Source organism: Enterococcus sp. LJL128 (assembly GCF_056924295.1).
In genome coordinates this window covers 230687-288357 of the sequence record NZ_JBXPBP010000003.1, presented here as the reverse complement: position 1 = coordinate 288357, position 57671 = coordinate 230687, and the positions used below count along the sequence as shown (strand labels likewise).

At 38.3% G+C, this 57671-nt stretch carries 50 protein-coding genes and 1 pseudogene (2 of these 51 running past the window's edge); 11 read left to right on the top strand and 40 right to left on the bottom strand.

The features are described 5' to 3' along the window. Both nagE and AC1Z3K_RS06535 read right to left on the bottom strand, forming a co-directional pair. On the bottom strand, nucleotides 1–979 hold the beginning of the coding sequence (gene nagE, locus AC1Z3K_RS06540; protein WP_461732220.1) for an N-acetylglucosamine-specific PTS transporter subunit IIBC. 1022 nt of this gene lie to the left of the window's left edge; only the first 979 of its 2001 coding nucleotides appear in the window; it begins with the start codon at nucleotides 977–979; its stop codon lies beyond the left edge, outside the window. A 17-nt stretch (nucleotides 980–996) separates the two neighbouring features. After that, nucleotides 997–1836, bottom strand: coding sequence for a PRD domain-containing protein (locus AC1Z3K_RS06535; protein ID WP_426081378.1), 840 nt, complete (start codon nucleotides 1834–1836; stop codon nucleotides 997–999). Between the two features lie 381 nt (nucleotides 1837–2217). On the opposite strand from AC1Z3K_RS06535, the gene AC1Z3K_RS06530 reads away from it, so the two are divergent. Further along, entirely contained in the window at nucleotides 2218–2556 is a 339-nt protein-coding gene (locus AC1Z3K_RS06530) for a metal-sulfur cluster assembly factor (RefSeq protein WP_426081377.1), read from the top strand. Between the two features lie 49 nt (nucleotides 2557–2605). Here the strand turns inward: AC1Z3K_RS06530 and AC1Z3K_RS06525 are convergent, their stop codons facing one another. From AC1Z3K_RS06525 to ppdK, 10 genes are all read right to left on the bottom strand, one after another. Next, complete coding sequence (locus AC1Z3K_RS06525; protein WP_461732219.1) at nucleotides 2606–3229, bottom strand: FadR/GntR family transcriptional regulator; 624 nt, start codon at nucleotides 3227–3229, stop codon at nucleotides 2606–2608. Then, on the bottom strand, nucleotides 3222–4400 hold the full coding sequence (locus AC1Z3K_RS06520) for an MFS transporter (protein ID WP_461732218.1): 1179 nt from the start codon (nucleotides 4398–4400) through the stop codon (nucleotides 3222–3224). Before AC1Z3K_RS06520 ends, AC1Z3K_RS06525 begins: the two co-directional genes overlap by 8 nt. Before the next feature lie 250 nt (nucleotides 4401–4650). Continuing rightward, nucleotides 4651–5127, bottom strand: coding sequence for a hypothetical protein (locus tag AC1Z3K_RS06515; RefSeq protein WP_461732217.1), 477 nt, complete (start codon nucleotides 5125–5127; stop codon nucleotides 4651–4653). Between the two features lie 15 nt (nucleotides 5128–5142). After that, on the bottom strand, nucleotides 5143–5757 hold the full coding sequence (locus AC1Z3K_RS06510; protein WP_426081519.1) for a class I SAM-dependent methyltransferase: 615 nt from the start codon (nucleotides 5755–5757) through the stop codon (nucleotides 5143–5145). Between the two features lie 420 nt (nucleotides 5758–6177). Further along, a complete protein-coding gene (locus AC1Z3K_RS06505; protein WP_461732216.1) occupies nucleotides 6178–6687 on the bottom strand; it encodes a DUF2262 domain-containing protein in 510 nt (169 codons plus the stop codon). Between the two features lie 71 nt (nucleotides 6688–6758). Further along, a complete protein-coding gene (locus tag AC1Z3K_RS06500) occupies nucleotides 6759–7067 on the bottom strand; it encodes a DUF3784 domain-containing protein (protein ID WP_461732215.1) in 309 nt (102 codons plus the stop codon). A 79-nt stretch (nucleotides 7068–7146) separates the two neighbouring features. Beyond that, entirely contained in the window at nucleotides 7147–7299 is a 153-nt protein-coding gene (locus AC1Z3K_RS06495) for a glycine zipper domain-containing protein (protein ID WP_426081371.1), read from the bottom strand. A 154-nt stretch (nucleotides 7300–7453) separates the two neighbouring features. Then, nucleotides 7454–8758 carry a diaminopimelate decarboxylase gene (lysA, locus tag AC1Z3K_RS06490; protein ID WP_461732214.1) on the bottom strand — a complete coding sequence of 435 codons (1305 nt, stop codon included), beginning with the start codon at nucleotides 8756–8758 and terminating at the stop codon, nucleotides 7454–7456. Nucleotides 8759–9251: 493 nt separating this feature from the next. Next, entirely contained in the window at nucleotides 9252–9653 is a 402-nt protein-coding gene (gene spx / locus AC1Z3K_RS06485) for a transcriptional regulator Spx (protein WP_426081369.1), read from the bottom strand. Between the two features lie 205 nt (nucleotides 9654–9858). Next, on the bottom strand, nucleotides 9859–12519 hold the full coding sequence (gene ppdK, locus AC1Z3K_RS06480; protein WP_461732213.1) for a pyruvate, phosphate dikinase: 2661 nt from the start codon (nucleotides 12517–12519) through the stop codon (nucleotides 9859–9861). Between the two features lie 167 nt (nucleotides 12520–12686). Here ppdK and ccpN point away from each other — a divergent pair, with 167 nt between their 5' ends. Genes ccpN through AC1Z3K_RS06465 form a run of 3 tightly spaced genes read left to right on the top strand, consistent with a single transcriptional unit; the run spans nucleotide 12687 to nucleotide 16075 of the window. Further along, a complete protein-coding gene (gene ccpN / locus AC1Z3K_RS06475; RefSeq protein ID WP_426081367.1) occupies nucleotides 12687–13322 on the top strand; it encodes a transcriptional regulator CcpN in 636 nt (211 codons plus the stop codon). Nucleotides 13323–13337: 15 nt separating this feature from the next. Continuing rightward, nucleotides 13338–14147 (top strand): pyruvate, water dikinase regulatory protein, encoded by an 810-nt coding sequence (locus AC1Z3K_RS06470; RefSeq protein ID WP_461732212.1) that lies wholly within the window; start codon nucleotides 13338–13340, stop codon nucleotides 14145–14147. A gap of 20 nt (nucleotides 14148–14167) precedes the next feature. Beyond that, nucleotides 14168–16075, top strand: coding sequence for a fructose-1,6-bisphosphatase (locus AC1Z3K_RS06465; protein ID WP_461732211.1), 1908 nt, complete (start codon nucleotides 14168–14170; stop codon nucleotides 16073–16075). Nucleotides 16076–16519: 444 nt separating this feature from the next. Here the strand turns inward: AC1Z3K_RS06465 and AC1Z3K_RS06460 are convergent, their stop codons facing one another. Both AC1Z3K_RS06460 and AC1Z3K_RS06455 read right to left on the bottom strand, forming a co-directional pair. Beyond that, nucleotides 16520–17176 carry an ABC transporter ATP-binding protein gene (locus AC1Z3K_RS06460; RefSeq protein WP_461732210.1) on the bottom strand — a complete coding sequence of 219 codons (657 nt, stop codon included), beginning with the start codon at nucleotides 17174–17176 and terminating at the stop codon, nucleotides 16520–16522. Nucleotides 17177–17189: 13 nt separating this feature from the next. Then, nucleotides 17190–18728: an ABC transporter permease gene (locus AC1Z3K_RS06455; protein ID WP_461732209.1), complete on the bottom strand. Its 1539-nt coding sequence runs from the start codon at nucleotides 18726–18728 to the stop codon at nucleotides 17190–17192. A 219-nt stretch (nucleotides 18729–18947) separates the two neighbouring features. Between AC1Z3K_RS06455 and AC1Z3K_RS06450 the strand changes: the two genes are divergently transcribed. Continuing rightward, nucleotides 18948–19964, top strand: coding sequence for a serine hydrolase (locus AC1Z3K_RS06450; RefSeq protein ID WP_461732208.1), 1017 nt, complete (start codon nucleotides 18948–18950; stop codon nucleotides 19962–19964). 202 nt (nucleotides 19965–20166) lie between these two features. After that, a complete protein-coding gene (locus AC1Z3K_RS06445) occupies nucleotides 20167–22092 on the top strand; it encodes a heavy metal translocating P-type ATPase (protein WP_461732207.1) in 1926 nt (641 codons plus the stop codon). 185 nt (nucleotides 22093–22277) lie between these two features. On the opposite strand, the gene wecB is transcribed toward AC1Z3K_RS06445, so the two are convergent. The 7 genes from wecB to AC1Z3K_RS06410 all read right to left on the bottom strand — a co-directional run bounded on the left by wecB (nucleotide 22278) and on the right by AC1Z3K_RS06410 (nucleotide 32018). Then, nucleotides 22278–23375, bottom strand: coding sequence for a non-hydrolyzing UDP-N-acetylglucosamine 2-epimerase (gene wecB / locus AC1Z3K_RS06440; RefSeq protein ID WP_461732206.1), 1098 nt, complete (start codon nucleotides 23373–23375; stop codon nucleotides 22278–22280). Nucleotides 23376–23469: 94 nt separating this feature from the next. Beyond that, nucleotides 23470–24321, bottom strand: a complete 852-nt coding sequence (locus AC1Z3K_RS06435) for a diguanylate cyclase (protein WP_426081359.1) — start codon at nucleotides 24319–24321, stop codon at nucleotides 23470–23472. Beyond that, on the bottom strand, nucleotides 24314–26395 hold the full coding sequence (locus tag AC1Z3K_RS06430) for a cellulose biosynthesis cyclic di-GMP-binding regulatory protein BcsB (protein ID WP_461732205.1): 2082 nt from the start codon (nucleotides 26393–26395) through the stop codon (nucleotides 24314–24316). The genes AC1Z3K_RS06435 and AC1Z3K_RS06430 overlap by 8 nt, the downstream gene beginning before the upstream one ends. A 124-nt stretch (nucleotides 26396–26519) precedes the next feature. Then, complete coding sequence (locus tag AC1Z3K_RS06425; RefSeq protein WP_461732204.1) at nucleotides 26520–27782, bottom strand: glycosyltransferase family 2 protein; 1263 nt, start codon at nucleotides 27780–27782, stop codon at nucleotides 26520–26522. Beyond that, nucleotides 27779–29353: a hypothetical protein gene (locus AC1Z3K_RS06420; protein ID WP_461732203.1), complete on the bottom strand. Its 1575-nt coding sequence runs from the start codon at nucleotides 29351–29353 to the stop codon at nucleotides 27779–27781. Before AC1Z3K_RS06420 ends, AC1Z3K_RS06425 begins: the two co-directional genes overlap by 4 nt. Beyond that, nucleotides 29350–30825 carry a glycan biosynthesis hexose transferase WsfD gene (gene wsfD, locus AC1Z3K_RS06415; RefSeq protein ID WP_461732202.1) on the bottom strand — a complete coding sequence of 492 codons (1476 nt, stop codon included), beginning with the start codon at nucleotides 30823–30825 and terminating at the stop codon, nucleotides 29350–29352. The genes AC1Z3K_RS06420 and wsfD overlap by 4 nt, the downstream gene beginning before the upstream one ends. Before the next feature lie 17 nt (nucleotides 30826–30842). Next, entirely contained in the window at nucleotides 30843–32018 is a 1176-nt protein-coding gene (locus AC1Z3K_RS06410) for a hypothetical protein (protein ID WP_461732201.1), read from the bottom strand. A 358-nt stretch (nucleotides 32019–32376) separates the two neighbouring features. On the opposite strand from AC1Z3K_RS06410, the gene rpsT reads away from it, so the two are divergent. After that, nucleotides 32377–32631, top strand: a complete 255-nt coding sequence (rpsT, locus tag AC1Z3K_RS06405) for a 30S ribosomal protein S20 (RefSeq protein ID WP_426081351.1) — start codon at nucleotides 32377–32379, stop codon at nucleotides 32629–32631. A gap of 157 nt (nucleotides 32632–32788) precedes the next feature. Here rpsT and holA read toward each other — a convergent pair whose 3' ends face one another. The 4 genes from holA to AC1Z3K_RS06385 form a co-directional block, all read right to left on the bottom strand. Beyond that, complete coding sequence (gene holA / locus AC1Z3K_RS06400; RefSeq protein WP_461732200.1) at nucleotides 32789–33817, bottom strand: DNA polymerase III subunit delta; 1029 nt, start codon at nucleotides 33815–33817, stop codon at nucleotides 32789–32791. Nucleotides 33818–33866: 49 nt separating this feature from the next. After that, nucleotides 33867–36128, bottom strand: a complete 2262-nt coding sequence (locus tag AC1Z3K_RS06395; RefSeq protein WP_461732228.1) for a DNA internalization-related competence protein ComEC/Rec2 — start codon at nucleotides 36126–36128, stop codon at nucleotides 33867–33869. A 55-nt stretch (nucleotides 36129–36183) separates the two neighbouring features. Further along, on the bottom strand, nucleotides 36184–36681 hold the full coding sequence (locus AC1Z3K_RS06390; protein ID WP_426081349.1) for a ComE operon protein 2: 498 nt from the start codon (nucleotides 36679–36681) through the stop codon (nucleotides 36184–36186). Between the two features lie 307 nt (nucleotides 36682–36988). Beyond that, on the bottom strand, nucleotides 36989–37609 hold the full coding sequence (locus tag AC1Z3K_RS06385) for a helix-hairpin-helix domain-containing protein (RefSeq protein ID WP_461732199.1): 621 nt from the start codon (nucleotides 37607–37609) through the stop codon (nucleotides 36989–36991). Nucleotides 37610–37713: 104 nt separating this feature from the next. Between AC1Z3K_RS06385 and AC1Z3K_RS06380 the strand changes: the two genes are divergently transcribed. From AC1Z3K_RS06380 to AC1Z3K_RS06370, 3 genes and pseudogenes are all read left to right on the top strand, one after another. Further along, nucleotides 37714–38223 (top strand): sigma-70 family RNA polymerase sigma factor, encoded by a 510-nt coding sequence (locus AC1Z3K_RS06380; RefSeq protein ID WP_461732227.1) that lies wholly within the window; start codon nucleotides 37714–37716, stop codon nucleotides 38221–38223. Between the two features lie 13 nt (nucleotides 38224–38236). Beyond that, nucleotides 38237–39046, top strand: coding sequence for a PH domain-containing protein (locus AC1Z3K_RS06375; RefSeq protein WP_461732198.1), 810 nt, complete (start codon nucleotides 38237–38239; stop codon nucleotides 39044–39046). A gap of 87 nt (nucleotides 39047–39133) precedes the next feature. Further along, nucleotides 39134–39385, top strand: a pseudogene (locus AC1Z3K_RS06370) (transposase); the annotation flags it as partial. A gap of 37 nt (nucleotides 39386–39422) precedes the next feature. Here AC1Z3K_RS06370 and AC1Z3K_RS06365 read toward each other — a convergent pair. From AC1Z3K_RS06365 to AC1Z3K_RS06295, 15 genes are all read right to left on the bottom strand, one after another. Next, nucleotides 39423–40487, bottom strand: coding sequence for a SepM family pheromone-processing serine protease (locus AC1Z3K_RS06365; RefSeq protein WP_461732197.1), 1065 nt, complete (start codon nucleotides 40485–40487; stop codon nucleotides 39423–39425). Nucleotides 40488–40497: 10 nt separating this feature from the next. After that, on the bottom strand, nucleotides 40498–40971 hold the full coding sequence (gene coaD / locus AC1Z3K_RS06360) for a pantetheine-phosphate adenylyltransferase (protein WP_461732196.1): 474 nt from the start codon (nucleotides 40969–40971) through the stop codon (nucleotides 40498–40500). Continuing rightward, nucleotides 40964–41527 (bottom strand): 16S rRNA (guanine(966)-N(2))-methyltransferase RsmD, encoded by a 564-nt coding sequence (rsmD, locus tag AC1Z3K_RS06355; protein ID WP_461732195.1) that lies wholly within the window; start codon nucleotides 41525–41527, stop codon nucleotides 40964–40966. The genes coaD and rsmD overlap by 8 nt, the downstream gene beginning before the upstream one ends. Before the next feature lie 147 nt (nucleotides 41528–41674). Next, nucleotides 41675–42019 carry a YlbG family protein gene (locus AC1Z3K_RS06350; RefSeq protein ID WP_426081336.1) on the bottom strand — a complete coding sequence of 115 codons (345 nt, stop codon included), beginning with the start codon at nucleotides 42017–42019 and terminating at the stop codon, nucleotides 41675–41677. Further along, nucleotides 42009–42440 (bottom strand): YlbF/YmcA family competence regulator, encoded by a 432-nt coding sequence (locus AC1Z3K_RS06345; RefSeq protein WP_426081335.1) that lies wholly within the window; start codon nucleotides 42438–42440, stop codon nucleotides 42009–42011. The genes AC1Z3K_RS06350 and AC1Z3K_RS06345 overlap by 11 nt, the downstream gene beginning before the upstream one ends. Before the next feature lie 2 nt (nucleotides 42441–42442). Further along, complete coding sequence (locus tag AC1Z3K_RS06340; RefSeq protein ID WP_426081334.1) at nucleotides 42443–43573, bottom strand: CAP-associated domain-containing protein; 1131 nt, start codon at nucleotides 43571–43573, stop codon at nucleotides 42443–42445. A 37-nt stretch (nucleotides 43574–43610) separates the two neighbouring features. Continuing rightward, the gene (locus AC1Z3K_RS06335; protein ID WP_426081333.1) at nucleotides 43611–47039 is read right to left on the bottom strand and encodes a pyruvate carboxylase; all 3429 of its coding nucleotides are present in this window, start codon (nucleotides 47037–47039) and stop codon (nucleotides 43611–43613) included. A 40-nt stretch (nucleotides 47040–47079) separates the two neighbouring features. Then, the gene (locus AC1Z3K_RS06330) at nucleotides 47080–48276 is read right to left on the bottom strand and encodes an FtsW/RodA/SpoVE family cell cycle protein (protein WP_426081332.1); all 1197 of its coding nucleotides are present in this window, start codon (nucleotides 48274–48276) and stop codon (nucleotides 47080–47082) included. A gap of 3 nt (nucleotides 48277–48279) precedes the next feature. After that, entirely contained in the window at nucleotides 48280–48582 is a 303-nt protein-coding gene (locus AC1Z3K_RS06325; RefSeq protein WP_426081331.1) for an Fpa/YlaN family protein, read from the bottom strand. Nucleotides 48583–49007: 425 nt separating this feature from the next. Continuing rightward, the gene (recQ, locus tag AC1Z3K_RS06320) at nucleotides 49008–50774 is read right to left on the bottom strand and encodes a DNA helicase RecQ (protein ID WP_461732194.1); all 1767 of its coding nucleotides are present in this window, start codon (nucleotides 50772–50774) and stop codon (nucleotides 49008–49010) included. A gap of 394 nt (nucleotides 50775–51168) precedes the next feature. Then, nucleotides 51169–51954: an ABC transporter ATP-binding protein gene (locus tag AC1Z3K_RS06315; protein WP_426081329.1), complete on the bottom strand. Its 786-nt coding sequence runs from the start codon at nucleotides 51952–51954 to the stop codon at nucleotides 51169–51171. Continuing rightward, the gene (locus AC1Z3K_RS06310; RefSeq protein WP_426081328.1) at nucleotides 51951–52838 is read right to left on the bottom strand and encodes an ABC transporter permease; all 888 of its coding nucleotides are present in this window, start codon (nucleotides 52836–52838) and stop codon (nucleotides 51951–51953) included. The genes AC1Z3K_RS06315 and AC1Z3K_RS06310 overlap by 4 nt, the downstream gene beginning before the upstream one ends. 221 nt (nucleotides 52839–53059) lie before the next feature. Next, nucleotides 53060–54058, bottom strand: coding sequence for a tryptophan ABC transporter substrate-binding protein (trpX, locus tag AC1Z3K_RS06305; protein WP_461732193.1), 999 nt, complete (start codon nucleotides 54056–54058; stop codon nucleotides 53060–53062). A gap of 726 nt (nucleotides 54059–54784) precedes the next feature. After that, nucleotides 54785–55366 (bottom strand): GNAT family N-acetyltransferase, encoded by a 582-nt coding sequence (locus AC1Z3K_RS06300; protein ID WP_426081326.1) that lies wholly within the window; start codon nucleotides 55364–55366, stop codon nucleotides 54785–54787. 110 nt (nucleotides 55367–55476) lie between these two features. Then, complete coding sequence (locus AC1Z3K_RS06295; RefSeq protein ID WP_426081325.1) at nucleotides 55477–56142, bottom strand: hypothetical protein; 666 nt, start codon at nucleotides 56140–56142, stop codon at nucleotides 55477–55479. Nucleotides 56143–56293: 151 nt separating this feature from the next. On the opposite strand from AC1Z3K_RS06295, the gene AC1Z3K_RS06290 reads away from it, so the two are divergent. Continuing rightward, nucleotides 56294–57671, top strand: the 5' portion of a protein-coding gene (locus AC1Z3K_RS06290) for a phosphoenolpyruvate carboxykinase (ATP) (protein ID WP_461732192.1). It continues 287 nt past the right edge of the window; only the first 1378 of its 1665 coding nucleotides appear in the window; its start codon is at nucleotides 56294–56296; its stop codon lies off the right edge, out of view.

Below are 57671 nucleotides of genomic sequence, written 5' to 3'. Positions count from 1 at the left end.
CTAGTGACAGACCAGTGAATACAGCATGAAGCACGTATAACGGCCATGCAACAAACATAAATGAGAATTCCAATGGTTCAGTTACACCAGTAAAGAATGAAGCAAAAGCAGCTGCCATCATTAATGAAGCTGTTGCTTTTTTCTTTTCTGGGCGAGCACTTTGATAAATTGCCAAAGCACCAGCAGGTAATCCAAACATCATTACTGGGAAGAATCCAGCTTGATACATTCCTGTTTTACCAACAATCGCCAAACCTTCTTCAATTGCCTTTTGACCACCTAAGAAATTACCAATATCATTGATTCCTGCAACATCAAACCAGAATACTGAGTTTAACGCATGGTGCAGCCCAGTTGGAATCAATAAACGGTTGAAGAATCCATATAAACCAGCTCCCATAAATCCTAAGCCGGAAATTGCTTCACCAAACGCTACTAATCCATCAAAGATAACTGGCCAGATAAAGTATAGTCCCGCTGAAATAACAACCATTGAAGCAGCTGCCATAATTGGAACTAGACGTTTTCCGCTAAAGAATGATAAGGCCATTGGCAGCTTAACATTAGAAAAACGATTGTACATAGCAGCCGCCACTAAACCAGCAATAATACCAATTAAAACGTTATTTTGAATTTTTGAAAATGCTGCGGCTACTTCACTAACATCGTCCAAACCTTGAATCATTTGAACTGATGCAGGAGCTAATAATTTTTCAGGAATCAGATAAGCAACTAATCCGGCTAAAGCAGCTGAACCATCCTTATCTTTAGACATTCCTAAAGCTAAACCTACAGCGAACAATAGCGCTAGGTGACCAAGAATCGCATCACCAGCATTAAACATAAAGATTGTAAATACATTGACATTAGGATCGCCATTTCCAACCCAGTTTGCAATCCCCATAAGAATCGCAGCAGCAGGAAGTACCGCAACTGGAAGCATTAAAGAGCGACCCATTCTTTGCATGTATTCTTTCATAATACATAACTCCTTCTCTATTTGTTTTTAATCATGCGCAGCCGTTCAATATGAATTGCTAAATAGCCCAGCTCTTCATTCGGCACTTGATAGTGGAAGTTTTTCATCAGTAACACTTGAATCTTCTTGGCGATTTCATAGCTTTCCGCATATTTTTTACGAACAACATCCAAAATATCGTCGTCCAATACAGCGTAATGATTTTGTTCGAAGCGGTGAATAAACAAACGGAGGTGATTCGCCAGACGGGAATAACTCAAACTCATCTGTTCATCATAAATATTGATATCCAGCTCCTGCTCAATTAAACGTATAATTTCAGAAACAATCGTGACCTCACGAATACTTTTACTGTTGTCCGTGCGTCCGCTGCGAGCACTGTGGATATGAATAGCAATATAACCAGCTTCATCATAGCTAAAAGGCAAACCCAGTGTTTGAGTCAGATAATCAACTGCCCATTGAGCAATTGCAAACTCGTCACCGTACAATATTTCGATTTCATTCAATAGCTTATTCCGAACAATAATATTATTCTGAATATTTTCAGCTGCAAAAGCAATGTGGTCACTTAAACCAACATTAATATGTGCATTAAGCTTTTCGCCAAGAGTATTTTCAGCATACTTGATGATTTCTTCCGTAGCAAAAAAATATTTTTCATCGATTTGGGATAACAGGACTTGAAGCTTTTTCAGTCCTTCCGGCTCCATCACAAAAATCCGTTCAACCTGCTGCTGAGGCAGCACATCATTTTTCTTTTTGTTGAAGCCGACCCCTTTACCGACAGCGACTTTTTCTTGTCCTTCGTCAAGCACAAGAACTGCATTTTGATTTAGTACTTTTTTGATTTTCATAAACATTACCTCTTCTGCAGAGTTGGCAGTTTCATTTCCATGAACGCAACAAAAAAAGCATAGAACAACTCCATAATTGTATGACATTAACTGTCATAACCACATGAAATTCTTCCATGCCTAGTATTATCTAGTCACATGAAAACGTTATTCAACTTGTTAACACTCAATAGTTTACAAATTTCTTAAGATTTTGTCAATCTTTTTTTCTCAAGAATTTTTTTTTTTCTGATTGTGCCAGTATAAATCAGTCAAATTGAAAGACTCTTTACATCTGGTGGACAGGCGCTACTGCTTCTTTATTGAAAGAGATTCTCATTTACAAAACAGAAAAAAGAAGGTATTATAAACGATAGTTAATGATAAAGGAGTCGAGAGACAATGAGCGAAGAACAGAAACGGTCTGCTGAAGAAATCGAAGAGATTAAAGAAGAGATTTTGACTGCTCTTGAAACAGTTATTGACCCTGAATTAGGTATTGATATCGTAAATTTAGGTTTGATTTATGAAATAGAATTTGAAGAAAACGGCGACACCATCATCAAAATGACTTTAACCACTATGGGCTGTCCTCTTGCAGATATTCTAACAGAGCAGATTCATCAAGCAGTGGCTGATATTCCAGAAGTTAACAATGTAGAAGTGAAGCTTGTATGGTATCCAGCTTGGACAACAGATAAGATGTCACGCTACGCTCGGATTGCATTAGGGATTCGCTAAAAATTTAAAGCACGTATCAGCTTTTTCTGCTGATGCGTGCTTTTTTATATCACAAATGATTATTTTTACTAATCAGCAATGCAGCTTTGTCGTAATTTCCATCAACAATCGCTTCGTATAATTCATTATGCAGAATGGTATTATCCTGATAGTCCTTAAGTTTCAACATCTGACTACTCAAAAATAATTTTAAATCGGGCAACAGCTCGTTGTACCATTTAATAAGAAATGGATTTTTTGAAAGTGAAACTATCTTCATATGAAAATTTAAATCGCTTGTTATATAGTCAGAAAACTGTCCCTCCTGCAGCAGACGATTTCTTTCGAACAATGCTTCTTTCAACTGAATCAGCTCTGCCACATCACATTCTTGTTTCGCAAGCTGTTCAACTGCCTGTTTTTCAAGCATTTCGCGAGCCGTCAAGAGCTGCTCTACTGAAGGACTTTGACTAAATGGCTCATTATTTATAAAGGTTCCAGCTCCCTGTCGAACATCTAAAACATTTGAGAATGACAATATTTTAACTGCTTCTCTCAATGTAGAACGACCAATTTCAAGCTCTTTTGCTAAATCAGTTTCTTTAGGAAGCTTTTGCCCGGCAGTTAGCTGATTTTCTTCTATATAGTTGATAAGAGCAGTGATTGTTTGGTTAACCAGTCCTCTACTATTCATGAGCAGTTACCCTTTGCTTTCCATCCTTCAGACCAGTCAGCAGCAGTAGGATTGTTCCAACAGCAACAAACCAGAACAAAAAGGAATAGCTGCCGGATTGATCCACTAGTAACCCGATAATTGAGGGAATAACACCGCCGATGATATACCCAAACGCCTGCACTAAACTTGTCCAAATACTCGCTTCAACTGCATTACTACTAGACTGAAGCGGCAGCAGCATCGCTATTGGAAATAGCCCGCCTAGGCTTATAGCCGTTAAGATAGTACCAATCGTCATAAGGAATTCTCCATTACAAAACAGGAACAATAAAACCGCTCCGAACATGAATAGGCAACAGCCTGTCAGCCATTGTCCGAGACGTCCGAATCGATCCATCATCGTTGGAATGATGAAACTAAACGTCATTTGAACAGCAGTGAAAAGAGTCAGCTGTAGTGCTGAAGCAGTTGGTGTTAATCCTTTGTGGAGCAAGAAGTCTGGAATCCAAGTGGTAATGCTGTAAAAGATGCCTGATTGAATGCCAAAGAAAAGAATCATTTGCCACAGTTTGGGATTTTTTAAATGCGTGCGAACCGTCTCGGATTGGTCTTTCTCCTTCAAGCTGTGTTCCTGCTGTGCTGGAACAAAAAATAACCAAAGTAAGGCGGTAATCACCGCAAAGATTCCCCATACCGCTAGCGAATACTGCCAGCTTCCGTCAAAAAAATTGGTTATCAGTATCATAAAGCTGGATGCACAAACCGCCCCAAGACCCATTCCTAAAGAATAGAACCCAATAAGCAAACCTGATTTATTGGGAAATTCTTCCTTAATAAATCCTGATAACAAAGGACCTATTATGGCAATAGCAAAACCAATTAAAAACGTGGTCAAAATAAGCAGATAGTAATTAGCCGCAAAAGCCCTCCCGCTAATACTAAAACCCAATAGAATTAAGAAGATAAAAACGCCATATTTTCTACCTAACTTTTGTTGAATACTACTTACAAAAAAGGCCAGTACACCCATACAAACAACTGGAATACTTGTAAGCAAACTCGCCTCTAAATTTGTTAATTCCAGTGAATTCTTGATTTGAGCCAGAATCGGCGGAACACTGGCAATCCCCAATCGTAGATTAAATGATACTAGAAAAATCAAAAGAATGTACTTTATTTGTTTATTCATTTATTTCCTCCTACATAAAGGTCTGATGTATTTTAATACATCATATCATTTCTACATTATATTACCCAGTATTTTTATAAAATATCACTGATTTTCAGCTTTTGTTAGAGGAAAATAACTTCCAATTCTGCAATCCTTATCCACACGGTCAGCAAATGCATTCTAAGAACAATTGTCTAAGGAAAGTAACAGCTGCCCATCCAACTATGTAGCACTCACCTCAGCCAGTATTTCTTACCCACCATCTGTATTAGACAAGTAAATCGCTTTTTAAGTGTTCTGGAAAAATAACCGTAAACTGCTTCTTGCCATCTGCGAAGCAAATAACTACCTCTACAGAATCAGATAAATTAACCAATTCGAAATTGATTAAAGCATCGCCATCTCTGGTACCTGCATCAAGAGGTGTTTCAAATACTAACCCTTCCTCGTCAAAGATAAAGCCGGTAGCTTTCAGTTCTTCTCCAGCTTGAACAGCCGAAATAGATAACAGATACTCACTTAGTTTACAGGGCTCCTTGCTCGTGTTTAACCATTCCATTTCAATGCTTACTAGAGGTCTCTTATCTCCTGTCGTCAACATAGCACCTATATAATCAATTTCAAATGGTCCTTCCTGAAAAAGCTCTGAGTTATCATAGATTTGATTAAACTCTCTTTCTCTAGCTAATTCTCCATTCCTCTTTGTCTGATCAATATATCCTTTTAATTTATCAAATATTCCCATGTTTATTTTCTCCTTTTAACAATTTTTTTCTATTATAAATAACAACCAGCCGTTCTTTGTCATCTGCTTTTTTACGGTAAAACCCTTTGTGCTTAAATATTCTTTAAAATGAGCTGATACACCTAATTCTTTTAGAAAATAGCGCTGCTTTGATTCTTCACAGGAGAGTAACACTGTCCCTTCTGGCGTGAGAATCCGAGCGATTTCTATAAAAGCCGTGTCCAGATTTTCCCAATGAAAATGTGTTTGAAAAGCGGTAATCAAATCAAAGGTCTGCTCATTAAATGTCGTCCGTTCAATTGATTCCTGTTTAAAACAAAGTCCTTTTTCTACTTTTTCATTTGCCAGACGAACAGCTGTTTCAGAAATGTCTATCCCCGTTATATCAGCGGCTGGATAATAGTTTTTCAGTAATTTACTGGATGCTCCATTTCCCATCCCAACATCAAGTATTCTTTTGGGCTGTTCGTTAATCCCATGTTTGACAGCCCATTTAACCATTGGTATATACGTTCCGTTCCAGATCCGCATCATTCTTTTGCCGATAAATCCGGAAGGATTTTTTGACTGAGCAAGTAAATATCTATAGAGAAATACCAAGATAAACATACAAAAAATAATCGTCAACACCAGTTTCAAGTTTCCACCTCTCCTTTTTTAATTTCTTAAAATAACCATATCATAAATGTTTGCCAATGACTATTTGTTCCTTTCTTTCAAACGAAAAAGCATCAGACCCATTCCTCGTCTGATGCTTCAAAATTGATATTTGCATTCTTTTCTTGATCCAAGAACTTTATTCCTAATAAAAACCCTAAGCTTCTCGTTTTTTGAAAACAGCTTTCAGAAGAAGAATTCCTGATACTATCGTAATTACTGCCTTCAATAGTTGAATCTTATCAATTTTCTGACCTTTACTCTTGTTCATTGTCATCCCTCCGAAATTTTCTATACCTTTATTTTATCGTCAGCATACAGGGAATTCCAATAATACAACTTAATTCTATAAAAAATTAAGATTTTATATAAAACTAGTTTCTCTCATACTACTTAACCGACTAAACTGCCAACCGTCACACAATGCTCCTGATTGCTCCAGACCTCTATCGCATGACCTGCAAAATAATCAGGACTACATTCGATATATAGCGTCAAATCATACTTAGTTAAATCCTCACTCATTTCGAAACCTACCCCATTAAAATACAAGCTCTCTTCAAAAACCTGTTTAGTTATTGGCAGCTGCACCTCTTGTCCATCGATTTTATAACAACCTGCTTTTCCTTCTACCTCTTCTGCAGCACAGGTCCAGTCCTCTGCAAGAGCTAGAATTCCTTCTTCAAGCATTAAACCGCAAAACTCTGTTTTACTCTTCTCAATCCACTGAATTTCCTTAGTTAAAAGCTTAATCAATTGATCCTTTTCTTGAACATTCAGGTCTTCTTTAGCCTTTTTAAGAGAAACATTAATATATGCATCTTTTCCCCACAAATTAGCTTGAAAGGTATAATAATTTACCAGCTGCTTTTCTGCCTGCCAATCATTAATTGAAGCAATCATTTTTAATCTCCTATTTTCTTTCTTCTTGGATAACTTACTTTTTTCTTATTATTTCCAAAAAAATCCTACAATCAGTTTTTAAATCTGGGAGAAGTATTTACAAAGATAAGCAGAAATGCCAGCGGAATCAGTATCAACACAAATGAATAGTCACTCGTTGCTGGAAATAAAATCGACAATATTAAAACTAAATCGATATATAATAAAAAAGTTCCGACTGCTTTTCCTAAAGCTGGACCATTAGTCTCTTTTCGCTTTTCCGGTTCTATTGTATTGTAGCCGGCAATAAGCATCAGCCATTTCCCACGAATAAGTTGAATACTGATTACAATCGTAGTAATCAACAACAAATACTGGATTATTTCATCACTAAATTGCATTTCTTCACCTTCTGATTTATTTTTTACTTACTTATTTCTACTAACTTCATTGACCATCAGGATTGATTATTTAAAAGATTTATTTTTTCTTTTTCTGAAGTTCATCATAAGCAGCACCAATTGCCAAGCCCAAGCAAAGTCCTAAGGCCAGCTGATTCAGCAACAATCCAAATAACAGTCCAAATGACAAACCTAGCGCAAGTCCATTTTCAGATTTCTCTTTTTGACTCATCCTCAACCTCCAAATCATAAAAAATACTTTTAATTTTCAAGACTACAGGAAAAGGGCTGTCACATTTATCAAACTGACAATGCTACATCCCTAATCATCAAATACACAGCTCGCTTTCCTTGCCCTACTGTTAAGAAGTTCCTTTAAAATCCACTTAGTCTTCACAATCCAAAGAAATCAAATCTTCATAGGTTTCTCTGCGGATGACTAATTTTGCTTCACCGTTTTCAACAAAAACAACCGCTGGTCTAGGATTACGATTATAGTTACTGGCCATTGAGTAACCATACGCACCTGTACTGGTCATAGCAAATAAATCCCCAGCGACTACTTCTGGTAAATCAATTTCCTTTATTAGGACATCTCCCGATTCACAATATTTCCCAACGACAGCTACTTTACTTGTCGTTTCTCTGCTGACTCGGTTTGCCAACATCCCGGTATATTCAGCTTCATAAAGAGCAGGACGAATATTATCCCCCATCCCGCCGTCCACTGCGACGTAATGACGAACATCTGGGATTACTTTTTGAGCACCAACCTTATACAACGTAGTGCCCGCTTCTGCCGCCAGACTCCGTCCTGGTTCCAGCCACAGTTCAGGTAATGGATAGTCAAGCCGTGCACACTGTCCTTTAACGCTTTCTACGATTGCTTTTACAAACTGCTCAGGTTTAAGCGGTTCATCCGCTTCAGTATACTGAATACCAAAACCGCCACCCATGTTCAAAATCTCAGCAGTATAGCCAAAATCTTCTTTCCACTCATGTAGAATTGTCAGCATCTTTTCCACGGCCACTAAAAAGCCGTCAGAAGAAAAAATTTGTGAGCCAATATGACAATGAATGCCTTTCACTAGTAAACCGTCTATCTCTAATGCACGCTGCATAGCTTGTTCGGCCTGTCCACTGTTGACATCAAACCCGAATTTAGAATCAACCTGCCCTGTCAAAATGTAGTCATGTGTCTCTGCGTTCACACCTGGTGTAATCCGCAGCATCACTGCCTGCTGGACTCCTTTTGCAGCGGTTAGTTCCTTCAGCAGTTCCAGTTCATAAAAATTATCAACAATGATAGTACCCACCTTGCTGTCCAACGCAAATTCCAATTCTTCTTTCAATTTATTATTTCCATGAAACTCTATATTTTCAGGAGACATGCCGCCTTTAACGGCTGTATATAATTCACCGCCGGATACTACATCGCATCCAAGATTTTCTTCTTCCAGCAGCTTATACATTGCCAGACAGGCAAACGCCTTACTTGCATAAATAACCTTATTTTTTATTCCCAATTCATCAAGTGTCTTCTTAAAGCCTCTGGCTTTCTCTCTGATATGAGCAACATCATAGATAAATAATGGTGTCCCGTATGTTTCGGCTAACTCAGTTGTGTCACATCCGCCAATGACTAAATGTTGATTTTCGTTAAACTCTGCTGTGCCAAATAATAGCGACATTTCTTCACCTTCTTCATTTTAGTTATTACCGATAATAGCACAAAAATGATAAACTTCCTATTTATTTTTCATTTTTTTTTAAGCTGGTTTTTCTAGCCTACTTTCTGCTTTTATTATTTTCTCTTCTTGTAGATACCACTCAAATCCATTGCTGCTCATATGACTATCCAAGACCTGTCCGAAAGCTATAGAAGAAGCACATTTCCCAGAAATTTTGGCAGTGAGCTAAGATAAAATGGGCATTGTGATTCTTATATGGGTACACTTTTTAAAACTAAATTAACAGTGTTTCAAAAGTCCTTCATTTCTCGAGAACCATTAGTCTCATAGAGACAAAGCTGACTTCACTCTGATTTCAGACAAATTCTAAGTTTTCCGATTCCTTATAGTAATCTTTAATCCATCACTTTATTGACAAAAAAGCTGTCCAACCTTGAAAATTCAACGTTGAACAGCTTTACATTCAAAATATTTATATCAAAATAATAAAATTTTAAAAAACACCAGTCAGAAGCAAGGCGTGTGTGAGTTCCTGTTTTCTAACTTCTCTAGGTAAAAATACTCGAATTTCATCTTCGTTAAAACCAACTTGCATTCTATAATCATCAATGATGATTGGTCGGCGGAGTAAGCTGGTATTTTCCTGAATCAAATCCAGCAACTCGCTGATGCTCAGTTCGTCCAAATTTACTGAAAGCTTTTGATAAACCATTGACCGTTGTGAAATAAGTTCACTAGTTCCGGTCTCTGTGTACCGCAACATGTTTAAAAGCTCATCTCTTGTTAATGGTACTTTGAAAAAGTTTTTTTCCACATAGGGAATATCATGGTCTTCCAACCATTTCTTTGCTTTACGACAAGATGTGCAGCTTGGGGAAGTGTACACTGTAATCATAACTATCTCTCCTCATATATATGTTTTTACTATTAAATTCTATTATTTAAATTTATTTTTTGCAAATATTTTGCTTTTCACGTCATTATGCGAAATATTTAATCAATTTTTTTGTTTAGATTGATTATTAAATAAAATTTTATTTTGAAAATTGATTTTTTTGACAACAATAGAGGATTAATTGCTTAATATTACAGATTCTGATTTACACTTCTTTTATCAATTTATTCAAAATTTTAAGCTTTCCAGCCTTTTCCTTTATTTCTTCCTGAGCAATGGTTAGAATGGCTGCCGGTATTCTGAATGGTGAACAAGAAACATATGAAATTGGCAGCTTTCTCAGGAAACGAATAGACTGCGGATCTCCTCCAGCTTCACCACAAACACCTATCTGTGCAGCTCCTTTACTTGCTGTAATACCATCAACCGCCTGCTGAATTAACTGACCAACTCCTTTTTCATCCAAATGCTGGAATGGGTCACTTGGTAAAAGCTTCAAATTAAGATACTCATTAAGAAATTTCGCGGAGTCATCCCGAGAAAAGCCATAAGTCAGCTGCGTCAAATCGTTAGTACCAAAGCTGAAAAAGTCAGAACTTTGACTAATCTCTGCCGCTGTCAGACAAGCCCGCGGCGTCTCAATCATCGTTCCAATCTTATAAGAAATCCGATGACCATAAAGCTCAAAAATCGCTTCTATTGTTTCTTCCAGTTGTTTTCGTAGTAAGCTCATTTCTTTATCCGTACTAACTAAAGGAATCATGATTTCCGGCACCACAGAGAAACCGCTCGACTGACTGACTTCAATAGCCGCTTCGATAATTGCAGCAGTCTGCATTTGATAAATTTGAGGAATACTCACTGCAAGCCGACAGCCCCTATGCCCTAACATAGGATTTTGTTCCGCTAATTCTGATATACGCTTGCGAATCTGGGCTGGGGTTCGATTGGTCGCTATCGCAAGATCCTCTATTTCCCGTTCTGCTTTTGGCAAAAATTCATGCAGCGGCGGATCAAGCAGTCGTACGGTACATGGACGTTCCTCCATCAATTGAAAAATTTCTTTAAAATCATTTTTCTGATACTTTTTCAACTGTTCCAACGGTTTACGGAGTCCTTTCTGATCCACTGCAAGTATCATTTTACGAACTTCACTGATTCGCTCTTCACCAAAGAACATATGCTCTGTTCTGGCAAGCCCAATTCCTTTTGCCCCAAGCTTAAGGGCAATCTGAATGTCTTCGGGCGTTTCCGCATTCCCATAAACTTCTAGTGTACTAAGCTCTTGTGCCCAATCCAGCACTTTATTTAATAGCTCCTGCTCCTCTCCTTCTTTCTTAGGGATACTCCCCTGATACAGCAAACCGGATGTTCCATCCACTGAAATAACATCTCCTGTTCCAAAGGTCACGTCACCACAGCTCGCCTGTTCTAAAAATTCATCTACCTGCAACTCTTCACAGCCTGCTACACAGCAAACCCCCATCCCTCTGGCGACAACTGCGGCATGGGAGGTCATTCCACCTCTTGAAGTAACAATCCCTTCACTGACAACCATTCCTTCAATATCTTCTGGAGAAGTTTCCTGTCGAACTAAAATCACTTTTTCCCCTCTGTCACTGGCCGCTTTTGCCGCTTCAGCAGTGAAGTAAACCTGACCACTAGCTGCTCCCGGGCTTGCCGGAAGTCCTTTGACAAAGGGTACAGCAGCCTTTAGCGCCTCTTCTTCAAAGACTGGGTGAAGCAATTGAGTAATCATAGTTGGCGTAATTCGCTGTAGTCCTGCTTCTTTAGAAATAACTCCTTCTTCAACTAAATTTATACAGATTTTAAAAGAAGCCTTTGCTGTTCGCTTACCATTTCTGGTTTGAAGAATATATAACTTTTTATTTTCTATGGTAAATTCGATGTCCTGCATATCCTGATAATGTTGCTCCAGCTGCTCACTTATCTCACAAACTTCTGCGTAAATCTCCGGCATAGACTTTTTCAAAGCAGCAATCGGCTGCGGTGTCCTAATACCGGCTACAACATCTTCTCCCTGAGCATTTATAAGAAATTCACCGAAAATACCTTTTTCACCAGTTGAAGGATTTCTAGTAAAAGCAACACCCGTTCCACTGTCCAAACCAGAATTTCCAAAAACCATTTCCTGGATATTTACTGCTGTTCCCAAATCATCAGAAATATCATGAAGCCGCCTATAGGTTTTCGCTCTCTTATTATTCCACGAGCGAAACACAGCTTCGACAGAGTGGAACAGCTGCTCCATCGGATTTTGAGGAAAATGTTTGTGAAGGGTTTCCATATAAATTCCTTTGTAGACATCAACTAGATACTGCCAGTCTTCAGCCGTCATTTCTGTATCAATCGTATAGCCCTTTTGACTTTTATAAAAACTAAGCTGATCTTCAAACTTATTCTTGTCAATTCCCCAGACCACATCTCCGAACATTTGCAAAAGACGACGATAACAATCATAGGCGAACCGGCTGTTTCCTGTTTTTTCAGCCAGCCCAACTACCGTTTCATCATTTAAACCAAGATTCAAAATTGTATCCATCATCCCCGGCATAGAAAACTTTGAGCCGCTTCGAACAGAAATGAGCAAGGGATCCTCTGCATCTCCCAGTACTTTCATGGTCTGTTGCTCCAGTGATTGAATGTGCTGTCTAATCTCATTGATTAATTTTTCATTTAATCCGCTGCTCTCTTTTAAATAGTCCTTACAAGCTTCTGTTGTTATGTTAAACCCATTTGGTACAGGTAAATGAAGAGCTGTCATTTCAGCCAGATTTGCTCCTTTGCCGCCTAACAAATCCGACCATTCTTTTGCACCTTCTGAAAAATCATAGATATACGTCATTCTTTTTCCTCCGATAATTAGTATGTCATATTTGAATTAATTCGAATTATATAGTGTATCACATTTAGTGTCAACCTCTATTTTTACACATTATATTTTAACTTGCTTTTATATGTGACCATATATATAATTAATAGTATGTCATATTAAAAAGGTGGTTTGAAGGAATGAAATTAACTTCCAGACAACTGGAAATCATTAAAATCGTCAAGGAAAATCAGCCTATCAGCGGCGAAGAAATAGCTAAAGCTTTAGGGTTTAGCCGGGCTACATTACGCAGCGACCTCTCTATTTTAACCATGACTGGTCTACTTGATGCACGGCCAAAGGTTGGTTATTTTTACACAGGCCAGAAAGTCGAGCCGCTTCTATATGAAAAATTGTATAAGAGCAAGGTCAAAGATATTATGATTCCCCCACTGCTAATCTCTCAATCAACAACTATTTATGATGCAGTAACCAACTTGTTCATGTATGATGTGGGCTCGCTCTATGTAAAAAATGAACAAGAAGAGTTGATTGGGGTTTTATCACGAAAGGATTTGCTTAGAGCGGCTATCAGCAATCCCCATACTGAAAAAACACCGGTGGCTGTTATCATGACTCGAATGCCGAATATCATTACAGTCACTGGGGAGCACACGATTTTAGATGCTGGAGATCTGATTCTACTGCACAGTGTGGATACCCTGCCGGTAGTGTCTGAAACAGAACCTCTAAAGGTCATCGGAAAGCTGACAAAAACAAAATTAATGGAATACTTTATTCTGGCAGGAAAAGATATCGAAAATGAAAACTATTAGGAGTGTTAAAAAATCATGAAAAAAAGCAATGTGAAAATCTATTTAATCTCAGACTCAGTAGGTGAAACAGCACAGAAAATTATCTCAGCCGTCTCCGCTCAATACCCTGATATTGATATGAGCGATATTCAGCGTTTTTCTTTTATCACTGATGCAGAGCTGCTGCAGCCTATTTTAAAAGATGCTTTGCATGACAAAGCAGTTGTTGTTACTACTCTAGTTAACAAAGAATTAGTTGAGCTGGTTCGAAGCTTTGCCAGACGGACAGGTTTACTGTACGTTGACTACATGAGCCCTCTTAGTGAAATTATCGAATCAACTTTTGGCATCGCTCCCTTGCAGGAGCCTGGTGCTCTTCACAAGCTTAACGAGCAGTATTTCAACCGGGTAGCTGCTATTGAGTTTGCGGTCCGTTATGATGACTGCAAAGACCCGCGTGGTTTTCTGGATGCTGACTATGTCCTTCTAGGGGTTTCAAGAACGTCGAAAACACCTCTAAGTATGTATATGGCTAATAAAAACCATAAAGTTGCTAACCTTCCTCTTATTCCGGAAGTTCCCCTTCCAGAAGAACTGAATCAGATTGACCCAAGTAAAATTATTGGTTTAACAACATCGATGGACAGCCTTAGAGAAATACGGAAGTCACGTCTTCATTCTCTTGGTTTGAAAGAGGATTCAGCATATACTGACTGCGACAGAATTAAAGCAGAGCTGGCTTATGCAAATGATGTATTTGAAAAATATGGATCCTTAGTCATTAATGTGGAGAAAAAATCAATCGAAGAAACTGCTTCGATTATTGAAAGTGTCAACGAAGCGTAAGTTTTTGAGGAGGAAGCGATTTGACTGAACAATCAAGAGATGAACTTATAGCAGAAATTGTTAATTTAGAAGCCATTTTAAACCTGCCCAAGGGAACGGAGCATTTCGTAAGCGACCTTCATGGAGAATTTGAAGCATTCGATCATATTTTGCGTAATGGCTCCGGTAGTATCAAAGAAAAGGTGAGAATGATTTTTGCCAAAGAGCTTTCAGATGACGAAATCGCTTCCTTATGCTTTTTAATCTATTATCCAGAAGAAAAGCTAATCCGCCTAAAGCAAAAACAGCTTCTGACCTTTGATTTTTCAAAAAGAACCATTCAGCAGCTGCTGGATCTTGTCCGTTTTTGTTCTTGTAAATATACACGTTCCAAGGTCAGAAAAGCATTGCCGAAAAACTATGCCTATATCCTGGAGGAACTCATTTATCCCTATGATCAGAATGCCGATAAACAAGACTATTATGAACAAATTATCGACAAAATAATTTCTCTGCGCGAAGCGGAGGTGTTTATTACTTCTTTATGTTATCTCATTCAGCGTCTGGTTATCGATCATCTTCATGTTATCGGTGACATCTATGATCGTGGTCCAGAACCAGATAAAATCATGGATAAGCTGATAGCTTACCATTCTGTTGATATTCAATTCGGTAATCACGACATTATTTGGCTAGGTGCATTTTGCGGGTCTAAAGCCTGCTTGGCAAATGTGCTAAGAATCTGTGCCCGTTACGGCAATCTGGATTTGATTGAAGAATCATATGGCATCAATTTGACTGGACTTCGGAAATTCAGCCGCAAATACTATAAAGATAATCTGCAGTTTCAACCAAAAAAAAATCCTTACCGGCATTTGACTGAAGAAGAGAAAATCGACAGCATGTTGATTCAGCAAGCCATAACAATTATTCAGCAAAAACTAGAAGGTCAAATTATTCTGCGGCGGCCGGATTTTGCTATGACTGACCGCTTGCTTTTGGATAAAATTGATGGAAATTCTCTTATTTTGGATAGTACAGCCTATTCCTTGGTTAACAGCTGCTTTCAAACAGTCGATCCCCATTCTCCCTTCTCTCTCTCTGAAGAAGAGGATGCATTGATTTCAGAGCTTATGTCACAATTTCAGCACTCTGAGCGGCTGGCTAAGCATATGTCCTTTCTGATGAAAAAGGGCTCTCTTTATCATGTTTATAACCAGAACCTCCTGATTCACGGCTGTATTCCGTTAAATACTGATGGCAGTTTTCAAAAGGTTAGCTTCAAAGGGCAGTCTTATTCCGGAAAAAAATTATTAGATTATTTTGATCACGCTATCACTGCGGCTTTTACGAATCGCTTCAGGCAGGTAGAAGAACTTACAGATATTATTTGGTACTTATGGTGCGGCGAAGGCTCCTCTCTTTTTGGCAAGAAAGCGATGAAAACTTTTGAACGCTACTTCTGTAGTGAAAGTGAACTGCACGTTGAAGAAAAAAATGCCTACTATTATTTACGGGAACAAAAAGAAACCTGTATGAAGCTGCTGGAAGAATTTGACATCAATCCGGTAATCGGCTGCATTATAAACGGTCATACGCCGGTTAAGCTTAAGAAAGGTGAAACACCAATTAAAGCTGAAGGAAAAATGCTGGTAATAGATGGCGGTTTCTCAAAATCTTATCAAAAAGTCACAGGGATTGGCGGCTATACACTAATCTACAATTCCTACGGCATGCATTTAGCAGCACATAAGCCTTTTACAGAGAAAAACTCTGCTATTGCCAATAATGACGACATCGTATCTAGTAGACAAATTATCGATCGAAGAAACAACCGTATTAAAGTATTAGATACGTCTATCGGTGCTCGATTAAAATTGGAAGCCTATCAGCTACAGCAATACCTGTCAAAAATGGCAGATACTACCCTAATTCAAAAACAAGAATAATTAAAGACTTCTACGCCGAACAATTTTGATAGAACAAAAACTGAATGAAATCATAGAGCTTGAAACGAAAAGACAGAGATTTGCAGCGACCCCTAAAAGTTGGACCTGAAAATCTAACTTTTGAGGATCGGTATAGATTCTTTGATTTTGTTTCAAGTTCTTTTTATACTGCGAAAAAATAAGTCCTTGAATCCTATAAATACGGGAACGAAAATAATAAAAATTGCACAAACCATAGGCAGCATGCTTGATTCCCTTGCTTTCATTTATTATTCTGACTGTCAAACCATCGGAGAAAGAATATTGAAAAGTATTAATGATTCCTTGTTGGCATTTGAACGCTCAAATAAGTGCTGGTATTTTTTTCTTTACGATTTTGAATTTCCACTGACACAATATTACAGAGCAAAAAGGAGCTGACAACTGCATCAGCTCCTGTGTTTGCTATATTTTTGTAAATTGACGGTTCTTCAGCTCATAAACTGTATCACATGCATTCGCCACGTCCTGTTCATGTGTCACAATGATGATACATTTATGCTCTTCATGAGCCACTTTTTGAAACAGTTTCACAATATCTTCAGAGGTCTTTTCATCTAAATTCCCAGTTGGTTCATCAGCGACAATTAATTCATGGTTACAACAAAGAGCTCTAACGATTGCCACACGCTGCTGCTGCCCGCCGGAAAGCTGTGTCACACTTTTTTTGGCTAAAGCTTCATCAATTCCTACTACTTGCAGCTGCTCCAAAGCATATGCTTTTTTATCCGGCTTTTTTAAGCCTGAAATGGCCATTGCTGTCAGTACATTGTCAAGCGCTGACATGTAAGGAAGTAGATTATATGCCTGAAAAATAATTGAGACATCATTTTTTCGGTAATTTCTTAAACCAATATTTTTTAAAGACTCGCCATTATATTGAATGGTTCCGGCTTTAGGCACATCTAATCCGGAAATTAAGGATAGAAAAGTCGTTTTACCTGAACCGCTAGCCCCTAATATGGCATACATATTTCCTTTATGAAATTCCAAATCTACATCTTTGTATAGATAGTCTTCTTCTTGCTTATACCAATAGCCAACATTTTTTGTTTCAAGCATATTTGATTTCCTCCTATGTTGTTAAAATTTTTCTAGGCTGCAGACGAATGATTCCTATGGATGAGAGCAAGATTGAACCAAAGCTGATTAATATACCTAATCCTGCCAGCATTGCAATCTGGTCAGCAGTCACTTTGATATCCATATTTTCAATTTCAGCTGCTGCGTCCTGAGAGCTCGCACCCATACTTGCGAAGTTTCCAGGGCCTCCTCCTCTATTCCCCTGCTGTCCGCCGGGACCGCCTTCTGTCATTCCATTGTTTGCTGTCGTCTGGCTGCTTTCTGTTTGTTGCTGAATCAGCTGCTCGCCAACCACATTGCCGACAACATTTCCGCTGAAGGATGCAATAGCCAAAGCAACAAGCATACAGACAATAATCTCTGAAAAGAATTGGAGAATTACTTTCACTCTTACTTCTCCCATAGACAAAAGCACACCAATTTCATACCGTCTTTCACGAATAGTCATCATCACAATCAAAGTTAGGATAATAACACCTGCAACCGCTACGAGAATCACAATATTCTTAGCAAAGCTAGCTACATTGTTCAAAGGCTGAAGCATCTGCTGGTACATTAGGTCATTTGTTTGAATACTGAATGTATCTGTATCAATCAGTGCTTCTGATGCCTCAACAAATTGGTCCATTTTTTCCGGATCAGTTAACGTGTAAACAGCTGAATCGATTGTTCCTTCTGAGTCGTCTCCTTTTAAGGCATTTGCAAACGTATATGAACCATAAATCGTATTAGCTGGATTTAGGAAATTGAACATCATGCCCATGCTACTGCTGCTTTCAGTGGTTTCATAAATTCCTTTAACCGTCACTTCGTATGTTGTTTCTTCATCCTCCGGACTAGTGATTGTGAAAGTATCCCCTACACTTAATTCATTCGCATCAGCTAACGTCTGCTCAATTACTACGTTATTTGTTCCTTCGTCTTCACTAGTAACCGCTTGACCATCGACAATTACTGCACTGCCTTCTGAAAAGCTGGAATACATGGAAAGATCTTTTACTCCTGTAACTTGAAAATCGCTTTGCATCATCTGAGCGCCGCCATTTTCACCGCCGCCCATCATTCCTGCTCCACCTGGTCCGCCACCCATCATTCCTGCTTGTGCCGTATCAGAACTGGAAGAACTAGCTGTATCTGTCTCCTCTGTTTCATCTTCTGTTGAAATAGGTGTAATTCCATCTCCGGCACCTGCTGAAGAAGAAGAAATAAACGAATAGGTTTTAACATTATCCAACGCTGCTATTTTTTCAGCATCTTCCAGATTGACTGGTGTTACACTGAAGCTTCCAGGATCCGGCTTTTCTTCGCCTTCCTCTGTTTCAGAGCGTTTCATTCCATTTTCACGATTCGTTGTCAAAGTAACTGTAGCTCCTACGCTTTTCTTTGCATTCTCAGTAGCTGTCAAGGCAGCGCTGCGGATTGTTAATCCTGCCAAGACAAATATTAAAATTGCTGAGAACACCGCACTCAACAACAAGGTTCTCCCTTTCTTCGCTTTCATACTTAGTAATGCCCGTCTTATAAAATCCATATAATAGCCTCCTAGCCAAATAATCATATCGGAACAATCATTACTTTAGTCCAGTCAGCTTAAACAGAACTTAAAAAGACTAGGCAGCCTTTGGATAATTTTATTGATACTGCTCATTTAACCTTTCTCTTCAATGAACGCCATATTCGTCTTGCAAAAGAAACATAAAAATGATTAAATGGAACTGTCTCAAATTATTTTAGAGAGGATAACTATAATTTGGAAAAGAAGAAAATGACCCTCTATGGAATGATTTTCTTTATTTGTCTGTTTTTAATTGTTACGTTCTTTTTTTCTACGAATACAGTCAATTATGCTGTAGAACAACAAACAGCTGAAACCCCTGAACCTGAATTAGCTATTAAAACAGGTCTAGAGTCTCCCCTCGTTGAACCGGAAAAGGATTCTGCTCAGGAAACAATTGAACTAATTGAGACTGAACAGCTGGATACTTATTTCGAACAGATTCAGACGATGATTGATAAAGCAGCGGCGGATTTCAACGGAGAACTGGCTGTCACCTATGTTGACACGACTACTGGAAAACAGCTGTCAGTTAATGGAAAAAAAGAATTTTATACGGCAAGCACTATCAAAGTCCCTTTGGCAATAATGGTCGCTGACCGGGTAAGCGAAGGCGTTTTCCAATGGGATGATCAAGTGGTCTATTCCGAAGAAAACGACTACGAAGAAGGTACTGGTAAATTGTTGAACGATATCCAGCCTTCCTATTCCCTTCAAACTTTACAGGAATACAACATTACCTATTCAGATAATATCGCTAAAAATATGCTTTATGGTCTTTTTGGCGGTGATAAACAGGCTAAACGCCAGCTTTACCGATACTTCTTCCAACGTGAGGCGAATGTTGAAGATACTCAATTTACTTCTCAGGATGGCGCAAAAATCCTTTTGAAGCTTTATCGGGAAAAAGCAGACAATAAAGAATATCAAAAAATTTATGATTATATGAAAAATACTGTTTTCCATGAGCGCATGGAGACATCTCTTACTAAAGGCAAAGTAGCTCACAAGATAGGATCCTATGACAGCTTTATTCATGATATAGGTATTCTTGAGACCTCTCATCCTTTCGTTCTGTCTATTTTTACAAACGGCAAAGATGGCTCAGAAGCAATTTCAGCGCTTACCGATCAACTTTGGAAAATGCAATCAGAACAATATCCAGCTACACAGGCAACTCCTCAACAATTAATTGATAAAACCGGCGCGTGAAATCACGCACCGGTTTTATTTGTATAGATACAGCAAAGCTACAATGATAATGATTATCATTACAGATTAGAAATAATACAGAGTTAAATATCAAAAACATTGATTTTAAGCCAAATGATAATCACTATCGTTCTCAATTAGCTATTTTCATTATCAATTAGACTTTTATTGTGCTATGCTATAGATGAAGGAGGGATTTGTCATGAAACTATCAAAAGAAAAACAAGCTTTAGTAGCTACTGTACTCTGCTTAACCTTGATGGCTACTGGTTTTATTCTTGAAAAAACGGCTATTTCATTTTATCCGCTGATATTTATTCTTGCCATTTTTATTGGAGGATTCAAACAAACAAAAGAAGGTCTCATCGATACCATTGAAAATAAACATTTAAATGTCGACTTGTTAATGGCTCTTGCCGCAATTGGCGCCTGTATTATCGGAAACTGGTTTGAAGGAGCTATGCTCACCTTCATCTTCTGTCTTAGTGGTGCATTAGAGGAATACGCGACAAATAAAAGCAAAAAAGAAATATCCAATTTAATTAATATGCAGCCTGAAACTGCTTTAAAAATCAACAATGATGGAAAAACAGCTGAAACGCCAGTAGCTGAGCTAGCCATCGACGACTTAGTGCTTGTACCAAAAGGCTCCAGTATTCCTATTGACGGCTTTTTAATTAGCGGGGAAAGTACAGTTGATGAAGCTGCTATTAGCGGTGAGTCTGTCCCAGTAGATAAATCAGTTGGAGACGAGCTTTTTGGCGGAACGATTAATTCAGGGGAAGCCTTTACGATGAAGGTAGCGAAAAAAAGCGAAGATACACTTTTTGCTAAAATCATTCGTCTAGTAGACGAAGCTCAAAATACGCCCTCACAAACTGCCAGCTTTATTGATAAAATTGAAAATATTTATGTAAAAGCAGTACTAATCATTGTCCCTTTGATGATTCTAATCCCTTTCCTATTTCTTGGCTGGAGTTGGAATGAAAGCTTTTATAGAGGAATGGTTCTTTTGGTTGTCGCTTCGCCCTGTGCCTTAGTTGCTTCTGCTACACCAGCAACATTGGCGGCTATTTCCAACGGGGCAAAAAATGGCGTATTATTCAAAGGGGGAATTTACCTTGAAAATCTTGCTGATTTAAAAGCAATCGCCTTTGATAAAACAGGAACATTAACCAGAGGAATTCCTGCAGTTACAGATGCTGTTTTTCTAACAAAAGACAGCGATGCGCTGGACATTCTCTTAGCAATGGAGCAACGATCCAGCCATCCCTTAGCTCAGGCAATCGTCCGTTTCTATAGTGAGCATCAGATTCAAAATGATTATGGGCAGCTCGACGTCCAAAATGTTGTTGGTTCCGGAATGGAAACTACAGTCAATGGAACAACCTGGCGTATCGGAAAAGCAGCATTTGGTACAGATACGTCTTCTGATAATCCTTTACATCAGCAAACTGAACAGCTGTATTCAGAAGGGAAAACAGTAATTTATCTTTTTAAAGAAAATACAGTTGTTGCTTATTTCGGCTTATTGGATTTACCAAAGCCAGAAGCTGCTGATGTACTTGCCTATTTCAAAGAACAGGGCGTGCATACAACGATGATTACCGGCGACCATTTACAAACAGCCCAGGCAGTTGCTCGTGAATTAGCTATTGATGAAATCCACGCCGGCTGTCTGCCAGAAGATAAAACAACATTAATCAAAGAGCAAAAAGCGGCTTACGGTGTCAATGCTATGGTTGGAGACGGCATCAATGATGCCCCAGCATTAGCCAATGCTGCAATTGGTGTAGCAATGGGCGAAGGAACAGATGTGGCGATGGATGTAGCCGATATGGTGTTAATGAAAAATGATTTGAGTAAGCTGCAGATGAGCCATCTGTTATCAAAAAAACTGAAGAAAATTGTTGTTCAAAATATGATTTTCTCAGTTGCTGTCATTATGCTGCTGATTTTTTCTAATTTGTTTCAAGTGATATCTTTACCTCTCGGGGTAATTGGTCATGAAGGAAGTACTATTTTAGTTATTCTTAATGGCTTAAGAATGCTAAAAACTATTCCGACGACACCAGCAAAACCAGCTGCGGGAAATTCCAGACGTCAGCTTGCACATTATGAAGGATGAGCAATCAGCACAGAAGCTTTACTTTTATTAATAAAAACCGTGATAAAAAAATATAATCGAACTAATTAGTTACTAAAGGTATGAAGGTATGCTGGATACAAAAAAACTGTCGATGAAACAATCTCATAAGTTAATTTTTCACTTAAACTTATGGAATTGCTGCAAATCGGCAGTCTTTTATTATTTTAAAGATATTTTTCTAGACAGTCAGCAATTCGCTGAGAGGCAAAACCGTCTCCATAGGGATTACTGGCATGACTCATTTTTTCATAAGCTGCTTTATCTTCTAACAACAGCTTGAAATTTTTATAGATGCTTTCTTCACTGGTTCCCACCAGCTTCAAAGTACCGGCCTCAATTCCTTCCGGCCGTTCTGTTGTATCCCGCATAACAAGCACTGGCTTCCCTAATGAAGGCGCTTCTTCCTGAATTCCGCCGCTGTCTGTTAGCACCAAGTAGCTTCTCGCAAGAAAATTATGAAAATCAATAACCTCCAGCGGTTCAATCAAACGAATCCGGTCATCTCCAGCCAAATATTTATTTGCTGTCTCCCGAACCTTGGGATTCAAATGAATAGGATAAATTGCTTTAACATCCTCATGCTCATCAATGATTCTGCGAATAGCCCGAAACATATGTGCCATAGGCTCTCCAAGGTTTTCTCTGCGATGGGCAGTAATCAATATCAGTTTGCTTTTTCCAACCCAATCCAACTGTTCATGCTGATAGGAAGCTTTCACTGTTGTCTTTAGCGCATCAATTGCGGTATTTCCCGTAATGAAAATACTGCTTTCTGCTTTCCCTTCCTTTAGTAAATGGTCAGCAGCTGTTTGAGTAGGTGCAAAATTAAACGTGCTGATTAATCCCACTGCCTGACGATTAAATTCTTCTGGAAATGGTGAATAGATGTTGTAGGTTCTAAGTCCTGCTTCCACATGTCCGACTGGAATGTGAAGATAAAAGCAAGCTAGGCCAGTGGCGAAAGTTGTAGTAGTATCTCCGTGAACCAGAACAATATCCGGCTGTTCTGCTTCCAAAACAGTTTTGATACCTGTAAGAATTGCAGACGTTACATCGAATAATGTCTGATTCGCCTTCATAATTGATAAATCAAAATCCGGTGTGACACCGAATACATGAAGCACTTGGTCCAGCATTTCCCGATGCTGTCCAGTTACACACACCTTAACAGAAAAGTCCGGATGTTTTTTTAGCTCATTGACCAAGGGACACATCTTAATGGCTTCCGGACGTGTACCAAATACTAATAATATTTTCTTCACTTCATCCACCCCTCCTACTTCTAAAAAAACAGTTTAATCATCTAAAAAATATTGCCTGTCGATTGCCAGAAACTGCTCATTTTACAAGTTAGACTTAAACGTCGTATTGAAGCTCTTTAATAGCAGCTGACAATAAATCTGTTGATGTTTTCATTTCTCCTTCTTCATAACTGACAATTGAAATGATTAATTCTGCATGAATGTCTGTCAGCACTTCAGTAGTTTTCATTTTCTTTTGGAATCCTTCCTTGATAAGCAGGCGAATCGTTTTTAACTGAGCGGCTTCTTCAAAATTCAATATCCCCCAAGTTGGCACACTGTGATCAATGATATATTTGAAATTTTCCCGGCCAAAATTCTGTTTGATTTCATCAGATATCAAACCAATCATTTCTTTTATCTGATCATTTGTAATCATCGATTTCATACTATCCCAATAGCGAATACGAATAACCATGAGGCTAAGCATAGCTGGTGCGTTCTTCGATGCTTTGGACAGCACACAAAAGTCTTCGTCAAACATATTCAGTGTGCGCAGATTTGTTTCCTGATCCAATGCATTTAACCGAGCGTTATTTCTGCGCAGCTGGACGTTTTCTGCCACTTGCTCTCTGATTCGAATTGTCACTCCATAGACTAGCAAGCAAAGAATCGGCGGAACGATTAGCCAGTAAATAAAGCCTAGGGTAAAGCCGTCTTTATACATACTGACATAAAACACATAAACTAGCTGACCAAAGAAAAACAATAGATTGAAAATCAAACCTGTGATGATATTCGTAAAGTAAGTAATTATCACTAAAATCAGTGAAATCATCAAGCAGATCAAATTAAAGAAAAAGTTATTCGGTCCGACTGCCATAAAAATGGCGGTTAACAATACAACTGTAACAAACCCCAGCAAACTGGCATCCATAAGAATTCCCTGTTTGTTGCTTTTATTCATCTAAGCCGCCCCCCTTCTTGAATCCGTCATCGTAATACCGTTTGATAATGAAATACAAGGTCAATCCAACAGTTACTACAGCCAAGATAAAGACGATTCCGTAAAGCAATGCATCCTTACGACCAATAATCCTTGAAATAACTGACTGCTCTTCTTCTGAAGATGCTTCTTTCTTGAAGCGATAATCATATCGCCGATAGTTGGAATCGACAACAATCGCATCTCCTTGATAAATAGAGGTATTAGCCTGTGACTTCAATTGAGTAGAGGCTAAATAGACATTCTCTGAATCTGTTCCTGTCAGGACTAGTGAAACTGCATCCTTATTATATGGAGAAAATAACAACTGAGCAGTTCCTATTGTTTTCCCATAATCAGATTCCACACTTAGCTTTTCGTTAGACGTAATCGTGCTAAAATCCTCGACATATTGGAAATAAAGCTGATTATTCATTTTTTTGATTAACGAATTATCTGAGGGCGTTCCTAAAATAATCAGATTATGTGCTTCAAGCTCTTTTTTAGATGGTTCTTCATTATAGAATGTAATATCACCAGTGTTACTCTGAACATAATTTCCTAACAAATTTAAGAGATTAGTCAATGTTTTAAAATAGTTAGCATCCAGTTTTTTAGGAGTAACAATCGCTAAATCAGCGTATGTCTGATTTTGAATCAACACATTGGGATAATTAGAAAAAAGAACATCCTTTGATTCTTCTGTCTTTATAAAAACATTTGAATTATTTTCAATCAAAGCCCAAGGCGTCGCACTATTTCTTAATACCTCCGGATTGTCAACATTCAAATCAAAGGCTACTTTGATAACAAATGCATCCGATACTTCCAAATTATCGGGAAAATTCAGCTGAAGACGGTCGCCGTTTGCTTTTGCTGCACTTAGCTTTTGACTGCCGATTGGCAAATCATTGACATATACGGTTGCTAATGAATTTTCAAAATCCAGATTGTCTGAATATTTCATATGAATATCGAGTGAGCTTCCGTTTACATTATTGCGGTCTACAGGTAAATCAACAAAGTAGACCTGCTCTTGGTGGTAGCTGCCTGTTAGCTTATCTCCACTTGACGTTAACGGAATATTGCCGTCAAATTCCAGTGAGGAGGTGAATGTTTTCGTATTCTCATCTACAATTTTTTCAGATTTTTCAGTTTGAGTCATCAGCTCCTGATTTGCAATATAACGTCCGGCATTCATCAACTGCGTTGTATCCTGTGACGTAACAATTAAAACGTGTTTTTCTTCACTGTTAAAAAAGCGAAGGACGGCCTTGTCAGCTGTATCGTCTTTTTTGATGTCCTTCTTATATTCTTCCGGCAGCTGATCGTATAGACCAATTATCAGCTGATATGGCAGCTGAAGAGCCTTTTCATCAGCCAAAGAACGAATCGGCAGATAGTTTTCACTCGTTGTGATAATCCGTGAAATCCCTGTGAGCGCATAGCTGGCTGCAGTTAACTCTTCCGCTTTTGCAGCTTTCGGCACAATAACTGCACTTTGTTGGTTAGCAATAGTATCAGCTCCTACAAAATGATTATAAAAAGAGTGAATTGTATTTTCCGGCAGAATTAAGTCATATTGAAAATTAACATTTGATCCATCATAAATCGTTAACCAGTTCGCTGGTGTTTGTACCAGCTTATAATTATCAGAGCCTTCTGCATTAACAATCTGACCTTCAATCGTCAATGTATTCGTGCTGCTGAGCAGCTCTAAAGGGATATCAATTGTCTGCGTTTGAATTCCTTCAGACTTCTCTGGACGCCATGAATAGAATTTCACGCCGTTGACAGCAACCGTAATATCAGAGACCTCCGAAGACTCAAGCTGAGTAATCTGATAATTTAGATTAAACGTGGCTTTTTTTACATCCCAGTAGTCAATTTTACTGAAGTACATGGTTGCTTTGACCGAAGTACCTGTCAGCGAACTGGTAACATTTTGAAAAGGCTGTGTATACGTATGATTACTCTGTTCCTCCGTTTCTGCATGAACAGCTGTTGGCACTGCTGAAAGCAGCAGTAGACATAACATTAAAACAAGTTTTTTCATTCCTATCCCCTCACTTCATTACAGGCGTTTATACTCACGTTAGTGATTGACACCTCTACGTTCCAAAGTAGTTTATTGCACAATAAAAATAGCAAAAGCCACTACTATCAATCGCTTATCTCTTCTATTTGAACCGTTCAGTTTTATACCATTTTGTTGCTGTTTGTTTATGGAAAACATTCTCTTTGATATACATGAACATTCCATAAGCCGCGACCACTAGCCACATCTGACTATAAGTGACATACATCAAGCCAATCACACCGATGTTTCGCAGATTCATTTCCCCTTTTTCCGTACTGATGCTAAGATACGTACTGAAAATAAATAGAAGGACTGCTAATCCCCACAAGCTGTTACTAAACCCTTGAAGATTTGTATGAGCATAGCCGGAAACGGAAAGAACCAGAAAGACATCCGATAAAACCAGCGAAGTCATCAGTAGAAAATAGATGGATAGAAAATAAAGAATGTCAAACCGAATTTTTCCGGCTCGTTTGTCAAATAACAGTTTTGCATTCTTGACAATGACATAGATGTTTCCCTTTACCCATCGTGTCCGCTGTCTAAACCAAACGGGCAGCGTTTGCGGCTCCTGCTCCCAAGTTACAGCTTTCGGCTGAAACTTAATCTTATAACCCATCATATATATTCTAAAACTGATTTCTGTATCCTCAGCCAATGCTTTGTCATCCCAGCCGCCGATCTCCTCAATAATCGAACGCCGCACAATAAAGTTTGTTCCTGGAATAGTGCATAGCTTAAAGAGCTGAAAACGGCCGGCTTGAGCCATCCATTGAAAGGCAAGGGTTTCAATATTAATAAAATTAGTCAATATATTGGTGTTCTTATTACGCGTTCTGAACTTCCCTACAACTGCTCCATATTCTCCTCCTGCAGCCAACTCTGCTGCAAGATACCTCAAGGCATTAGGTTCTGGTGTATTGTCTGCATCATAGATGGCAATCAGTTCCCCCTGCGCTTGTTTGAAGCCAATATTCAAAGCATTGGATTTACCCTTTCCGCCAGTTACTGCATCCGTATTGATTACATGTAAATTTCGCTCAGGATATTCTAGTCCCAACCTCGCTAAAAGCTCGGCACTGTCATCACTGGAATTATCATTGATAACTATTACCTCATATTTATCTCGCGGGTAGTTAAAATTTAATAGCGCCTCTACTGTTTTCACAATCACAATTCCTTCATTATGTGCGGGAACCATGATACTGACAAACGGCGCCTTTTTTTCATCCAGCTGGGGCGGCTCTTGAGGATCGGTCCGCAAGTAATAAATATAACCAGCAATTACTAAAATCATATTTACAATTAGCAGCGACCAGATAATTAATGTGGCGGCTAGCATGATGCCGTCTGTAATTGTCATTTTCTTTTTCCTCCTCGACTAACATATTTCGAACGATAGTTTCGGTTTCCTCTAACAAATAAAATGACTAGCAGAATGAGCACTGAACCAATAAAAATAATCAATCCGGTATTAATTCTCCGAAAGAATCCAGCAAACAGTCCTTGATACTGATTGCTTAATGGTCGAACCTGCTCAGAATCTGCAAACTGACTAACACCTTGACCGTTTAGAGTAAAACGACCATCTGTATAAGCAATACGTTGTGTCTGAGTATTCAACTCAAATGTATACTGACTATCCAGCGACTGACTAAAATCAAATTTCAACTCATTTATCTTTGCCAAAACTGATTTTTCTTCAGTTTCATCCTTTGGAAAGTTAAAAGCCAGACTGACCGGCATTGGAAACAGATAGGATAAATAAGTTTGTTCTTCTTTCCACTGTACCCTGTCAAGTGCAGACTCTTCAAGTGAGTAAAAGCTTGTTGCATAAGTAGGGGCTCTATCGTCTTGAGCCCGGTAATGCATATTATCCACTGCAGGATTCTCCTCTAAAATAACCGTTTTGCCAAAGCTTAAGCCATCCAGCCGGTACTGACTATCCTGATTCCAATATCCTGGAGCGCTCAAACCGATTGGATAGATATTGTGAGAAACTAGTAGGCTAATTTGCTCAGTCATTATTGTTTGAAGCACTCGGCCGTCATTTAAATCTGCACTGTTTACAGCAGGAACAGCTAAAAAAATTACAGCGGATTCCTGTGCTTTCGCAAGGATATCTGTAAATATTTCATAGGTTAGCAAATCATTATTTCTGTTGATACTTGTTGTACTCAATGTATAATACAAAGCCATCTTATTGATTTTACTTAAAAAATCATTCGCAACCTCCATATCATTAAGGGGAGAAAAACCTTTGAATGTCAGCAGCGGCTGATAATTACTGCTCTTCCCTAGCCATTGCTGAATCAGCTCTGCACTCTGTAGAAAAACTGCTCCTTTGGTATCATACATTGGTAAAAACGCATTTTTACCCTGAATCACGCCAAATGGGTATTTCTTCTCTTCCAGTTCCTGACTAATCAACTGTCCGTAAAGCTGCCCATCCTCAGTTTCCAGTACCATGCTCTGGTCTTGATAATCCAGCAGCTGTTGAAAAGCTTCGTCATTGTGAACCAGTGTATACTGACGATGACTTAACTGCCTAAAACTGCCAGCGAATCCTGCCTGTTCGGTTTGATCAAGTCCCATGCCGATATGCAGCTTTTTTCCTTCGAAGTTTTTGCGGTCTCTTCTAAAGTAATCCGACTGAAGCCCTTTTTCCGACCAGTTAACAAATGAAATAACTCCTGTGTATACATCATCCCTCAATGTATTTTCCAGATAAGCATTATCTTGTACAGTGTCTACTTTTACACCCAAGCTTGTTAGAAGCCTCTGCAGTGAATCAACATTTTTTTCCCCGGCATTTGCCAAGTTCAGACTGTCATAAACTAAAAGTACCCGTTCTTGTTCAGTTGCCTCACCTTTTTGTGAAAAAGAAATCAGCGGAAATAAAACCATAATAATGAGTAAGAAGATTTTCTTCATAGCATAAATCTCCTTTCATCCGCCCATAAGCGGCCGCCTAATAAATCCGCGATAAAAATGAGCAGTAAAATATCAAAATAAACAGATGCTAAAAACAGATGGCGGGTAAAATCTGCATCTCCTTCATAAATAACAGCTAGTATAAAGGTAAGGAAAAAGTTTACAATTAATCCTAAAATAAAGAAAAACCGAAAACATAACCACTCCTGTTTCTGCTTCAGTCCCTGGTAAAAACCAATCCCATATACAACGAGCAGGACAAAAGAAAATAAGAAAAAGAAACGAAAATCTTTAGGAAAGACAGCTGCTTTAATTCGATTAAACAAGGTATAAAATAATGTTTGTTGTCCCGGTTGACTACTATCTTTCTGTAGATAATTACCTAGCTCTGTCGGCTTGACTAAATACATGTCCTGTACACCTATTTTTAACAGTGCCGGCAGTTCATCAAAATTCGCTAAATAAGAAGCTGTAACCCATATATACGTACTTTTTTTAATTAAATTTTCTTTAAGTGCCTCAGAATTTAACGGGATGGGCGAATATTCATCGTAATAGCTAGAGCCTTTGAGTAATCCGTACTGAGGATTTATCTCCCCTCCTGCTAAAATTTCTCCTGGCTTTTCTGCATTCAAAATCAAGCCTCTATTTACACTATGGTAAGCATCCCTTTGATGGGTCATGTCAGGTGTTGCAGCATAGATTGATACCGTTAGACCAACTAGCCCGATTAAGGTGGCCAGTAACGTCAAACGTTGAGTAGCGCTTAACGAATAGAAGAGCAGCCCTAAAGCTGTTACTACAACTCCAATGACCAAAAAGAAATACTGCTGATAGGCTCCTGCAAAAAGAATAATTGCTAATAAGATAGTAACGAAAAAGCCATATGGACTAACCTTGACCCGAAAATAATAATAAAGGAAGCCGCAAAAATAAAGAAGACCAATATACGCAGCCGCTTCTGGATAAAACGAATTGAAATAAATAATATATGAGCCATCTCCTAACGTAAGAGCGATGATGACTGCTAAAAAATAACCACGCTTTTTATTCATGCCAAAAGAAAAAGAATGTGTAATCAAATAGATTGCAGGAAGCAAGGCCACTAAGTAGATTGCTCCTAAAAAACGAAGGTCAAACAGCCTTGTACTAAAAAACAACTGATTTAACCAAAGGGCGGTAGTAATAAATAATTGATTCGTTGAAAAAAAACCAGTATCTGTTTGATTGAAGTACTGACGAATACCATAAATATTTTGAAAATAATCATTGTATGGATAGGTTTCCGGGTTTTGAATGTATAAATTATTTTTATTCAGCATCATGAAGTAGTCGCCATTATCGGCTAAACCATTAATAGGCGGAATAAAGAGCAGCAGAATAGCAGGGATTGCCACTAAAAGTACAGCGAGACCTGCCGGAGAGATATAATGACTAACTATTTTTATAGATTTTTCAATTATTTCTTTCATAAGGTTCACCCCTTTTATCATATTCCATACGCAAGGAGTGCCATTAGATTATTAAACGAATACACTTCTTTCGTTATCGTATCACCAAAACCGCCATAAAGAATACTCGTTGGATCCATTGTCTGAAAATTTTTCAAAATCTCTATTGCCTGCGTATATAATTCCTGATCATCAACAAAGTAACCAATCAAAGCGGCAATTGCATAGCTGGCTGCCGATTGATTTTTATCAATTGCATTTCCATTTAAATCATAAGAATTGAACAATGTTCCTTTCGCTACCCGATCTTTAACAAAGGCAATACTCGTTGGTTGTACTTCACCAATCTCTGCCAAGTAGCGAATAGTTAGTAGGGACTCGATGATATTAACCCCATTCCCATCCTGATATTCTTCTTCTTTATAGCTGTATTTTTGATGATATAGCGGAAAATCATCTGAAATATAACCGTTTTTAGCAATATTCACTTGGTACTGCAGATAATCTTCACTAATCCCGTGCATTTGATAAAGGTAGGCAAGTGTTTTGTAATCTAGATAAAATAAAGAAATATCTTGAGATTTTTCTTTATTTTCTTCATCATAAAAGTCAATCAATAGACCATTGTTGGTTGACTGCTTTAAAAAATGAGTACTGATAGCTTTCACTTCTTTTTCGTAATTAAATGCATCATTGCCGAACTTAGCTTCTGCAATAATCAAGGCACGCATAATACGCAAATCATCCAAACTAGCATTCACTGGATAGCGTTTCCCCTTCTCACTAACACGATAACTGAACTGTGTCCCGTCATAAAACATTTCCTTCATTTTTTTGTAGAAAACATCAAATCGTCCCTGCGTATCTAAAGCCGCTAAGTCCAATAAATAGATCCCTGCTGATTCACTCAAAAGATCATGGCCTGTTGCTTCATTTTTCTGGGCTCCATCCGGGAGGTAATTAGTGATGATCTGTCCATCAGGCATCAGCTTTTGCTGAATAAAGTTTTTCAGTAAACTCCGACGGTTTTTCGTATCTTCATCTAATCTTTCTAAATTTAATACAAAATCAGACGGTCCAACAGTCATCATTTCCTGAACACTTTCATCAACTGAGGCAACATTTACATCCGTATTTTCACGATTTTTCAAAAATAAAAAACCTCCAATTACCAACAGAGCAACAGCTGCAATCATTAGTCCTATCTTTTTCATAACCTATCAAACTCTCCGTTATATTTGCTTCCATTTTACATTCTTAACTAATTTTTTACCAACAATACACATAACACTTACTTATGTATTTTTTTAAGAAGAATCCAAGCTAAAAGCTTGCCTTTTTAAAGAATCGATTTCCTAAAAAATATCTATTTCATAACAATTTAGAGTTAATTCTTGGTTAGAGCCGAAGTTATTGGATAAATTAAGCTTTTCAAAATTATTTTTGCTGTTAAGGAAAAAAACTTGTCATCTTTTATTGCAATGCCTGATTGGATTCGGTATAATGATTACTGTTGAATTACATTTTAGACTTTCTAGAATGTAAGACCTTATTTTATCGGAGGTGAAATAAATGCCAAATATTGAATCTGCAATCAAACGTGTGCGTACAAGCGCGGACGCTAATGCAAAAAATTCATCTCAAACAAATGCGATGCGTACAGCTATCAAGAAATTTGATGAAGCTGTTGTTGCTGGTGCTGACAATGTAGATGTCTTATATAAAGATGCTGTTAAAGCTATTGATATGGCTGAAACTAAAGGTTTGATCCATAAAAATAAAGCAAACCGCGATAAATCTCGTTTAAGCAAAAAAATTGCAAAATAATCGATGATTAAGAAGTTGACTTTGGTTAACTTCTTTTTTTGTAAAAAAGCTAAGCCTTTTAAATCTAATCAACAAGTCGTTGTTAGCATTTTAAGGCTTAGCTTATATTTTATTATTTTATTTTGGCGGCTAGTAAAATGGCATTAGCGGTATTTTATTAAAGAACCTGCGTTGATATCTTTAATATAAACAGCTCAAATAATAATTCCTTAGCCATTTTTCCAGTTTTCACAGCAAAATCATTTTCAATTAATTCATCATAAATTTTTTCAAGCCTAGTGAGTTCAAACCGTTTGCTTTGCTGCATGCCAAGTTTAATTCTGTACGGATGGATTTTTAAAGCCTCTGCTATATTTGCCTGCTGATAGCCTAATTGAGCTAGTATCTTAATTTGCAGAAGCAGCCGAATTTGACTTAGTAAGATTGCAGTTAGCTTAATTGTTTCCTCTCCTTGTAAAAGTAAATCCTGATACGTTTGAAGCGCCTTTTCACTGTTTCCGGAAAGAATTTCCCCAGTCAAGTCGAAAACATTATGTTCTAATGACTTCGGCACTAGCTCCTCCACTATATCTACGGAGATTTTCTTGTCTTCTGAGGAAAACAGAAATAGTTTTTGAAGTTCGCTAATAACCTTGGTTAATTGAAAATCAGATAAATATAAGAGTAAATCAAAAGCCTTCGGCTGAATGTCATAGCCTTCATTTTGAATGGTCTGCTGCACGTAATTCCGAAGAGTTTTTTCATCCATCGGCGATACATCTACCACCACTGCTTTTTTCTTGAGAAGTTTTGTAACCTTTTTTCGTTCATCCAGCTTCTCAACATTTGCTAAAAATACAAGAATCGCTGTATCGGATGGCTGCTCCAAGTAGTCCATTAGTTCTTTTAAATCATGTTCTGGACCGCCGGCCTTCTTTTCACTTGTTAGAAAATAAGGATCATCCACAAAAACTAATCGATGGTCGCCAAAAAACGGCAAGGTTTCAGCTTCTGCTAATGCCATTGAAAGAGTGGTTTCCGACATATCATAGGATGTTACATTGAACTCCTCGTCTTCCGGCTGAAACAACTGTCTTAGAAGCTCTGTTTTGAACAGCTCGCTTAAATAGGTTTCCGTTCCTAAAACTAAATAAACCGGAGCTATTTTATTCTCCCTTATCTCCTTTAAAACTGTTTGTAAACTCATCAGATCCCTCTTTTCTCTTATTCATCCTACCATTACTATCTACGAAAATCTAGTCAGAATCTAAAACCGTATTTCCTTTAGAAAGAGCTGTAAAAAGGTGCCAAGTATAATAAACCATGCCCTGTTGATCTGTTCGATAGATTTGAATATTATTCTCCTTCAATCTACTAAGAATTTCTTCATGAGGATGTCCAAACCTGTTCTCCCTGCCACAGGAAATAACAGCATCTGTCGGAGCAATGAGCTCCAGAAATTTAGAGCTGGTCGATGTGCGGCTGCCATGATGCCCAACCTTTAGAAGATCTGTTTTAAGTGTGGGAAAATTGGTTATCAGCTGTTGTTCCCCTGCTTCTTCTAAGTCACCAGTAAATAGCAGCCGGCGTTCTTTAATTAACATTTGAATTACTACAGAATCATTGTTGCTTCCTTTTCCAACTTCAATGGGGGCCAACACCTTTAAGTCAAAGGAGCTATGCAAAACTGTTTCTCCAGCTAGCAGCGGGTAACAACGTGTTCCTTTACTACGTAAAGCTTTAAGCACTGCCTGAAAAGATTCTTTTTGCTCTGCTCCAGCCCCAAAATATAGGGTATGGATTGGTATAGCATGATTTATTTCCAACAAGTCTCCCATATGATCTGTATCGCTGTGAGTAATAATCACTTTATCCAGCTTCTTTACACCGCGGCTTTTAAGAAACGGCACAACCGTGTATGCTGCATTGCTTTTTTGATGTCTGAGCTGCCAAGGTTCCTTGGGAAAGGCTAGACGTCCGCCAGTATCAATCAGAATTGACTCTCCTGCCAACGGCTTCTGAATAAAAATACTGTCTCCCTGGCCTACATCAATAAACGCAACAATACCATTCTGAAAAAAGTATTTTTGGTTTAACAATAACAACAGCAGTCCAGCAGCCAAAAGTGCAGATGAAAGCTTTCTTCCTAAATAATATAAAAGCGTCATAATCAGCCCAATTTCAATAAAAAATAACCATAGAGGTATACTACCGATAACAACTGTAAATATATTGTGTGTGGCAACCCATTCGAAAAAACGATTTAGATGCACCAATGCTGCTTCTAAAGCTTGGCTGACTATTGGCGGCTGATAGATTGTCGATGCGATAAATACAGCCGTTAATATTGGCAAAAGCAGCCACTCAAACACAGGCATCAACAGAAAGCTTAGCAAAACTCCTATCGGCTGCCATTCGTAGACTGATAGCCCGAGAATTGGCAAAGTATATAAAGACAGAAGCCCTGAGAATAAAAGCTGTTTGATTAGGTAGTTTCCTTTGTTGCTTTTTCTCAGCCCCTCAGTAGTAAAGAGAATACCAAAAGAAAGGAAATAGCTGAATTGACCCGCAAGTGTGAATAATAAAAACGGATCAAACAAAACACCCAGCAGCAATGTTATACTCCAAATATCAAGAGCGGAAAGATGCAGCTGATACCGCTGATTTCCTTCCATAAGATTTTTCTGAATCAGTGCTCGAGATACACTGATAGAAAAACCGGCAAGACCTGCGTAGAAAAAGGAGACAAGTAACTGTAGCCAAAAGAAGGACTCAATTGTTAGCCCCGTTCGCAACGCTGCTGATTTAAAAACTTTTGTATAAAATGACACGTGCATACCCGAAAGACTAAAAAGATGAAGAATTCCTATGGATTGAAGCTGTTCACTTTGTTCCGACTGGGTGCTCTTTTCACCAAACAGCAACAGCTTTAAATAATTGGCAGTTGTCTCAGAAAATTCTTTTTCACAATGTAACAATGCTTTTTTTCTAACTATGGTCAAATAATCAAAAATATGATAAAACGGCGGCTTTTCTGCGGTAATCCTCTGAATTTCTTTAATCATGAATACTTGGTTGATTCCACGATAACGAAGCATTTTCTGATAATCAAAACCATTCAAATTGGTAGCTGATGCAGGACTTTCAAGCGTACCGGATAGATGCAGTTTCAACTTTTTATCCATCCTAAGCCAAAATTTCTGTTCTTTTTCAGTAGATAAATAATAGGAAGCACGAATAGCAAGTTTTTTTTCATCTTTAATTTGGATACCCTCTATTTGAAGCAAATCACCTCTAAGATTAATTTTATCTGGTTGAACAAATAAAACAGAAACTGTATCGCCCAGAATTGCTTTTTGTTCAGCTTCCTCCTGCAATCTGGTATTTATTGACAAAATAAGAACAAAAAAACTGCACAAGAAACCCGTTATAATTATCGGACGGTTTCTTGTGCATAAAAGTCTGAGTAGGACAAGCAGACAAATGCCTATAGTCAGAAAGCTTCTTTGTAAAGACAAACAATAAACGGAAACAGCTAGAGCTACTGGAAAAATCCAGTAGTTATTCAGCTGTTTAACTGTCGCTGTCAATGACTGTACTATCTTCTTCTCCTAATTGAAGTTCAGCAAAATACTTTTTGGATAGTGTTACTTTTTCGGCAGTTGCTCCTGCTTTGGTAATTAGTTCAACTGCATATGGATCATTGCGATAATCTTTCAAATAGTGAATTTTTTTAATACCTGCCTGTAAAATCATTTTTGTACATTGGAGGCAGGGAAAATGAGTCACATATATTTCAGCATGTTCTGTTGGTATTCCAAACTTAGCACACTGTAGAATTGCATTCATTTCAGCATGAATTGTTCTGACACAATGGCCGTCTACAATATAGCAGCCGTCATCAATACAATGAACATCTCCGCTGACAGAACCGTTATAGCCGCCGGCAATAATCCGCTTATCCCTTACAACTGTTGCTCCAACTTCTAATCGTGTACAGGTGCTTCTCAAAGCCAGTAATACGCTCTGTGCCATAAAATATTGATCCCAAGGTATTCTTTCTAAAGTCATAGCTTCTCCCTTCTATATAAATCTAAACAAGATAAATTTTCATTTCTTTATCTGTAACAGGTACTAGTCTTATCGCAAAAGTACTGTGAAACAAAGAAATGAATAAATCGGACCTAGCTAATTACAAATATTTTGCTGAAAAAATAACTATTATAAATCCCATTGAATCCTTAGAAAGTATTTTTTCAATAAGAGTCAGGCTACCCATTTTCTTTTTAAAAGAAACAAAATAGATTGTTAATGGAATTTATATAGTTAAATAGTACGTGAATAAAAAAACGCCGTCAATAGTCTTTACAATTTATTTTTATGAAACAAAAATATCGTCTTTAAGTTTTTCAATTGTTTTCTCGCCGATTCCTGTGATATTTGTTAATTCGTTAATAGATTTAAATTTGCCATGTGCTTCTCTGTAATTAATGATTTCCTGTGCTTTCTTTTGACCAATACCGCTAAGCGTCATCAGTTCCTGTTCACTTGCCGTATTCAAATTTACTTTCCCTTCTGCTTCTTCTTCACCTGCCTGTTCAAAGAATGCAGGGGAATCAGAGATTTCGCCCATTTTAGGAACATAAATGACCATCTGATCAGAAACACGTTGTGAAAGATTAATCTGATTCTCGTCTGCCTCTTCTTTCAAGCCCCCTGCCATTTGAAGTACATCCCAAACACGCATCCCCTCTTCTACCTCATAGATTCCCGGCTTTGCCACAGCTCCCTTTACATCTACGAAGAACTCATGAGATGTAACCGGCAGTTCAGAAGAGATAGTTTCGTTAGCACTGAAAGAAGTCTCTGTCCATGAAAGCTCTTCATCGATTAAAGTAGCATTTCCCTGATTTATTACGAATATACCCATGATGAACAAGATAAGCGCTGCACTACCTCCAATAAATTGATAGCGGTGGTTTAAAACAAATTCTTGCATATTCCTCCCTCCTAAAATATTTTACGCATTTTTTTCTAGTATTGATAAAAAATCAAGATTTCAACCGTATAATAAAGTAAGGAGGGGTGAAAAGTGTGGATGAGATGATTGTTAAACTGATAAAAGATCAGAATTTTAAAGGACTTGAATTGTTAATAGACCATCTTGGCAAAGATATCTTGAAAACAATCTATTCTATACTAGACCGTCCTGAAGAACGTGATTATCGTAGAGAAGCAGAAAATGAGGTTTTTTATAAACTATGGAAAAAAATGAATCATTATAATGCAACAAAAAGTAGTTTGAAAACCTGGGTCTTAACGATTACAAAAAATACCTGTATTGATAAAAAACGCAGTCTTGTCAAAATGAAAAATCTTCTGCCAATTGAGGACGCAGCTAATTTAGGCACCTGTGATGCTTACTTTGAGAAAGAACATTTCCTAGAGTTAGTTGCTCAGCTAAAAAAAGAGGATCAATTAATCTTTCTTAAATATTATTATTATCAGCAGACGCCTCAGGAAATCGCTGCCTCACTCGGCCTAACAGCAGATCAGGTTTACAATCACTTATCACGAGGCCGCAAAAAACTAAAATCGATACTAAAGCAATAGGGGGGGATAAATCATGGGAAATATATTTAGAAAATCGGTCAGAAATCTTAACAGTCACTCATTTGATACTAATTCATTTTCAAAGAAAAGAAAAAAAGAGCTGTACAAACAAACACATATGTACATTTTTTTACGTGAGCTAACAGAGTCTTTAAGCAGCACCTACTTTAAAAAAGACGAGACTCTACAAACACTTCTCCCTTTGACAACAGACGGTGCTAATACTTCCTTTATGAGTCTAGGCATTATGGGTGCCTACCATCCGAAAAGTGAAAAAGCAAAGAAATATGTACGAGAATTTCATGATCTTAGAGGTAATCGGTTATTGATACTTACGAATCAGCGAATCATTTTCATGACAATTATTGAATATTTGGACGAAGAACTATTTTACAGCTATCCCTACGAAGAAATCAAAAAAATAACTTTGAAGAAAAATACTCTTAGTTATTTCGATTGGGGAACGTCTTTTCCACCAAAAAAAATGCCCTTACACACCTATTTTTTTGACTTTGAATGTGGTAATCACATTTTTTCAGAACTATTGGATGAAACAGATGCTAAAATTTTACTAAATCAATTTGAAAAGACAACTACTTTGCACCCTATTCCAATTGTAGAAAACACTTATAGAAAAAGAGGGTTTGATTTTTTTGTAAACAATTTTCAGCTTGGTTACCAGCTGTTACACATTTTATCCATCATTGCCATTCTGATAGTCATTTTCCTAATCCTTGGTATTTTTTTAAACTTTGGTCCTTTTAAGTTTTATTATTTTAAAAATTTTGCGCTAAACAGCCTATTTCTTCTTGTCTACTCCTAATAAATACTTCAACAAAAGAGGCTCTATACTATTTTGTGCTGGCAGAAATTCCAAATGGAGAATCTGCCAGCACTTTTTTGAGTATTGAAACACAAACAAAGAATCACGAATGCTTTTCATTATTCTTTTTCCAATGGTGTAACCGAAGGACTAAACAACAAGATTAAAGTTATCAAGCGTGTTGCCTATGGTTATCGTAATTTTTATCATTTTCGTTCACGTATTTATAGTATTCAAGGTCTTATTTTTTCAAAAAAGCACTTGAAACAAAATCAGTTTTTCCCGTTTCGTTCCAAGTGCTACAATTTTATTCAGTTTTTATCCAGTCAACACCAATGACCTTGAAATACAAAAGAAGTAATCAGGATATTCAGCTTTATTTTTCTTTTAAAGTCGCTAGGTAATCCAAAGCATCCTGAACTGTTTTCACCGGTACAATTTTCATTTTTGTGTCCAGCTTTTTAGCAGCTGCCACTGCTTCTTCATAATTTGTCTTTATATCCGGATTCTCTTTTTTAACCTCATCTGATATTTCATCATCAGGAGCAAAGAAGATTTCAGCACCACTAGCACTAGCAGTAGCAATCTTTTTATCGATACCGCCGATGCGCCCAACTATACCTTCCGAATTAATCGTACCTGTTCCGGCAATCTGGTGTCCTTTTCGTATCCCCTGCTGTGTCAACAGCTCGTAGATTTCTAAAGTAAACATTAGTCCAGCAGATGGTCCGCCGATACTCCCTGCATCAATTTTTACAGGTACTGAAGCATCTATTTCTGTATGATCAATTAAGCTGATGCCGATTCCCGGCTTTTTATCAGTTGGAAGCTCCATTAGCTTGCCTTCTGCTTCTTGTTCTTTTCCGTCATGTAAAAAGCTTACATTCACAGTTTGTCCAACCTTTTGACTCTTGATATACTCAACTAAATCCTCACTGTTTTCAAATGTTTTACCATCTACACCTGTGACAATATCGCCAATATCAATCTTTCCATAAAAATCCGATTCTTTTTCAATAGTCATAACATATACACCATCAAATTTCAGTTCATACTCTTTCCCTGCTAGACTCAGTGCTTGTGCAACCGCCGCATTTTGAGAAGATTCCATATAGTATTTTTGAATTTGCTGATACTCTTTGCTGGAGCTGGTCCCCATCAGTTCTTCTTTACTAATCAGTTCGCTAAAATCGGAAAATTGTGAAAAGAGTGCCGAAACTAAGGTTGCCTTTCTAACACTAACCGTCGTTAGATAAAAACCGCCATCCTCCTTATCCTTCTTTCCATCGACTGTCACAAAATCCTTTAAATTTTCTGTTGAGCCGGGACCTTCGATATAATAAGGAATCGGTACAACTAATATCAAAGCAAGCAGCACCAGAAAAATATACGGAATAAATCGTTTAAATGAAGGTTTTTTCTTCGTATCAGTATCGTTCATCGTTCATCGCTCATTTCTCTATGGATCGGTTGACAGCCTCCGGTAGGTATTCAGAAACATCTCCGCCAAAAGTTATAATTTCTTTTAATATACTTGAACTAATATGGGCATACTTCTCATCGGAAAGTAGAAACACTGTCTCTATGTCCGTCTGTAAGTGCCTGTTCATCAAAGCAATATTTTTTTCATATTCAAAATCCTGAATATTTCGAATCCCCCGTATTAAAAAACCAGCACCTAGCTCTTTAGCTGTTTCCACAGTTAATTTGTTTTCTTGGTGAAAAACGCGAACGTTAGCCAAATGACTTACCGCTTCTTTAATCATTCGTTCCTTTTCTTCCGGACCGAACAGTGATTTCTTTGTTGTATTCGTAAACACACCAATAATAACCTCATCGAAAATCAGTGCGGCACGCTCAACCGTATTTAAGTGTCCCATAGTAAATGGATCAAAGCTTCCTGGAAAAAGTCCGATTTTACTCATCTGTCTCTTCCTTTCTATAGATTGTTATTTTTGTAATACCATAAACAGCTTCTTTGGATTTAAACAAACAATCAATCTGTTCGGGCAGTTCAACGGCTTTATCCGTTTCACATACAGCAATACAATGGTCATTCAACAATTTTTTTTCAGCCATAAACCTCAGCTGTTCTGCAATTTTCTGTTGGGCGTATGGAGGATCCAGCAAAATGATATCGAATTTCCGCTGTTCGCTCTCAAAGGTTTCCAACGCTCTATCTGCATCCATTTTCATCACAATGAATTTTTGCGTTTCTTTGGTCACCGCGATATTCTCTTTGATTACCTTGAGGGCTGCAAAATTTTTCTCAATGCAAAATGCTTGAGCAGCTCCTCTCGACACTGCTTCAATGGCCAATCCGCCACTCCCTGAATATAAATCTAAAACAGTCTCTTCATCAAAATAAGGACCAATCATATTAAAGATTGATTCCTTCACCTTATCTGTTGTCGGTCTAGTCTTTTCTCCATCCAGCGCTTTCAACCTTCTGCCCCGGTATTCTCCTGCAACTACTCGCATTTTTTCTTCCTCTCCTATGCCAGTCTCCTTCTAAAAGGCTACAGGCTCATCCTTTACAAACTATCTTTTCTTGTCAGTTTAGCCTTGATTAATGGAAAAAAGATGAAAAATGTTTGAAGTTCCTACACATTTTTCATCTCTTCAAATTTAAACATTTTCTGCTAAACGAATCTGCGTGTTGATTTCTTCTACTTCGAAGCCTTCTTCTACCTGATAAGCAGCCTTCGTACCAATTTTTTCTGCAAAATTCATTTCTACATCTGGACGATAAGAACGCTCAACCTTGCGGACGAAGTGCAGACTATTTACTTTTTCTTCTGCTGCTTCGATATTTTCTTCATTCAAATAAAGAACGACGTACTTCATCCTGCGTGATACATATTGAACAAATCCATGCCTTCTCAAAGCCTTCAATTGTTTTAGTGAATATACCCAAACAATTAACCCTCTGCGTTTCTGAATTGCCAACTCTTTTTCTTCATTAACTTGCATGACAGCTTCCTCCACATCCATGATTACTACCTTTGGTGAAGAAAGGATTGCCGGCATCAACTTTAATATCATCAGAAATTGTTTTTGCGATTGCCGAGCTAAGACTATCCAGTACTGTCTGAACTTCCGTTTCAGAAAAGCGGAACTCAGCTACTTCTTCACACATATCCAACTGACGTTTTGCCTGACGCAGCGCCCGCTGTTTGCTTCTAAAATCCGGTGCATGTGCACCATAGTTTTCAATTCGCTCAAAATCAGCTCTGGCTGCTAAAAAGCCCGTTAGCTTCTCTTGAACTTCATCAGAGCCGGTCATGTCATTTCTATTTTTTCTATAACTGACCATCATGTCACTATTTAAAACAGACTGTACCAATACCGCAGTCTGGTCTTCTATATCAAAAAGCGATTCATTTACTATCATAATTATCCACTTTCCTCTGTTTCATCAGTATTCTTTTCAATAGTCTGTAATAAGACTAACACATCTTCTTTAGAAAAAGCAATGCCGATGTCTTCATTTTTATCACTGGCAAAACGCAGATAGTATGCACCATCAGAAAACCAAAAAAGTGCAGTGAATGATGGATCATAAACTGGGGTCATGAATGCCCCTGCTGGTTTCTGAATCGTCAAGCTGCTTTTAGCGATCATGGTTTCATACTCTTTTTTTGTAAAAGCAAAAGAAGAAGAAATAGCACCTAAGCTTTCACTTTTTACTTGAGATAGAGCTTCTAGCCGCTCTACTGTTAGTATATCGGCAATATATTCTTCATAAGAAGCATATAAATACTCCGCATTTCGTTCAACTGCAGGATTAATTGCATAAGCAGGTAATTCTTCTTTGATTCTCAGGAAATTAATTGTTCTGGTCATCGTTTTTTGCTTCTCATCAATACTCTCCGCACTGGTTTCCCCAATAGGAATAGCTAAGCTCTGACCATAAGCAAGCTGATAAGGCATAACCGTTAGTAAGTACTCTTTTGACAAATAGACAACCCCTGATAAAACATCTTTTCCATGAGTAAAAAACAGAATGGCGAAAGTATCGTTATCAAAGGCAATCATTGGCCGATAATTCATATCTTCTTCCATTAGTTCTATAGAAAAGGTTTCCTGATTATACTCAATATCAAAATTTGAATAGATAGTTGTCAATTCTGATATATCTGAAAGATTCATTCCCATATCAAATGGTGCTGTATTCTCAGTATCATTAAATGCTTTAACAGCAGCTATTTTACCATTTGAAACGCTGAGCTCCATGTACTCAGAATCTTCTTCACCAAATGTCCACAGTTCATAGCCTAAGCCAGTGTCATACTTAGTCAGCGGCTCACCAAATTCTTTAACAAAATCCGTACTGTTTTTTCCTATGTATAATGAAAAACCGGAAGCCGGCAGTTCTTCGTGAGGCAAAGCCGTATGGGAGACATTTTGTCTCCCATTTTGATTTACAGTGACTTCGGCTTTTTCAGAAGGAAAAAATACAGGTTCTAGATAGCCAATAACAAATACTGAAAAGAGTACTGCGAAAAAAGCTAAATATCGTCTCATTTAATCCTCCTATTATTTAAATCCAAATAACTATCTTTTATTTCTCTGAAAGTTCCATCAGTAAATCACCAGAGCTGATTGCTTCACCTTCGGTAACATAGACATGCTCTACCACGCCATCAAAATGTGCTTCAAGACTTGTCTCCATCTTCATTGCTTCTGTAATCATTAATGGATCGCCTTTTTTAACCTTGTCGCCCTTTTTAACCAATGTCTGTAAAACAGAACCTGACATCGTAGCAGCGACATGACCTTTATTTGTCGGCTCAGCTTTTCTTTTGGTTTGAACATTTGATTTAATGGAGTTGTCTTTAATAACCATTTCTCTTCGCTGTCCATTCAGATTAAAGAACAGCGTACGATTTCCTTCAATATCTGGCTCGCCAATCTCATCCAGACGGATAATCAGGGTCTTGCCGCGTTCAATTTGCACCTCAACTGTTTCTCCAAGACGGATGCCATTGAAGAACGTCGGCGTATCAAGAAGTGTAACATCTCCAAAGGTCTGATAGGAAGTCTGATAATCCAAGAAGACCTGCGGATACATCAAATAGCTTAAAACCTCTTCATGTTTTGGTTCAAATCCAATTTTTTCAGCTAATTCCTGACGAACCTTGTCAAAATCAACTGGTTCTGCCAAACTGCCGGGACGTTCGGTAAAGGCAGGTCTTCCTTTGAGAATCACCCGCTGCAGCTCTTTAGGAAAGCCACCCGCTGGTTGACCCAAGTCTCCTTGGAAGAATGTCACAACGGATTCAGGGAAGCTCAATTCAGCTCCTTTAGCATAAACATCTTCTTCCGTTAAATCGTTTTGAACCATGAATAACGCCATATCTCCTACGACTTTAGAAGAAGGAGTGACTTTTACAATATCACCGAACATCAGATTTACAGTACGGTACATTTTCTTAATTTCATCCCAGCGGTCGCCTAAACCAATTGCTTTCGCCTGCTGCTGTAAATTGGAGTATTGTCCGCCAGGCATTTCATGCATATAGACCTCTGTCTGAGGTGCGTTCAGTCCATTTTCAAATGGTGCATAGTACATCCGGACATCTTCCCAGTAATGGTTAATTTTTTGTGCATTATCCACATCAATATCTGGTGTTCGCGCTCCATTAACCAATGCATAATAGAGACTCGTCATACTTGGCTGACTTGTCGCTCCGCTCATCGCACTTGCTGCTACATCCACAATATCTACACCAGCCTTAGTTGCTGCTGAGTAAGTAATGATTCCGTTTCCGCTGGTATCATGAGTATGAAGATGAATAGGTACATTAACTGTATCTTTTAGCTCACTGATTAACCGATAAGCAGCCTGAGGCTTCAGTAATCCTGCCATATCTTTGATAGCAATGATATGACTACCAAGCTGTTCAAGTTCCTTTGCCATATCTTTATAATATTGAACATTGTATTTTGCACGTGACGGATCATTTATATCCCCAGTGTAGCAAATCGCCGCTTCGGCAATTTTCCCGGTATCTCTTACAGCCTGAATACTCTTTTCCATCTGAGGAATCCAGTTCAAACTGTCAAAAATTCTGAACACATCAATTCCCTGACTAGCCGATTCCTTGATAAACTCTGCAATAACATTATCAGGATAGTTCTGATAACCAACAGCATTAGAACCTCTGAACAGCATCTGGAACAATGTATTCGGCATCAGCTTTCTCAATTTTCTCAAACGCTGCCATGGATTCTCATTCAAGAAACGGTAGGCAACATCGAAGGTTGCTCCGCCCCACATTTCAGCAGAAAACAGCTCTGGCAGCCCTTCACCAGTCAGCTGTGCAATATCTTTAAAATCTTGTGTCCGGACTCTAGTAGCCAATAAACTTTGATGGGCATCTCTGAAGGTAGTATCTGTCAGTAAAACATTCTCCTGATTTTTTACCCACTCTACCACCTGATCCGCACCTTGTTCGTCCAAAATATTCTTCGCAGTTACAAAGTCTTTTTTGATATTCATATCTTCAGGTATTCTAGGGGATTCATAGAATTTTTTAGCTGTTTTTTCTACTCCGGGGAACCCATTAACTGTTACTTCCCCAATGAACTTCATCGTTTTATTACCGCGGTCGCGGACTCTTGGAAACTCAAATAATTCCGGAGTATTATCTATAAATGTTGTATGAGCTTCACCTGATTGAAAAACAGGGTGACTAACTACATTTTGCAGGAAAGGAATATTGGTTTTAACTCCTCTGACACGAAACTCCTTCAAACAGCGCTGCATTTTCTGAACAGCCTTCTCAAATGAAATCCCATGTGTACACACTTTAACTAAAAGCGAGTCAAAATAAGGTGTAACTGCATATCCTGAATAAGCATTTCCTACGTCTAAACGAACACCAAAACCACCTGGTGAACGATACGTGTCAATTTTTCCTGTATCAGGCATGAAATTGTTCAAGGGATCTTCAGTTGTAATCCGGCACTGAATCGCAGCACCATTTAAACGCAAATTCTCTTGTTTAGGAATACCAATTTCTGTATGAATATCTAATCCCTGAGCAATTAGCAGCTGTGAAACAACTATATCTATATCAGTAACCATTTCTGTAATCGTATGTTCTACCTGAACCCGGGGATTTACTTCGATAAAGTAAAACTGGTCATTCTCCACCAAAAATTCTACGGTTCCAGCATTTACATAGCCTACATGCTTCATCAGCTGAACAGCAGCGTCACAAATTGCTTTTCGCTGCACATCATCCATAGAAACACATGGCGCTACTTCAACAACTTTTTGGTGACGTCTTTGAACAGAACAATCTCTTTCAAATAAATGGACAACATTCCCGTGATGATCGCCCAAAATTTGAACTTCAATATGCTTTGGATTAGAAATATATTTTTCGACATACACCTCATCAGAACCAAAAGCAGCTTTTGCTTCACTTTTCGCCCGATCATAACCTTCTTTTGCTTCCTTTTCATTATAAGCTACCCGCATGCCGCGGCCCCCGCCGCCTAATGCAGCTTTAATCATGACTGGAAATCCATGTGTTTTCCCAAAATCAATGACTTCATCTACAGTTGCCACAGGTCCATCAGAACCGGGAATAGAGGCGATACCAGCTGCTACGGCAGCTTCCTTCGCTTTAATCTTATCTCCGAAAATATCCAAATGATGGGTTTTCGGTCCAATAAAAATAATTCCCTCTTCTTCACAGCGTTGAGCAAATTCTAAGTTTTCTGATAAAAATCCGTATCCCGGATGAATAGCATCCGCTCCGGATTTCTTAGCAATTTTTAGCAGTCCCTCAATATCCAAATAAGCTTCAATTGGTTTTTTCCCGCGACCAATTAAATATGCCTCATCTGCTTTAAAGCGATGAACAGAATATTCATCCTCTTCGGCATAGACTGCCACCGTCTTGATTTTTAACTCCGTACAGGCTCGAAAAATTCGAATGGCTATTTCTCCACGATTTGCTACTAAAACTTTTTTCATTCTTTCACTCCTACCTTCATCAAAATTTACCTTCAATTATTTATATATCAGTCTCACTTAGACGATATTCTTCAATTAGCTTCTGACGTTTCTCGTCTGCACTGATGTTCAGTACAAAGGCAATAGCGATAGAAATAATCAGCAGACTATTTCCTCCATGACTTAGAAACGGGAACGTAATCCCTGTTAATGGAATAACACCAGTGATTCCGCCTAAATTGATAAATACCTGAATCAGCAGCATTGCCCCAATCCCAATACACATCAATGAATTAAACGGTTTTCTGGAACGTACCCCCACCAGAATGATGCGGACAATCATAAAAAATAGAACAGCCAATATCAACATTGAAACAACCAGTCCTAATTCCTCAATCGTAATTGAAAAAATGAAATCAGAATGAGCTTCAGGTAGAAATCCTTTTTTCTGGATACTATTACCCAAGCCTCGGCCAAACCAGCCGCCGTTGCTCATTGCGTAATAAGAATTTACCAGCTGGTGCCCCGTATCTCTTTCATCTTTAAACGGATTCAGGAAAATTTCAAAACGCTGATAAACATATTGATAATTTTTAGGAATAAAGCTTCCCTTTGTAAGCAGCAAAAGCTCAATAATTCCGATACTGCCCAAGATTCCAGCGCCGCCAATGACATAGGTATACATATAATTAATTCCACTGGCTAAAAGCATAACAATTGCCAACAAGGTTAAGATTGCTGCATTTCCTAAATCGGGCTGAATAACAACAAGTAAAATCAGAAAGCCAATTAACAGCATCGGACGTAGAACAGCTTTTTTAAATTCCTTGTCAATATACTGCTGACGTCGAGCCAAAATGTAGGCCAGATACCAGACAACCATAATTTTCAAGTATTCAGCCGGCTGCATTGAAAAAGGCCCGATTTTGAGCCAGCCACGGGCTCCGTTCAGCGTGACCCCTAGGTTCGTAAAACGAACAGCCAGAAGCAGCACGGAAATAACCGCAATAGCTAACATAATAAAGCCTTTGTTCTGATAAACAGTTGTTTTCATTTTATAAATAAAAAACATTGCTACTAAACTTATAATCCAAAATTGCAGCTGGTTCATCACCAGCCCTGTTGCCGGCAACCCTTTACTCATCTGTTGAGCAGATGTTGAGCTGTAAACCATAATCAGCCCGACACAGCTTAGTATCAGATAAGGAATCAGTATACTGTAATCCAGCAGGTGCCTTTTTTTTATCTTTTTTGGCAAAGTTTAAACCTCCCTGCCAATCTCTTTTTTATCCTGTGTTTCTTCATAAACCTCAGTATATAAACGATTTAATTCTTTTTCTAAATTGCTCAAAAGCTGATTTCCCTCTTTAGAGCTGAGAATGCCTAAACGAATAGCATATGTGATTTGTCGTGAAAAGCCGTACATTTGTGTATCTACTACTTCTTCAAATGCTTTACATTGAGAAATACAAAGGCTGTTCTTTTGATTGCGGATTAGCATCATGATTCTATTAGAATCTTCTTTTAGCAATTCTAGTGCAAATTCTTTAGAAATAGGCTCCATCTGCGTTCAACCTCCTGTCTTAATTATGTCATTATAGCATATTTTCCGGTTTTATTAATAGCGATTTTCTGAAAATCACTACTCTAAGACAAAACTTAATTTTCAAGAATTCTGTGTCAATCAGTCCAGCAAACGGATTCATCCCTTAAATAGCTTAGAACTAGCACTAGTTTAATAGTAACTAAGCGAAATTGTTCAATTAGCATACAAATAGTTGTAATCCTTTAGAAAATAGCTGCTGCGCCAGAATGCTTCAATCACTATCCAACGATTTAACGCTACATCCGCTGCTGTCTGTTCAGGCTAATTCAAAATTTCTTGTTGTACACGGTCTTTTCTTTATGTCTATTACAGGAAAATATCCTATTCATAGTATCAGAAAACAAAAAAAACTGCTAACATCAACTCATACCATTACTATTCTTTTATTCAGCACTTTGATACTCCTTAAGCGCTTGGATGAATACTTCCCCATATTTATCCAGTTTATTCTGTCCTACACCTTTAACCTGCAAAAATTCAATCGGGTTCTTCGGCAGCTTTTCACAAAATTCCTTCAAGGTACTATCGGAAAAGATTAAGTATGGCGGAACATTTTCCTGTTGAGCTAAATCTGAACGTAAAGCGCGCAAAGCTTCAAACAAGCCATCATCCACAGCCACTGTACGTATCTTCTGATTCTCTTTTCTAAAGACCTGCTTTTCGCCTTTCAAAACCAAAACACCGCTATTGGAAACTGATAATAGAGGGAATTGTCCATCAGAAGGGGTAAGATAGCGTTCTGCTGTTAAATAATCAATCAGCTGACTGATTTCTTTTTGTGTCCGCTCCTTCAGTAAGCCATAGGTCGGCAGCTTTTCAAAGCCCCATTGGTCAATTTTTTGATCCTTCGACCCCGCCAGCACCTTAGCCACCAGCCCTTTGCCAAAGCGCTCGCCCATTCTTTTCACACAGGATAGAACCTTCTGGGTATCCACAGTAATGTCTACCAGCTCCCGCTCATCCAGACAGTTGCTGCATTTCATACAGTCTTCGCCCTTCTCGCCAAAGTAGCGCAGAATAAACTTTTGCAGACAGATTTGTGCATTGCCGTATTGAGACATCTCCCTCAACTTCATATATTCCTTCTGCTTATACTCAATTGAAGACTCAGATTGATCAATAAAATATTGCTGAATCTGTAAATCCTGCGGTGCATAAAACAGGACTGCATCACTAGGAAGACCATCTCTTCCTGCCCGCCCAGCCTCCTGATAATAGGATTCAATATTTCCCGGAATCTGGGCGTGGATTACAAAGCGGACATTGCTCTTGTTAATTCCCATTCCAAAGGCATTAGTAGCAACCATTACCTGAAGCTCATCGAAGAGAAATTTCTCCTGATTTTCATTGCGCAAAAGCTCATTCATTCCGCCATGATACATTCCTGCAGAAACATGCTTGCTTTTTAGTAAATGATAAATCCGTTCCACTTCTTTCCTCGTACTGGCATAAATAATTCCGGACTGATTTTTGTTCATTTTTAAGTATTCTAAAAGGAAAACATCTTTATTTTGATCCTTAATCACCTGAAAGGACAAATTTTCCCGAGCAAAACCGGTTGAAATCTGATTCTCCTTTGGAATATGCAGCTGCTCAAGAATGTCCTGAGCCACTTGAGGTGTTGCTGTCGCAGTTAGAGCAATAATCGAAGGCTCTTGCTGAAATTGTTGAATTGTTTCCGCCATTTTCAAATAACTGGGACGAAAGTCATGGCCCCACTGGGAGATACAATGGGCTTCATCTACTGCCAGCAAATCGATTTCAACATGAGTCAACAGCTGTTGAAACTCAACTGATTCCAGCCTTTCAGGCGCAACATATAATAGTTTAATTTTTTTATCTACAGCCAGCTGAATTCGCTGATTAATCTCTTGAAAGGATAATGTACTATTTATAAATGCCGCAGGAACTCCCATCAGATTTAAAGCATCCACCTGATCCTTCATTAACGAAATAAGGGGGGAAACAACCAGTGTTAAATTATCCATCAAAAGAGCCGGCAGCTGATAGCAAACTGATTTCCCACCCCCAGTAGGCATGATTCCCAAGACATTTTCTTTATTCAGCACACGATCAATGATTTCTTTTTGTCCTACTCTAAATTCATCGTAGCCAAAAACTTCCTTTAATACATTCAGACTATCCGTCATCTTTTTGTCTCCTATCCGTTTTCACTGTTAGCCATTTTAACATGAGAAGAATACTGTCTTCAAGCAAACATCTAATTAGACTAGTATATGATAGAATCAAACTAATTCTATCAATTCTTATTTCCAACCGTTTGGTTCAAAAGAGTGTGTTGTAGGGGCAAAATATAATTAATTTACGCTGCTGGTTCACCTTTTTATTATTTAACTAATTTCCAACTGTTCTTCAATCTCTCAAAAAATTATGTATTTGTTTAATATGACGAAGAGAACTACACGAATAATACCTTTAGACAACTACGTTTATACTGCTTCTATTTCGCCTGTCTAGCCACATTTAGGCAAAATAAAAGCTCGGGACTTCAGTCAAATCCCGAACTTTCTGCCGCCTTTTCCACTAGTCAACAGCTATTTCCTCTGGCTCTTCTTCAAAGAAGAGCAGTAAATCCTTCATGGTTAAATTTGCTTTTTCCTGCTCGCTTAAATCCTGTACAATCTTGCCTTTCTGCATAACAATCAGCCGATTGCCGTAACGCAGAGCATCTTCCATACGATGGGTAATCATCAAACAGGTAAGTCCACCATCTTTAATCCTTTGGTCGGTCAGCTTCATCAGCTGTTTAGAGGTTTTAGGATCCAGTGCTGCTGTATGCTCATCCAACAACAATAGCTGGGGTTTCGTCAGAGTTGCCATTAATAAGCTCAACGCCTGACGCTGCCCGCCCGACAACTGTCCAGTAGGTGTGTCCAGATGTTCTTCCAGACCATTCCCCACTTCTCCACAGATTTCAACAAACAGCTGCCGCTGCTCATTCAGTTTTCTATTTCTAAACGGACGTTTTTTTCCTCTGTACAAAGCCAGCAACAGGTTTTCCGCTACGGTCATCCGCGGAGCCGTACCTTGTTTTGGGTCCTGAAAGACGCGGGAAAAAAATTCGGCTCTTTTTTCCTCTGAAGCAGAGGTAATGTTTTGCCCGCTGATTTCAATTTTCCCACTTGTAAGGCTGAGTGTTCCGGCAAGACTATTGAACAACGTGCTCTTACCAGCTCCGTTACCGCCAAGCACTGTAATAAAATCACCCGCATTAATCGTAAGAGAAACATCATTTAGGATTATTTTTTGTTCATGCATACCATTATTGATTATTTTCTTTGCGTGTTCGATTTTTAGGATTGCACTCATCTTTTCTCCTCCTTTTCAGAACCAATTTGCAGATTCAAGGCTTTTCTCAGCTGAGGAATCATCAAACATACTGCTAAAATTCCTGCAGAGAAGATTTTTAAATACGTCGTGTCAAAGCCTAGTTTTATAACTGCAAGAATCAACAACTGATAAATGATACTGCCCACAATAATTGCCATTAAACGTTCAGCGAAGGTCAATTCGCCGAAAAGCACCTCACCGATGATAATGGAGGCCAAGCCGATAACAATTACACCGATTCCTTTGTTTACATCAGCGTACCCATCATTTTGAGCAATCAATGCACCTGATAAAGCGATAATGCCATTGGAAAGCGTTAAACCTAGAATTTTCATTTTATCCGTTTTGATTCCAATGGACCGAGCCATTTCTTCATTATCTCCTGTAGCAATGTAGGCCTGACCTAGAACAGTATTAAAGAAAAATAACAGAAAGCCAATAATTATTGCTAGTACAAAGATTCCAAGGAATACAATATCAAAATAATTTGGAAGCTTCAATGAAGCAAATATATCTTGAATTTTCGGTTGGTTTAGCAATGACAGATTTGGCGTCTGCATGACGTACAAAATCACTGAGTTTAACCCTGACATTACTAAAATCCCGGATAAAATCACTGGAATTTTTCCTTTAGTAAATAACAGCCCTGTTACCAGCCCTGCACACATTCCTGCTGCCACACCTAATAATGTGGCAAAAACTGGAGAAATACCATTTGTAATAGCAGTCACGCAAACTGCTCCTCCTAAGGGGAAGGACCCCTCTGTTGTCATATCTGGAAAATTCAATATACGGTAAGTCATAAATATTCCTAATCCTAAAATAGCCCATAACATCCCTTGACCAATTGCTGATACAATCATTTATCCCACTCCATTCTTCAATTTGTCAGTTACTGTGAGGCTGTGACATAAGTTTGTCTCGGTCCCTTAAAACTGAATAAACGGTGCTCCAAAAGCAGCTCTTTCGGAAATAAGCAGAATAATCTCAAAAATATGAGGAGCCATTTTCGGATTATCCTTCTTATTTCTCGGAGTTAAACACTTTTATCACAACCTCTTTATGCTTCACTCACAGAAAAATACTAGTCAGTTTCGTCATCTGTCTTTTTTGCTTGTTCCAGAATATTTTGAGGAATTGTCACCCCTAATTTTTCTGCCTGCGCTTCATTGATAATAATATCTCCAGTCGTAAATGTATAAATCGGCGTTGTTGCCGGATCAGATTTCCCTGACAGAATATCGGCTGCCATCTTCCCTGTTTGAACCCCAAGCTCAAATTGGTTGATGCCAACTGTTGCCAAACCGCCCTCCGTCACCATTGTATCAACAGATGGAATAATCGGTGTCTTTGTTTTATCAGCTTCACTAACTACCGTCTGCATGGCATTCGCAATCGTGTTATCCGTTGGAATATAAATGAAATCAACCTCATCAGCCATCACCTGAACAGTTTGAGCAATCTCATTACTGGAAGGAACTACATAAGATTTTGAGGTTAGACCGACAGCTTGAGCCGCTTTCTCTGCTTCTGCCGCCTGATACTTGGAATTTTCCTCAGCAGATGAATAGAGTATCCCTACTTTTTTTGCCTTTGGCAGCAGTGAAACAGCCAGCTCAAATTGTGAAGCAACAGGAGACTTATCACTTACTCCAGTAATGTTCCGTCCCGGCTTCTCATTGCTCTCTACTAAGCCTGCACTTACAGGGTCGGTAATCGCCCCTAAAACAATCGGCAGGTCTTCTGTGCTGTTCGCCAGAGCCTGAGCTGCTGGTGTGGCAATGCCAATCAATACATCAGAGTTTTTCTGAATCAATTGTTGACTCATTGTTGTCAGCTTACTCTGATCCGCCTGACCATTTTGAAAAACAATCTTGACTGTTTTTCCATCCTCGTATCCTTCGTCCTTTAATCCCTCTTGAATCCCCCGATAGATTTCATCCAATGCAGGGTGACTGACAAACTGCAGCACGCCCACTGTAGGAATATCCTCTACCTTTTCTTCTTTTTTCTCAGTAAAAAATGAACCAGCTAAAAACAAAAGAATCCCGCCTATTACAATCATTAATCGTTTTGATTTCATACTTTTTTCCTCCTCATTAGAATATCCCCGCATATTTATACACAAAAACTCTTATTTTTTAATAAAAAAGAGCAGCGACAAACCCTAAATGGTGTGGTCGCTGCTTATACACAAAAACCACATAGATATCGACCTATGTGGTTTATTATTTAGTCATCTTAAATAAAAGCCAGCATAGATACAAAATTTAGAATTTGTCTTCTAAAGTTGTATCTATGAAAGAATCACACATACAACTCATCTACGCCAGTTTTGCCATGAATAGTTCATTTGGATAGATAATTGATTCATGTTTGATTCCTCCTACTTTTTTGATACTCGTAGTTTATCCTATTTCAACAGGAGTTGTCAATAAGATTTTACATTTTTTTCAAAGGCTGTAAAAACAGCGGACTGATGAAAGAGTCTGGGACATAACTTAATTTCCAAGCTTCTAGGATGCTCAAATCCAAATAAACGGTGGAACAGTAACTCATAACAGCTCTAAACTATATCGAGTAACCGCAGATGGCACTTGCATGACCTAGACTGTGTCGAGTAACCGCAGACAACAATGAAATGGTGGTCCTTTGCCAAGTCCCTTCCGGCCAGCTGTCCAAATCGTTCGCTTTATCTTCCCTTTTTCAAAAAAAAACTTGAAACAGCATCTGGAAGTTCCTGCATGTGTTTCAAGCTCTATGATGTTATCCAAATTTTTCCTGCTAAAATAACTGTCTACAAGGTCCATTACTCTCGTTTGTCTGATAGTGATGTCAATTTCTTTCGATAACTCCAGCTATTCTTATATTCCTTAAAAGGGTAGAATTTCAAGCTTGTAAACATTTTCTGAGAAGCCTTATTCCAATTAAAAATTTCTCTTACAATCATGGTTTCTCTGCCCATTTTCTTTGATTTATAGATAAAATACTTTGTTACCAGTCGGCCAATATGTCGGTTTCTATACGCTTCATCTATCACTATTGCATAATCATCTTTTGAAAGCCAGACATCCCCTACTGTTCGGAACTGTCCTTCTTCCAAACATTCTATATAATAAAGCAAGCCGTTTTTATTTTGCCAGTCGTACATTTGGCTGATTTTATTCTGATCATAAGCTGTTGCTACTCCAACTATATTTCTCATACTCTCTGTATCCTGATACCAGCCAAGAGATTCTGAACGTACCGTATCATAAGGGACTAAGCGGACACGCTTGCTTAAGTACACCTTTCTTTTTTCGGACTGCTTAAAAGAGGGCTCCTTTGGTTTCAGAACCCTCTTTTGCTTTAATAAAACTGCGGCTTTCTGCTTCCACTCAGTAACGATCACGTGAACCACTTCTTACGTATACAGGTACAGCTTTCTTTTGAGTGTTCATTAAAAAGAAAATACCTAAAGCGAATAAAATTAGAAATCTCATCTTAATCCCCTCTTTCTGTTTACTGTATTGACTGTAGTTTTTCCTGCTCCAATTGCTCTTGGTTTTGAACAGGTTCTGCTGTTTCAGACGATGCAGCTGGATTCGTTTGTTCTTCCGTCTGAGCCTCAGGCTGTGCTTGTGTCTGATCATTTGTATCAACACTCGCCAGCGGCAGCTGATTTAACTCCGGAATCAAAGCTGTCTTCACGTCCATGTTTTCATTTACAGAAAAACGATTTTTCTCTTTACCATTTTCAAAGAAGATGGCTGTTGTCTCTTCTTTCTTTACATTATACTTCTTTTCAATCTTAGATGCATCATATACGATTGGATAGATAGTCAAACTGCGGCTAAAGGTCTTCATCGTCTCTTCATCTTTAAAAAGAGAAATCATCTGGTCATAGGTTCTTCCGCTGGGAAGTGTGAACACAACCGTCATTGCCCGGCTTTCTTTTATCTCTTTATCAATCGTTTTTGTATCAGCAAAGCTAGCCTTTTTTCCCGGCAAATCAATCTTAACCAAAGATTCAACCTGGGAAGAACGAATATTTGCCTGAACTCGGGGAACAATAAAAATCAAACCTACTACACAAAGAACTAAAGCAATGCCCAATCTAATATACAGCTGTTGATTTTTATTGGTTAAGTTCACTTTATCTTTAATCGTATCAAACTTTTTTTCCAACTTATTCTCTCCTTTATTACTTCTTTCTCCATTATACTAATAGTTTGTTTTTTTGCCTAGCAAAACTAAACAATTCTATCCAAGAAAACGCATACAATCAAAAAGAAAATGTGATACACTATAAATAAAACTGAGAGAAGGGGTGTTATTTATGAGTTCTATTAATCAACTCTCTATTACAGATATTCGTAAGGAAAATCCTTTGTTTTCAAAAATAAGAAACACCATTGAAACCTGTTTTTATGGGAACAATGTGACGCCAGTCACAACACTGAATCAGGCTTATACTCTTGCCTATCATGCTTCGGGAACAATCGTAACGGATCTACCAGTTTTCCAGCCGGAATCGCTTGAGCTGCCGTCAAATTGTCGTGTACTAGTGACCAACGACGGTCAGGTAGTTGGCCGAACCGCTATCGCTCGCAGAATAATTGGACAGCCGGGGATTGATGAGGACTATTATAGCGCTATTTTAAGAGAAGCTGTCTATACTATCGGGAAAAAGAGCTGCTATCATGCTTCTGCTATCGTAGGTCTCGACAGCAGCTTTATGATTCGCAGTCACTTACTGCTTCCAGAAGGATTTGAAGGAAATCTATACAGCTGGCTGCTAAACTTCCAAATAGCTAATACGCAGTATAAAAATAAGTATGCCGATTCCACTTCTTATGATGAAGGAGATATTTATTTATTAGCTGATCCAGAGTGGACTCACCCTGATTTTCCTCATGGATTGGTACTTTTTGATTCGCTTCACAACACTGCAGCAGTTCTTGGACTGCGTTACTTTGGTGAGCTGAAAAAAGCAATTTTAACTCTCGCCTGGGGAATTGCTCATCGGAACGGCTATATCGCCTGTCACGGTGGAATGAAGCAGTACCGTTTAGAAGAAAACAGTTATACAATGGCGGCCTTCGGTTTATCAGGTTCAGGTAAATCAACAATTACACTGGCAAAATACAACGACCAGCTGCCTGCAACAGTTCTTCACGATGATGCTTTTATTATTTCAAAAACCGACGGATCATCTACAGCACTTGAACCTGCCTATTTTGATAAAACACAGGATTATCCGATGGCTGATCCAGCCGTTTCCTACTTTCTAACCTGTCAAAATATCGGCGTGACCTTAGATGACTCCGGCAGAAAAGTATTAGTCACCGAAGATATCCGTAACGGAAATGGGCGAACGGTCAAATCAAGACATGCAACACCTAACCGAAAAAATCACTTCACAGAAAAAATCGATGCCGTCTATTGGATTATGAAGGATGACAGTCTTCCGCCTATTTTAAAAATAAATGACCCAGTGTTGGCTGCTTTGTTTGGTGCAACATTAGCGACCAAACGATCTAGTGCAGAAAACCTTGCCTCGGGTATTGATCACGAACAGCTGGTAATTGAGCCGTTTGCCAACCCGTTCAGATGCTATCCTCTAGCTGAAGATTATCAGGATTTCCAGCAATTATTCCAACTGGGAACTGATTGCTATATCCTTAATACTGGCTATTTTAATGGAAATAAAGTGA

Excerpts from the sequence above, each read along its gene's own strand:
- AC1Z3K_RS06375 (WP_461732198.1), top strand. The coding sequence starts at position 38,237 with ATGGGAAATATATTTAGAAAATCGGTCAGAAATCTTAACAGTCACTCA.
- AC1Z3K_RS06530 (WP_426081377.1), top strand. The coding sequence starts at position 2,218 with ATGAGCGAAGAACAGAAACGGTCTGCTGAAGAAATCGAAGAGATTAAA.
- AC1Z3K_RS06505 (WP_461732216.1), bottom strand. The coding sequence starts at position 6,687 with ATGATTGCTTCAATTAATGATTGGCAGGCAGAAAAGCAGCTGGTAAAT.
- AC1Z3K_RS06325 (WP_426081331.1), bottom strand. The coding sequence starts at position 48,582 with ATGGAGCCTATTTCTAAAGAATTTGCACTAGAATTGCTAAAAGAAGAT.
- AC1Z3K_RS06335 (WP_426081333.1), bottom strand. The coding sequence starts at position 47,039 with ATGAAAAAAGTTTTAGTAGCAAATCGTGGAGAAATAGCCATTCGAATT.
- spx (WP_426081369.1), bottom strand. The coding sequence starts at position 9,653 with ATGATTACAGTGTACACTTCCCCAAGCTGCACATCTTGTCGTAAAGCA.
- wsfD (WP_461732202.1), bottom strand. The coding sequence starts at position 30,825 with ATGAAAGAAATAATTGAAAAATCTATAAAAATAGTTAGTCATTATATC.
- holA (WP_461732200.1), bottom strand. The coding sequence starts at position 33,817 with ATGAGTTTACAAACAGTTTTAAAGGAGATAAGGGAGAATAAAATAGCT.
- AC1Z3K_RS06500 (WP_461732215.1), bottom strand. The coding sequence starts at position 7,067 with ATGCAATTTAGTGATGAAATAATCCAGTATTTGTTGTTGATTACTACG.
- AC1Z3K_RS06385 (WP_461732199.1), bottom strand. The coding sequence starts at position 37,609 with ATGCAAGAATTTGTTTTAAACCACCGCTATCAATTTATTGGAGGTAGT.
- trpX (WP_461732193.1), bottom strand. The coding sequence starts at position 54,058 with ATGAAATCAAAACGATTAATGATTGTAATAGGCGGGATTCTTTTGTTT.
- AC1Z3K_RS06345 (WP_426081335.1), bottom strand. The coding sequence starts at position 42,440 with ATGATAGTAAATGAATCGCTTTTTGATATAGAAGACCAGACTGCGGTA.
- AC1Z3K_RS06430 (WP_461732205.1), bottom strand. The coding sequence starts at position 26,395 with ATGAAAAAACTTGTTTTAATGTTATGTCTACTGCTGCTTTCAGCAGTG.
- AC1Z3K_RS06315 (WP_426081329.1), bottom strand. The coding sequence starts at position 51,954 with ATGAGTGCAATCCTAAAAATCGAACACGCAAAGAAAATAATCAATAAT.
- AC1Z3K_RS06365 (WP_461732197.1), bottom strand. The coding sequence starts at position 40,487 with ATGAACGATACTGATACGAAGAAAAAACCTTCATTTAAACGATTTATT.
- ccpN (WP_426081367.1), top strand. The coding sequence starts at position 12,687 with ATGAAATTAACTTCCAGACAACTGGAAATCATTAAAATCGTCAAGGAA.
- AC1Z3K_RS06435 (WP_426081359.1), bottom strand. The coding sequence starts at position 24,321 with ATGAATAAAAGCAACAAACAGGGAATTCTTATGGATGCCAGTTTGCTG.
- recQ (WP_461732194.1), bottom strand. The coding sequence starts at position 50,774 with ATGACGGATAGTCTGAATGTATTAAAGGAAGTTTTTGGCTACGATGAA.
- AC1Z3K_RS06340 (WP_426081334.1), bottom strand. The coding sequence starts at position 43,573 with ATGAGACGATATTTAGCTTTTTTCGCAGTACTCTTTTCAGTATTTGTT.
- AC1Z3K_RS06515 (WP_461732217.1), bottom strand. The coding sequence starts at position 5,127 with ATGGGAATATTTGATAAATTAAAAGGATATATTGATCAGACAAAGAGG.
- AC1Z3K_RS06460 (WP_461732210.1), bottom strand. The coding sequence starts at position 17,176 with ATGCTTGAAACAAAAAATGTTGGCTATTGGTATAAGCAAGAAGAAGAC.
- AC1Z3K_RS06520 (WP_461732218.1), bottom strand. The coding sequence starts at position 4,400 with ATGAATAAACAAATAAAGTACATTCTTTTGATTTTTCTAGTATCATTT.
- AC1Z3K_RS06455 (WP_461732209.1), bottom strand. The coding sequence starts at position 18,728 with ATGGATTTTATAAGACGGGCATTACTAAGTATGAAAGCGAAGAAAGGG.
- ppdK (WP_461732213.1), bottom strand. The coding sequence starts at position 12,519 with ATGACGTATATCTATGATTTTTCAGAAGGTGCAAAAGAATGGTCGGAT.
- AC1Z3K_RS06350 (WP_426081336.1), bottom strand. The coding sequence starts at position 42,019 with ATGCAAGTTAATGAAGAAAAAGAGTTGGCAATTCAGAAACGCAGAGGG.
- AC1Z3K_RS06420 (WP_461732203.1), bottom strand. The coding sequence starts at position 29,353 with ATGAAGAAAATCTTCTTACTCATTATTATGGTTTTATTTCCGCTGATT.
- AC1Z3K_RS06310 (WP_426081328.1), bottom strand. The coding sequence starts at position 52,838 with ATGATTGTATCAGCAATTGGTCAAGGGATGTTATGGGCTATTTTAGGA.
- AC1Z3K_RS06495 (WP_426081371.1), bottom strand. The coding sequence starts at position 7,299 with ATGAGTCAAAAAGAGAAATCTGAAAATGGACTTGCGCTAGGTTTGTCA.
- rpsT (WP_426081351.1), top strand. The coding sequence starts at position 32,377 with ATGCCAAATATTGAATCTGCAATCAAACGTGTGCGTACAAGCGCGGAC.
- rsmD (WP_461732195.1), bottom strand. The coding sequence starts at position 41,527 with ATGCGAGTAGTTGCAGGAGAATACCGGGGCAGAAGGTTGAAAGCGCTG.
- AC1Z3K_RS06535 (WP_426081378.1), bottom strand. The coding sequence starts at position 1,836 with ATGAAAATCAAAAAAGTACTAAATCAAAATGCAGTTCTTGTGCTTGAC.
- AC1Z3K_RS06390 (WP_426081349.1), bottom strand. The coding sequence starts at position 36,681 with ATGACTTTAGAAAGAATACCTTGGGATCAATATTTTATGGCACAGAGC.
- coaD (WP_461732196.1), bottom strand. The coding sequence starts at position 40,971 with ATGAGTAAAATCGGACTTTTTCCAGGAAGCTTTGATCCATTTACTATG.
- AC1Z3K_RS06445 (WP_461732207.1), top strand. The coding sequence starts at position 20,167 with ATGAAACTATCAAAAGAAAAACAAGCTTTAGTAGCTACTGTACTCTGC.
- AC1Z3K_RS06525 (WP_461732219.1), bottom strand. The coding sequence starts at position 3,229 with ATGAATAGTAGAGGACTGGTTAACCAAACAATCACTGCTCTTATCAAC.
- AC1Z3K_RS06470 (WP_461732212.1), top strand. The coding sequence starts at position 13,338 with ATGAAAAAAAGCAATGTGAAAATCTATTTAATCTCAGACTCAGTAGGT.
- lysA (WP_461732214.1), bottom strand. The coding sequence starts at position 8,758 with ATGTCGCTATTATTTGGCACAGCAGAGTTTAACGAAAATCAACATTTA.
- AC1Z3K_RS06425 (WP_461732204.1), bottom strand. The coding sequence starts at position 27,782 with ATGACAATTACAGACGGCATCATGCTAGCCGCCACATTAATTATCTGG.
- AC1Z3K_RS06410 (WP_461732201.1), bottom strand. The coding sequence starts at position 32,018 with ATGAAAAAGATAGGACTAATGATTGCAGCTGTTGCTCTGTTGGTAATT.
- AC1Z3K_RS06380 (WP_461732227.1), top strand. The coding sequence starts at position 37,714 with ATGATTGTTAAACTGATAAAAGATCAGAATTTTAAAGGACTTGAATTG.